We start from the raw sequence: 53621 nt of genomic DNA, 5'->3' as shown, positions 1-53621 counted from the left end.
CCATAGCGCATCCTTTGATTCGGACGGCAATGATGCGCCATTAAAGTCCGGGATCAAACACCTAGGATCCATGCCGTCACATCCGCCGAAGATCGCAACGGTGGTTACGAACCGAACCGGCGCAGGCGTGCAAGCCCGGCGAAATCTTCTTTATTGTCAGTAGACTCGCCCGCTCCAAACGGCTTTTCTAGGCGCATCCCACGCCCCGGAGAACGGCCATGCACCGCCGCACCCTAATCGCACTCAGTCTTTCCCTCACCTTGACCTTTGCGCCGCTGGCGGCCGCATTAGCCGCCTCGCCGCAGCCGGCGAAGGGCGAGCATGGCATGGTGGTGACCGCCCAGCATCTGGCGTCTGAAGTCGGCGTCGAGGTGCTGAAGAAGGGCGGCAACGCCGTCGATGCCGCAGTCGCCGTCGGCTACGCACTGGCTGTGGTCTATCCAAACGCCGGCAATATCGGCGGTGGCGGCTTCATGACCATCCGCTTCAAGGACGGCCGCTCGACGTTCCTCGATTTCCGCGAGCGCGCGCCGCTCGCCTCGACGAAAACCATGTATCTCGACAAGGACGGCAAGCCGGTGAAAGGCGCCAGCCTCGACGGCTATCTCGCTGTCGGCGTGCCGGGCTCGGTGGCAGGCTTCGAGACCGCACGGGAAAAATTCGGCACGCTGACGCGGCAGGACTTGATGGCGCCGGCCATCCGCTATGCCAGGGATGGTTTTGTGCTGGAGCAGGGCGATGTCGCCTCGCTCGAAGGCGGCGCCGCGCGGCTGGCCAAGGACCCGGCCGCGGCCGCCATCTTCCTGAAGCCTGACGGCAAGCCCTATGCCGTCGGCGAGCGCCTTGTCCAGGCCGATCTCGCCGCCTCGCTCTCGGCCATCTCGGAACGAGGTCGTGATGCCTTCTACAAAGGACCGATCGCCGACGGCATCGTCAAGGCGAGCGCGCAGAAGGGCGGCATTCTGGCCAAGGCGGATTTCGAGACCTACGCGGTCCGCGAGCTCGAGCCGGTGACCTGCAATTACCGCGGCTATGAGATCTCCTCCTCGCCGCCGCCGAGCTCGGGCGGCGTCATCATTTGCGAGATACTCAACGTGCTGGAATTCTATCCGCTGTCCTATCTCGGCGCGGGTTCTGCCGAAACCATCAAAGTCATGGTCGAGGCGATGCGCCATGCCTATGTCGACCGCAATTCGGCGCTCGGCGATCCCGACTTCGTCGACAATCCGGTCGAAAAGCTGCTCGACAAGAACTATGCGAAAGAAATCCGCGAAAAGATCGATCCGTTCCGGGCCGGCGTGTCGCAGGATCTGATGCCGAAGGGTTTTGGCGAGAGCCAGGAGACGACGCATTATTCGATCGTCGACAATGACGGCAACGCCGTCGCGGTGACCTATACGCTGAACGGCTCGTTCGGCGCCGCCGTCGTCGCCGACGGCACCGGCATCCTGCTCAACAACGAGATGGACGATTTCACCCAGAAACCGGGCGTGCCCAATCTCTACGGCCTCGTCCAGGGCGAGGCGAATGCGATCGCCCCGAGGAAGACGCCGCTGTCGTCGATGAGCCCGACCATCGTCGCCAAGGACGGCAAGCCGTTCATGGTTATCGGCAGCCCCGGCGGATCGCGCATCATCACCATCACGCTGGCAGCGATCGTCAATGTCGTCGATCACGGCATGAACATCCAGGAGGCGATCGACGCGCCGCGCATCCATCACCAATGGCTGCCCGACACGGTCTATGTCGAACCGTTCGGCCTGTCGCCCGATACCGAAAAACTGCTTGCCGGGATGGGCTACCGCCTCGACGTCACCGATGCGACCTGGGGTCAGGCGGCCGGTATCCTGGTCGGCGGCAAGAGCCTGGCCGAGATCGAAAAGGGCGGCGGCGCCCGCTACAATGGCGCCATCGACAGCCGCGCCGCGTCCGGCGAGGCGATCGGATATTAATTTCTTTCGGTCAGATGACCAGCGTTATGGTGGACGCAATCAGCATCACCGCCGCGATGCCGACGAACAAGGCATAGATACGCGGCCGATCGAGCAGCAGCGCATTTCCCGATATCCACGCCGCGGTGGCGCCGCCAAGCGCGTACAGGAAGCCGTTACGGTGCCCCAGGGCAAGGTTTGCGGCCATCAAGCCGCCAATGATGAGGGCGCCGAACACGATGATCACGGCGACCGCGTATTTCTCGAAATCGTTGCTGGCCACACCCGGACCCATCACGTTCAACGTCGTCAGGTCGTCCGGGTCGAAGGGGCTGGCCGACCCATATTCGTCTTGACCGGCAGGCTCGTGCATCATTCATTCTCCTTGAAGCGGCAACAAATCATCAAGCCTTGCCGAGTGCAACCGGATCGCGACGCGTCAATGCCATCGGCACGGTCTTCAACACTTTCTGGCCGCGGCTTGCTACCGTCTTTTTGGATTTAATGCATGTCGCGCAAAAGTGTGCAGCGGTTTTGCGGTAACGACATGCAAAAAAACAACAACCTGAAGCGCGTCGCCGGTCAAACGCGACGCGCTTCAGGTCGGATCGTGCTGCCGTTCCAGGCGATCTGTCGCACTGGAATCGCCAGTCAGGGCGTTTTGTCATGAAGGGCCGCCGTTCTGGAGGCGGATTAAGAACCGCTGTCCTGGCTTCGGCCTGACCGCGCGTGAAATTGCCGGTGGCGAAGATTGGGCCGTTGGCCAAGATTGGGCCGGCGGCGAAGATTGGGTTGGTGGTGAAGAGTGGCCGGCGCCACTTTGGGGGGGCGTTGGGGTAGATTGCCTGATGGGCGCCGGCCAAGCGGAAATCAGGTCCGCCGCGAGCAAACATAGCAAGGAATGGCGCGGCATGGCAGTGGTGTGATCGCGGAAGATGGTTCGCGCTTTTCCCGGTGCGGTGTCCCATTATCGGTCAACCCGTCTGGCACCTGAATTGCACAGTAAGCAATGCCGGGGCAACGGCCCGGAAGTCGTTCCCGAATATCGAGCCTCGCCGCTTCGCAAATGGAGCGGCGGGCCTTTTTGGCTAGAGCATCGGCCCCGAACGTGGCTACCGGTTGCGGCAGCGTTTCGCAGCCCGCCGAGATTTGTCAGGCGGCGGGAGCCGGCGGCAGTTCGAACAGATGGGCGCCATTCTTCTGGCCCCGCTCGACATAGCCGATTATCCGGAACCATTTTGCGACGTCCGGTCTCTGGAGCCAGCTGCGCGAGTGAATGGGGAGGTTGCCTGCAAGCGCCTGGATATGGCGAATGTGCCGCTTGCAGAAGCGAACGGTCGCGGCGCTGAAGAAATCTTCCTGCGCGGCGAACAGCGTATCGGCAGCGTCGCTATTCTCGTGCCAGGCGATGAGCGCTACGGTTTTTTCGCCCTGCACGAGCGCATGAGCACGGCCTTCCTTCAAGTTCATCATCAGATTGTCGTAGGCGATCTTGCTGTCCTTGCCGGCCGCGACGTACTCGTCCGATATCCGCTTGGACAGATCACGGAAAACACTTTCCAGATCTCCAACCGTTGCTGCGCGTGCTCTCATTTCGCCTCCTGGAGCCCCAACGGGCAGTTTGCCCTAAGGATAGGGGATCACCAAGCAAATCAAATCCGTCATTCGCCCAGTGCGAGCAAACAGTTTCGCCAGTGCCGGCCCTGTCGGGCGCCGGAAAAAATGATTTGAGGTCGCCGAGAACCGCTACGCAACCTCCCGCAACACGGCGACCTGAATTTCCCCAACCGATTTCAGTGAAGCGGGCGTCATGCGCAACCTACTGAAATTGCATTGGAAAAATGGTGCCAGAGGCGGAATCCAAGCGATGGAAAACTCGCTCTGTTTCCAAAGGGTTAGGACTCCGCTATAGCAAGACTAGCCAACAAAAATACCAACAAAATATTTCTGTGGATTGGTTCGGTTCCCGGTTATCGCTCTATTCGCTCAATGCCATCGCGTCCCAACCTTATCTCAAAAGCCCATTGCTTTCGCTACTCGAGTTTGGTCCAGATAGGTCCTCTCGATCGCATTGCATGGTGCGTGAGATAATCGCAGGTGCGCTGCCTCCTCTCTTCAATCGCTTCGGCAGGCACTCGACGGGCCGAAATCTTGCCCAAACGCCGGTCGAGCAACCCAACTTCCCCAGCCTCTTGTAACGGTCGCGGGCGAAATTGCCGCTCCGACATGCCAAGCAACTCGGCTGCCTACATCATCGAAAGATCGCCGCCATTCCAGCGGCTCAAAACCTCTACAAACTTCTGCATTCTCCGGCCCTGTAGCCATGCTGTCCGTTTCATTCCCGGCCTCCATGCGCTGGCGAAAACCGGACAACTCACGTGCTACCGAATCTGGAGAACTCATCTGCTTACGACACGCGCTGATGCGGCGCTTGCATGACGCACCAAGTGAGGCTATATATTGCCTCACATGGAATGGAGGGTGAAATGCTAGCGTTCGAAAACGTCGCCGACGTGTTGGGGCTGCCCGTCAAAGAGGTGGCGGCGCGGTCGCCTTTCGGGCTGATCTCCCGGATCGAGCATGGACTTCCCATTGGGGCGCTCGAGCGCGTTGCGCATCTTCTGGCGCCTGGCGATGCTCAGTTCAAATACCGGCTGATCCCCAAGGCGACCTACGAGCGGCGTAAGATGGTACATCGTCTCTCATCGGACGAGGGCACACGATTGGCCCGCGTGGCGCGCGTCTGGGGTTTTGCTGTCGATGTCTGGCAGAACGAAGAGGACGCGCGCGATTTCCTGTTTCGGCCGCACCCGATGATTGAGGACAAGCGGCCGATCGACGTCGTTATCATGAGCGAGTTCGGTGCCGAAATGGTGGTCGATATTCTCGCAGGTCTGAAGTACGGCAGTGCTGCGTGACGGCGCAGATTCTCGATCGCACTCTATCGTCCTTTCGTATCGGCGATCCGGCCGGCACCTACCCGATCTTCGACGCGACCGGCTCGACAATCGCGCCAGGGCGGTGGAACACGCCCGGAAGTCCTATCATCTACACCAGCGAGCACTATTCGACGACCCTGTTGGAAAAGCTGGTGCATGGCAGCGGCCGCCTGCCGCCCGACCAGCACTACATCGAAGTCACAATCCCGCGCGGACTGAGCTACGAGGTCTTTTCCCAGCCGTCGCTGCCCGGCTGGGACACGATGCGGGCGACGGTGAGCCAGGGATTCGGCGAAACCTGGTGTTTAGACCGGCGCAGCGTCATCCTGCTGGTGCCGAGTGTCGTGGCGCGTCTCGATTGCAATGTGCTGATCAACCCGGCGCATTCGGAGTTTTCAAGGATTCAGACAAGTCTGCACCAGCCCGTCTACTGGGACCGACGGCTGTTTGGCGCGTAACGGGAGGGGGCCCCGTTCGCCTTGCCGACAGGTCGCCGCGCACGCCGACGGCAAGCGCGGCTGCCTCGGAATCAATTGTCCTGGAGCTGACGCCGCAAACTGTGGTGTGTCGGATCGATCTGCGAGTCAGACGATTATCCGCGCCGCCCGCCCGAGCGTGCGCTCGGCGTCATTGTAGTAGTTGGACGCCTGTTGCACCGAGCGGTGCTGCGACTGCTGCATGGCTTCCGGCAGCGGAATGCCGCGATGGGCGGTTTCGGTGAGATAGCCGGAGCGCAGGCCGTGGGCGGAAAACGCCATCGGATCAAACCCGGCCTCGGCGATGCGGCGCTTGAGGATTAGATTGACGGCTTGCGGCGCCAGCGCGCGTTTTTCGAGATTGCCCCAGCGATCGATGCCGCGGATCACGGCGCCCTCGGTGATCCCGGCGCATTCGAGCCACAATTGTAGCACTGTCACCGGCCGGCCGACGAGCAGCACGAAGGCGTCGCTGTCGGCTTGTGTCGTCTTAGTCCGGCCGAGCCGGATCGACAGGCGCGGGAGTTTTTCGCCGTCGGGAGACTTGGGATCGGTGGATACCGGCTCTTCTTCGACAATCTGCTCAAACCGGAGCGAAGCAATTTCGCTGCGGCGGCGGCCGCCGGAGGCAAAGGCGGTGATGAGAAGGGCGCGGTCGCGCACGTCGACGAGACGGTCGCCGGCGCAGGTGTTGAAGAGGCTGTCAAAACATCGGCGGTCACCGCCTTTCTGCGGCGGCCGCGGGGGCGGGCGCTGGCGCGCACCGCCAACTTGATCGCGCTCTGCAGTCCCGGCGCGTTGAATTTTACCTAGGAGCGCGCCATTTGGTCAGCGTCGACCAGCTGGACAGACGCCGGCGTACGGCGCGTGCGGTCCATCGACACGAAACAGTTTGGCCGACCTCAACGCCGCGGTCACGTCTTCTGACCGTGCGAAACGTCGGTCTCACGCTTTGCGATCCCACAGGTGATGGGCGATGAATTCTATCAGCAGTACCTCCGGCGTCGGCCGGCAGGGATGAGCCCGCCGAAGCCAGAGATCATGCTTCTTGGTAACCGAGATCTGAGGCCAGGGCGCGCAGGGAATTCTCGCCGATGCCTTCTTTGGCGAGATGGCGCAGTGTGGCGACATCGTCGAGGTGAGGATTTTGGCTAGAAAATCGCGCCGGTCGAATGGCAGCACCGAATCCAGCGCATCGAGCGCCTCCGCACGGCGCAGTTTTTGGTCTGGTACGGGCCTTGGCAGGCGCGCATCCACCGACGGCTTGCCTCGCGCTGTTCCTTGCCGATGCGCGCCAGGGGCGCCAAGAAACTCCTCATGTGCAAGAGCCTCCTCATGTGAACGATGCCGCCGCCGACGCGGCCGCGCAGCCGGTAGACTGGACCTGCGAGCTGCTGCGCCTCGGCAGCGGAATCGCGAGAACTCAGGTCGGCTCGAAGAGATGGTCGACGCTGTTGGGGCGGTAGTCGGGATCGACTACGGGGCCGGCCAGGAGCTCGATCTCGCGGCCGAGAGAGATTTGTACGAAGTAGGCGACGCCCGGCCCGGTCGGCGCAAAGGCGAAGGCGAAGGCGCCGCGCGATTTGGCGAATTTTCCCCGTCCCGATTGTCGTCCGGGCTGGAGGGCGATTCTGGCTGATTTGCGCCGCAAAAACAATCACTATCGATAAGAGGTGATTATCGATAGCGACAATCGTGCGCGAGAAAATCTCCTGCAAGTCAGCCTTAAGTGCCGGATAGCTTGACTAACGCGAATCAGCCATCATGAAAACAATGGCTTACGACATCGGTCTTTTGTCCCTAAAAACCCTGATCGGGCCGGTTTCCCGCGCGACCGAGGCCTTGGCGCGGCTCGACGAGCGCCTGACCCGCTCGCCGGCGCCGATGTCGGTTTTACTTCCCGATTTCAATTGAAGCGCTAAGGTGAAAATCCTGCTCTCCGGGAGCACCGTGAGGTGGCTCCGACCGGGGGAGGGGAGGGGGCTTGTCAGAGCCCGGACGCCTTGGTGAGGTTGGTCCGGAATCGATCGCGCCGGCGCTGATATTTGCGGGTCATCTCCGCTGATGCATGGCCGAGCTGCTTCTGGACATAGCGCTCCTCGATCTCGGCCGACGAAGCGAGCCCGGATCGCAGCGAATGGCCGGCGAAGAGCAGGCCGCGATCTGCGTCCGGCAGATCAGACCGGATACCGGCGGCAAGCACCGTCTGCTTGACCAGGCGGGCGACATGCTTGTCGGAGAGCCGCTCGACGTCGACGGTCTTGTTGTCCTTGAAGATGCGGCGGAAGAGGGGGCCGCGTGCAATGCGGCCGTACTTGATCCAGGTCTCGAGCGCCACCACGGGGCAGGTGTGATCGCTGGAGCCGCGACCGACCTCGACCTCGCGCCAGCCCGTTTTGCCGCTCAGGGTCACCAGCACGCCCTTGTCCGGAAATATCTCGATCCAACCGGCGCCGTCACTGTGCTTCTCCCGGGCGACGTCGAGACCGACGATCTCGGAGCGGCGCAGTCCGCCGGCGAAGCCGAGCAGCAGGATCGCCCGGTCGCGCAGGCCCCTCAGATCGTGGCCGAGCGTGGCGATCATCGCGATAAGATCGTCGCCGAGCACGGCCTCCTTCACGCGCGGCGGCTTTGCGTGTTTGCGCCGGATACCGGCGAGCACGGTGGCGATGTGGCGATCGGACCGGTCCATGGAGAGGCCGCGCTGCGTAAAATTCCAGGAAAGGCCGGAGAGACGGCGCTCGATCGTCGAAACGGACAGAGCTGGGGCACCGAGCTTCGCGCCGCCGGCGGCGCAAGCGCTGATATAGAGCCCGATGACCTTGGAATCCGGGGGCAGGGGATCGAAGCCATTGCGCCGGCACCAGGAGGTGAAGTGCTTCCAATCCTTGGCGTAGGCGTCGCGCGTGTTCTCCGAGCTGGCGTTGTCGGCATAGTCCCTGGCGGTCTCGACCAGATCCTCGACGTGCGCCGGGACGCGGTGTGTGGGCTGGCCCATTTCCATGACGAGGTCGACGATGTCGGGCAGCTCGCCCTCGAGAGGGTCGCCGTCGAGCGGATGGGCGGCCGGGAGATCGCTTTTGGCGGGTTTGGATGGGGGATTTTCCATGATTTGCAAGCCTATCAGCACATGTCCGATAATGGAAGGTTACCGGACATAAAACGATGTCGACAGGCGGGGCGGATTTTGCCCAATTCGGTTGCCAAAAGCGCCGCGCTGATTCATGCTACTCGCGATGATTCTTCGCTCGAAACCCTCGCCGGGCCCTCGGGGGCCGCTGCCCGGCGCCACTGTGGCCGCGTCAGCAATCCCCATCCCGAGCTGGCTGCGTCGGGCAATCGAGACGTCGCAAATCCTTGAGGACACTGCGATTGCTTTTGGCGCCGCCATCGGCGCGCTCGATGCGGCGATCCGCCGGCAGGAGCGGTGGGCCGGCGCCTGGCGGCAGCGTCTGGCGCTTTCGGCGGCTGCGGTCACGGCACGGCAAGCGGGGCGCGTCGAGGATGAAAGCGCGCTGCGCGACGCCGTGCTGCTCACACGCCCGGGCGACGATGTCGGGCCGGGGGGCAGGGTACTGCTGGCTTGGCAACGTCTGGCAGCCGATCCCGCCGAGGAGTTGGTGTCCGCGGCGAGCATCGTGAAGGTTCTGGAGGAAATCGGTCACGCCCGCGACGACGAGGCGGTCAGCGATCTGGTGGACGATCTTCGGCAGCTTGCGGCGACCGAGGGCGCCGTTGGCATGCTGACCGGCGCGTTCAGGGCCGCCGAACGACATGGCTTCGGGCGTATCCTCGGAGCCTGGCTCGCCGACGCGCTGCTGGCGCAGCGGCTGGGCTGGACGCGCGCAATCCCTTTGCTGGGTACGGAGATGGTTGCGGGTATCGGCGCCAGTCGTTCGCGCCGATCGGCAACCGCTTCTCCGGCTGCGGGCTTCGAACCGGAATCTGACCGGACAAAAAGTCTGCTCGCCGCCCAGGCGCGCGCCGCACTGCGTGCCATCGACCTTTCCGCTGAGCTCGGGCGCAGGGCGGATAAGCTACTCGCCGCCGCCCCGAAACTCAGGGCCAAGGCGGCGGACACGGTCGTCGAAAAGCTGTTGTGCGAAGACGCGATCGTCGCCACGGAGAAGATCGCGGGCATCAGTGATCGTGGCCTGCGTCGCCTGTTCGATAGGCTGGTCGATCTCGGCGCCATCCGCGAACTGTCCGGCCGGCCGACCTTTCGCATCTACGGGCTTTAGGAAATGGCCGAAGCAGCACGCAGGCGAGGAGGGATCCGGTCAGATGACCGTCGATCAGGCGAACGGCGACCAGCTGACCAGCTGTTTGACCGGGAGCTGGATCATCTGCGGCCGGAAGTTCGCTGGCGCGAATGGATGCATCGCGTCGAGGCCACCGTCTTTGCCGCGAGCGAGCCGGTGACACGGAGTGTCCTCGCGCGGGTGGTTGGACGAGAGTGCAACCTCGACCTGCTCATCGCCGACATCCGCGAGGAACTGCGCGGTCGCCCCTATGACCTTGTCGCGGTCGCCGGCGGCTGGAAGCATCTGACGCGGCCGGCCTATGCCGATGCCATCCGTACGGCCGTCGGCGCCGACGAACGCGCGGTCGACCTCACGCAGTCCGAGTTGCTGGTCCTGATGACGATTGCGTATTTCCAGCCGATCACGCGCGCCGAGCTGTCATCCTTCTTCGGCAAGGAAATCAGCCGCGATCTGATCGGCAATCTGCGCAGCTTTGGCTTCGTCGCTTCCGGCCCGCGCGCGCCGCAGCCAGGCGCCCCCTATACCTATGTCACGACCCGAGAGTTCCTGTTGGAGTATGGGCTTGAAACCTTGCGCGATCTTCCTGACTTCGGGGCGCTCGAGGACTCCGGCCTTCTCTCGAAGGAGAAGCTGCTCGCGGGCGACATCATGCCAGGGTTTTCCAACGACGGCGACGGGGACTCTGGCATCGTCGGCGACGAATAAACAGGCGCGCGGTGCGCCGTTAATCCACTCACCGGCGATCAGGTTCTGTCCAGCACGTCCATTCCCTAGTGCACTCCGAGATAGGCCTTGCGGACACTTTCATCGTCGAGGAGCGCCGCGCTGTCGCCGGAAAGGTGGATCCTGCCGTTCACCATCACATAAGCGCGCTGCGACAGCCGAAGCGCATGATTGGCGTTCTGCTCGACGAGGAAGATGGTTTTGCCCATGGCGGCGATCTCGCCCAGCACCTCGAAGACGCGCTTGACGACGAGGGGTGCGAGACCGAGGGACGGTTCGTCGAATAGCATCAGCGTGGGCCTCGCCATCATCGCCCTGGCAATGGCGAGCATCTGCTGTTCGCCGCCGGACATCGTGCCTGCGGTCTGGTTGCGCCGCTCCTTCAGGCGCGGGAAAAGCTCGAACATCGAGGCCCGATCTTCCTCGAAATGATCCATTCCGATCGGCGTCGTCCCCATCATCAGGTTCTCCTCGACGGTCATGTCGGGATATATCTGACGGCCTTCAGGCACGAGAGCGATGCCCCGGTGGGCAATCCTGTTCGTCTGAAGGCGCGAGATGTCTTCGCCGCGATGAAGAATGCGCCCGGCGCTGGCCCGCGGCACGCCGAAGATCGTCGAAAGCAGTGTCGTCTTGCCGGCGCCGTTGGCGCCGATGAGGCTGACGACCTCGCCTTGCGAAACATGCAGATCGACGGCCTTGAGCGCCTCGACGGGACCGTAGTGGGCGTGGACGCCGGCGAATTCAAGAAGCGGCAGGGTCGCTTTCTCGGCTGTGCTCACGACGTCACCTCTTCCTCGCTGACGCCGAGGTAGGCCGCTATGACGGCGGGGTCGCCGGACACCTCGGCCGGCGTCCCGTCGGCGATGACGACGCCGTGGTCGAGGACCACGATATGTTCGGCGATGCGCATGACGAACCCCATATCATGCTCGATAACGAGAACGGTCAGCCCGAGCTCGTCGCGCAGCCGCTGGATCGCGTCGGACAGTTCGCGCGTCTCTGACGGGTTGAGCCCGGCGGCCGGTTCGTCCAGGCAAATCAGGCTCGGTTCGGTGCACATGGCGCGCGCGATCTCCAGCCGGCGCTGGCGGCCATAGGGCAGCTCGCCAGCGAGCCTGTTGGCATCGGCTGCGAGATTGACACGCTCCAGCCAGTAATATGCGCGGTCGACGGCCTCACGTTCCGCCTGCCGATAAGCTGGTGTTTTGAAGACACCGGCCACGATGTTGTTCCGGGTATTCAGGTGCTGGGCGACCAGAAGGTTCTCCACCACCGTCATTTCCTTGAACAGCCGAATATTCTGGAAGGTCCGAGCTATGCCGGCGCGCGTCACCAAGTGAGAGCCGCCGGTAACCGGACGTTTCAGCAGATCATTGACGTCCTGCATGGCCCCACTGTGGTTGAGGAGAATGCGGCCCTCGCTCGCGCGATAGAAGCCGGTGATGCAGTTAAAGATCGTGGTCTTGCCGGCGCCGTTTGGCCCGATCAAGGCGGTGATCGCGCCCTTTGCGACCGAGAAGCTGACGTCGCGGTTGGCAACGATGCCGCCGAACCGCATCGTGACGTTCTGGACCTCAAGCAGCGGAATAATCATCGTCACGCCTCCGTGCCATGCTCCAGGCCAACGGCTGGCACACCCTCCGTCCGGTTGGCCGAAGCCGACGGGAAGAACGCCGGGCGAGTGATCCGCACAAGGCCACGCGGCTTCCAGATCATCATGACGACCATGAGGATGCCGAACACCAGCACGCGGTACTCGGCGAAGTCGCGCAGCACTTCCGGCAGGATGGTCAGTACGAGCGCGGCGAGGATGACGCCGACAGTCGAGCCCAGTCCGCCAAGCACAACGATGGCCAGGATGAGCGCGGACTCGAAGAAGGTGAAGGAGGTCGGGTTCACGAAACCTGGGTGCACGGCGAAGAAGACGCCGGCGATGCCGCCCGTCGAAGCGCCGAGCATGAAGGCCGACAGCTTGATGAAGACGTGATTGACACCCAGTGAGCGGCAGGCGACCTCATCCTCGCGCAGGGCTTCCCAAAGCCGGCCGAGCGGCATGACCCGCAACCGTTCCACGATATAAATCACCCCGCAAACGACCAGGAACAGCACCAGGTAGATGAACCAGAACTTGTAATCGGCGCTGTAGGAGATGCCGAAATACTCATGCAACGGAACGCCACCCTGCCTTGCCGTGCGGGTGAACTCCAACCCGAGCATGGTCGGTGGCGGCGCCGCGGCGCCGTTCGGCCCGCCGGTGAAGTCGAGCCAGTTGGTCAGGACAAGGCGGATGATTTCGCCGAAGCCAAGTGTCACGATGGCGAGATAATCGCCGTGCATCTTGAGCACGGGAAAGGCGAGCACCATGCCGCAGAAGGCTGCAAGAAACGGAGCGATCAGAAGGGCCGTCCAGAAGCCGAAGCCCAGATACTGTGAGCCGAGCGCAAGCAGATATGCGCCCACCGCATAAAAGGCCACGAAGCCTAAGTCGAGAAGGCCGGCGAGCCCGACGACGATGTTGAGGCCGAGCCCTAGCAGGCAGTAGATCAGAGCGAGAATGGCGATGCCGAGAAAATACTTGTCGGCGAAGAAGGGAAACGCCAACCCCGCCAGGAAGAGGACGACGAGAAGCGGGGCTAAGCTTCTCTCCTTGCCCGTGGCGACTGCGACGCCCGAATTTTTGCTGGAAAGTCTCTTGCCGGCCGTTTCGCCGAGCCGTGTCATGCCGAGGGCGGAAATCGCCACACGGCCGAGCGTAACGACGGCAGCGAGGGTGAACGCCCTGCCCAATTCGTTCTTGAAGCCGAACCCATCGAGCACGAGGCCGGAGATCGGGACGAACAGGATCATGTCGACGACGAAGGTCAGCGCCGCTTCCTTGGCGAGGGGAAGTATACGTTCCGTGTGCATGGTGCGCCTCCGTTGCCGTCAGACCTTCTGCACGTCTGGCCTGCCGAGCAGGCCATACGGGCGGAAGAACAGCAGCGTGATAAGCAGGCCGAACGCGAACACGTCCTTGTAGTCGGTGCTGCCATAGCCCGCGAACAGGGCCTCCGTGAGACCGAGCAGGATGCCACCAAGAACGGCGCCCGGCAGCGAGCCGATGCCGCCAAGGACAGCTGCCGTGAAGGCCTTGATACCCATCACGAAGCCGATAAAGAAGTTGAACGAGCCGTAGTTGAAGGTGACGAGCACGCCGCCGACGGCTGCCGTCGCGGCGCCGATAACGAAGACGGTGGAGATCGTGCGGTCGGTGTTTACACCCAGCACCGCGGAGATGTGGCGGTTTTGCTGGGTGGCCCGGCACTCGCGGCCGATGCGCGTGTGGTTGATGAGATAGGTCAGAAGCGCCACGGCGACGAGCGAGGCGATGAGGATCACCGTCTGCATATAGGTGATCTGCACGAAGTGAGCGCCATCTCCAAAACGGAAGGCACCCTGGATCAGCAGCGGAACGCCCTGGTCGCGCGCGCCCTGCGCCACCTGCACATAGCTCTGTAGCATCAGCGAAATGCCGATGGCCGAGATCAAGGGCGCAAGCTTCGTTGACCCGCGCAACGGCCGATAGGCGACACGCTCGATCGTCCAGCCGTAAACGCCCGTGACGGCGCAGGTGATGATCAGAATCGAGATGAGTGCGAATGGAACGGACTGGACACCGAAGAAGTGGAGCACCGCAAGCGTGATAGCTGCAATATAGGCTGACACCATGTAGACGTCGCCATGGGCGAAATTGATCATGCGGATGACGCCGTAGACCATGGTGTAGCCGACGGCGATCAGCCCATAGATGGTGCCCAGCGTGATGCCATTCACCAATTGCTGCGCCAGGATGTAGAAGTCCACTGCGGCCCCCTTTGTTCATGGGCATGCAGGAGCCGGCCGAACAAAGCCCGACCGGCAGGGTTCAATTCCGTCAGTTTGCGCGGGCCGGATCGCCCTTGTCGTCGAAGGTATAGAAGACGAACTTGAAGTCCTTGACGTCGCCTTTCTCATTCCAGGCGAGGTCGCCAACAGCCGACTTGACCGAGTTGGACTGCAGCCATTTGAGCTGGTCGTCGATGCTGCCGTTCTTGGTTCCCTGCAGCGCCGCGACGATGGCCTGGGCGCTGGCGAAACCGAAGAGCGTGTAGTTGTCGAGAGGCACGTTGGCCTTCTTCAGCGCATCCTGTGCTTCGGCGGCAGCCGGGTCTTCCTTTGGGTCTGCTGCGGACGAGTAGTAGACGTTCTTGAGGTTCTGCGCGCCGCCGGCGGCGGTGACAATTTCCTTTTGGGCGAGTGCGTCACCGCTAACGAATTTCACATCGAGGCCCTGCTCGTGGATTTGGCGGATGAGCGGGCCTGCCTCCGGGATGAGGCCGCCGAAGTAGACTGCCTGCGCGCCGGAGCTCTTGATCTTGGTGACAAGCGCGTTGAAGTCGCGCTCACCACGGGTGAGGCCTTCATACAGCACCGGCTCGACGCCCTTTTCGGCAAGTGCCCGCTTGAGCGCATCGACCAGGCCCTGACCATAGGTATCCTTGTCATGGATCAGCGCGATCTTGTCGAGCTTTAGCGTGTCGAGAATGTACGAGCCGGCGACCACCGCCTGCTGGTCGTCGCGGCCGCAGGTGCGGAACATCGTTTCGAGGCCGCGGTCAGTGACGATCGGGTTTGTGGATGCAGGCGTGATCGTCAATATGCCGGCGTCGTTGTAGATTTCCGACGCAGGGATGGTGCTGGACGAGCAGAAATGGCCGACCACCGCCTGGACCTTGTCCTGATCCACGAGGCGGTTGGCGACCGCCACCGCCTGCTTGGGCTCACATGCGTCGTCGCCCTTCACGAGCTCGATCTGCCTGCCGTCGATGCCGCCGGACGTGTTCACTTCATTGACGTAGGTGGAGACACCCGTCCAAATCTGTTCGCCGAAGGTGGCGTTGGCCCCTGTCATCGGACCCGCAACCCCGATCTTGATGGCGTCGGCCGCCAAGGCCTGTGCCGCGAACATGGAGGACGCTACCGCGGCGGCAGCGAGATATTTGCGTAAGCGATTCATTTGAACCTTCCCTCTGTTAGGAGACAACCTTGTTGGATCCGTTTTGGGTGCGGGTTCGGCCCGCACTCCGAATATCTCTCCTTTTCGGGTCGGCCGTTTTCGGCCTGATCCTCCGCCCTTGGAGCTTCTCTCCGCTTGGTCGGATCGCGAGGAACGTTGCCCCTTTTAAGTTGACACATATATGATAAGTGCTATATCGCAAGAACGTCAAGCGGAATTATTTCGCTCCGCGCTAGATAAGAAAAAGCAATAGATGTCAGTGCCTTGGAGCATCGCGCAGGCTGGGGTTGAGCGAGGACCGCTTGCTCTCCAAGGCATTTAGGAGATGAGAATGTCGGTACCCGCGGGAGGAAATTGTCGTGTCGGCGTGGACATTGGCGGAACTTTCACCGACATCGCGCTCGATCTCGATGGAGCGCTGCATTCCACCAAGATACTGACCGACTACGCAGCGCCAGAGCGCGCGATCCTGAAAGGCGTGCAGGTGGTGGCGGAGATGGCTGGCATCGAGCTGTCGCAGATCGATATCCTCATCCACGGCACCACGCTCGCCACGAACGCGTTGATCGAACGGCGCGGGGCCAGGACGGCGTTCGTCACCACCGAAGGTTTTCGCGATGTGCTGGAAATGCGCACCGAAAACCGCTTCGAGCAGTACGACCTGAATATTGCTCTTCCGCCCGCGCTGATCGAACGCGCGGACCGCTTCGTCGTGCGCGAGCGAATGGATGCCTCCGGCAAGGTGCTGCTGCCGCTCGACGACGCATCCGTCGATGTTGTGGCCGAACGCATCGCAGCGGGCGGCTATGAAAGCGCGGCGATCGGCTTCATCCATGCCTATGCCAACGGCGGCCATGAAAGGCGGGTGAGGGACGCGCTGCTAAAGCGGTTGCCGGCGCTTTCCGTCTCGATCTCTTCGGAGGTCTCGCCGCAAATGCGGGAGTTCGAGCGCTTCAACACCGTATGCGCCAACGCCTACGTGAAGCCGGCGATTAAATCCTATCTCGACCGCCTCGTCGTCTCCCTCAAGGAGATCGGCGTCGGCTGTCCGGTTTTCATGATCCATTCCGGCGGCGGAATCGTCTCGGTTGAAAGCGCCTCGGAGTTTCCGGTGCGGCTGGTGGAATCCGGCCCTGCGGGCGGCGCGATTTTCGCCGCCGATATCGCCCGCCATCACGGCCTCGACGCGGTGCTTTCCTACGACATGGGCGGCACGACGGCGAAAATCTGCCTGATCGAGAAGCAAGTTCCCAATACCGCGAAGACCTTCGAGGTCGCGCGCACCTATCGCTTTCGCAAGGGCTCAGGCATGCCGATCTCCATTCCGGTGGTGGAGATGGTCGAGATCGGCGCCGGCGGCGGCTCCATCGCCGGGGTCGACGGCATGCGCCAGATTCGCGTTGGTCCACACAGCGCCGGCTCCGAGCCGGGGCCGGCTTGCTATCAGCGCGGCGGCGCGCATCCGACAGTGACCGATGCCGACCTGATGCTCGGCAAGCTCGATCCGGACAATTTCGCCGGCGGGGCGATCACACTGTCCGCCGAGGCGAGTCGCAAGGCAATGCGCGTCGACATCGGCGCCGTGATCGGGCTCGATGCGGAAGCGGCCGCCTACGGCACCTGCGAGATGGTGGACGAGAACATGGCCAATGCCGGCCGGGTCCACGCCGTGGAGAACGGCAAGGACATCTCCGATTTCACTATGATCACCTTCGGCGGTGCCGGCCCGCTACATGCCGCCCGGCTCTGCGAGAAGATGGGTATTTCCAGCTTTCTGGTGCCGCCTGGTGCCGGCGTCGGCTCTGCCATCGGCTTCCTCAGGGCGCCCTTCGGTTATGAAGCGGTCCGCAGTTCGGTATTCCGTCTGTCGCAATTCGATGCGTCGGCGGCGAACCGCCTGATGGAGGCGATGGAGGCCGAGGCCGCAGGGTTCGTCGCCGGGGGGATCGATGACCGCGAACCTGTGATCAAACGTAGCGTGTTCATGCGCTATGTCGGACAGGGATGGGACATTCCAGTCGCCCTGCCGCTTGCCCGCTTCGACGCCGACAGCGCCGCCCGCATAGGCGCACTGTTCGGAGAGGAATATGAGCGCTTCTTCGGTCGCGCCATCGAAGGTCTTGACGTCGAGATCGTCAGCTGGTCGGTCAAGGTCAGCTCACCGCTTCCACCTGTCGCCCGTGTCGAGCCAGTTTCCGAGGGCTCCGTTGTCGCCCCGACGAAGACCCGGCGCCTGTTCGAGGCCGCGCAGAGGGCCTATCTCGAGGCCGGCATTCACGACCGCTCGGCGCTCAACCCCGGCGATGTCGTCAAAGGGCCCGCCGTTATCGTCGAGCGCGAGACCTCGACGGTGCTCACTGCCTCCTTCAGGGCCGTCATCCAGAACGACGGCTGTATCCTGGCCACCCGCACATGAGGACCGGAACATGAACCAGTCCATGATCGACATCCACATGCAGGTGATGTGGAACCGGCTGATCTCGGTGGTCGAGGAGCAGGCGCAAACGCTGATCCGTACCGCTTTCTCCACCTCAGTCCGGGAGGCGGGCGATTTGTCCGCCGGCGTCTTCGACCTTGAAGGCCGCATGCTCGCCCAGGCAGTCACCGGCACGCCAGGCCACGTTAACGCCATGGCCGAATCGGTCGCCCACTTCATCCGCGACATCGGCCCCGAGAACATCTTCGAGGGCGACGTCTACATCACCAACGATCCCTGGAAGGGCACCGGCCACCTGCACGACATCACCGTCGTGACACCCTCCTTCCATCACGGCAGGTTGGTCGGCCACTTCGCATCAACGGCCCATGTGGTCGATGTCGGCGGGCGCGGCTTCGGGCCGGACGCACGCGAGGTCTATGAGGAAGGCCTGTTCATCCCGATCATGAAGTTCTTCGAGCGCGGGGAGCTCAACCGGACCCTCGTCCACATCGTCCGCAACAATGTACGCGAGAGCGACAAGGTGGTGGGCGATTTCCATGCGCTCGCAGCTTGCAACGAAACTGGCCACCGCCGCCTCACCGACATGCTGACGGAATTCAACCTTGCGGATCTCTCACAAATCGGCGGCTTCATCCTGAAACACAGCCGCGAGGCGACGCTGGAGCGGTTGCGTGCGCTGCCGCATGGAAGCTGGTCCTATGGCCTCGACCTCGACGGCTATGACGAACCGGTTCACCTGCAGGCGAAATTGACAATCGGCCCCGATGGAGTGCTGGTCGATCTCGACGGCACCTCGGGTATGAGCAAATTCGGCATCAACGTGCCGCTCGTCTATGCCAAGGCCTATGCCTGCTACGGCATCAAATGCGTCGTGGCGCCTGAAATTCCGAACAATGCTGCCTCGCTGGCGCCGTTCGACATCGTCGCGCCGGAAGGTTGTATCCTCAATGCCAAGCGCCCGGCGCCAGTGGCCGTGCGCCACGTGCTTGGCCATTTCGTGCCGGATCTCGTGCTCGGCGCATTGCATCAGGCGCTGCCCGGCAGGGCGCCAGCCGAAGGCGCGAGCGCGCTCTGGAACCTGCACATGAGTGTGCGGCCGCTATCGGATGAGATCGGTGGTTCCGGCGCAGAGATCCTGATGTTCAACTCCGGCGGTTCCGGCGCGCGCCCCACGCTCGACGGGCTGAACGCCACGGCGTTTCCGAGCGGCGTCCACACCATGCCGATCGAGGCGACCGAGAATGTCGGCCCCATTATCGTCTGGCGCAAAGAACTGCGAGAGGGTTCGGGTGGCGCCGGCGAGTATCGCGGCGGCCTCGGCCAGACCATCGAGATCGCGGCGGCCGACGGCTACGGTTTCCGTTTTTCGGCCATGTTCGACCGCCTCAACCATCCGGCCCGGGGTCGCGACGGCGGCAAGGACGGTGCGCCGGGATCGGTATCGCTCGACGACGGAACGGTCCTGCGCGGCAAGGGCCTGCAATTCGTGCCGCCGGCGCGTCGTCTGGTGCTCCAGCTTCCGGGCGGCGGCGGCTTCGGTGATCCCGCGAAGCGTCCGGCGGCCGCGCTCGAGCACGACCTCAAGCACGGCTACCTCACCGGCGAACAGGTCGAAATCCACGGCAAGGCCAGCATACGGAAGCCAAAAGGATGAACATGATCGCTTTTGAGAGCAAGCGGGCCGCGACGATCCAATCGTCGCCCTCAATGGCGGTGTCCATGACAGCCAAGGCGATGCGCGCCAAGGGGGAAAGCGTCGTCGACCTGTCGCTCGGCGAGCCGGATTTCGATACGCCTGCCCATGTGGTTCAGGCCGCCATCGACGCAATGCGGCGCGGCGTGACACGCTATACCGGACCGGACGGGCTTCCAGAGCTGCGCGAGGCGATCGTTGCCAAGTTCAAGCGCGAGAACGGGCTGGACTATGCGATCGACGAGATCTCCATCGGCAACGGCGCCAAGCAGATCTTGTTCAACGCTTTCCTCGGCACGCTGGAGCCTGGCGACGAGGTGATCGTCCCGGCACCCTATTGGGTGTCTTACACCGACATCATCATCCTGCATGGCGGCGTGCCGAAAATCGTTTCCTGCGGCGTCGAGGATGCCTTCAAGATCGCGCCGGAACGGTTGGAGGCTGCCATCACGCCGAAGACGCGGTGGTTCCTGTTCAACTCGCCGTCTAATCCAACCGGGGCGATCTACAGCGCCGAGGAACTGAGGGCGCTCGGCGCGGTTCTGACGCGGCATCCGCGCGTTGCCATCATGTCGGACGAGATCTACGAGCATATTGTATGCGGCGAAGTACCGTTCGCCTCGTTCGCGGCAGCCTGCCCCGACTTGCGCGAGCGAACGCTAATTGTCAACGGCGTCTCCAAGGCTTACGCCATGACCGGCTGGCGGCTGGGTTATGCCGCCGGGCCAAAAAGCCTGACCAAGGTGCTGAACAAGCTCCAGTCGCAGAGCACGACTTGCCCGTCGTCGATCACTCAGGCCGCCGCCGTTGCGGCGCTCAATGGCCCACAGGACTTCGTCAGCAAGGCTGTCGAGGAATACAAGGTGCGCGGCGCGCTGGTGACGAAGAGTTTCGGAGCCATCCCGGGCTTGGAAGTGCGGGCGCCTGACGGAGCCTTCTACCTGTTCCCTAAATGCGAACCCCACATAGGCAAGACCACTCCCGACGGAACGACGATTGCCAATGACGCGGAACTGGCATCCTACCTCCTGAAAGCGGGCAAGGTCGCAACGGTGCCGGGGGCAGCGTTCGGCATCGAACCCTACATCCGCCTGTCCTTTGCGACGTCGAGCGACAATCTGACCGCCGCCGCCGAACGTGTCGCCGATGCGCTGGCGCGGCTCCGATAACGGAAAGAAGAGCCCATGACGGATTTTCAACGAACCCTGCTCACCGGCGCCGCGGGTGCGCTCGGAACGGAGCTCAGGAAATCGGGAACGCAGCTCGGCAAGGTCGTGCGCCTTTCCTCGCTCGGACCTTGCGAAAACCTCGCCCCGCACGAGGAAGACGCGCCAGCGGATCTTTCGGATTTCGAGGCCGTGTCGGCGGCTGTGAAGGGATGCGACGCCATCGTTCACATGGGCGGGCAGGGCCTGGAAGCGCCGTGGAAGGCCATCCTCAACAACAACATCATCGGCACCTACAACGTCTATGAGGCGGCGCGGCGCCATGGCGTGAAGCGCATCGTCTATGCCAGCTCGGTGCATGCCATCGGCTATTATGAGCGCACGGAAACAATCGACGCCAATGTGCCGACGCGGCCGGACAGCCTCTATGGCGTGTCCAAGACCTTCGTGGAGAATCTCGGGCGATTTTATTTCGACAAGTTCGGCATCGAAACCATCTGCCTGCGCATCGGTTCGTCTTATCCGGAGCCGGCAGATCGCCGCCATCTGATAACATGGCTTTCCTATCGCGACTGCCGCCAACTGGTCGAAAGGAGCCTGTCAGCTCCGCGGGTCGGCTTCATGATCGCTTACGGCATGTCGAACAACAGTGAGTCCTTCTGGGACAATCGCACGGCCAGCATCCTCGGCTACAAGCCGCAGGACAGCGCGGACGATTATCGCGAGAAAGTAATCGGCAGTACTCCCCAGGGCGATCCGAACGATCCCGCGATCCGTTTTCAGGGCGGCTTCTTCTGTGCCCTCGGCCATCCCGACGACGACGAGCAGAAGTGAGCGCTGTCATGCAGGCATCCAAGGCATCCTACGATGTCGTGATCGTCGGCGGCGCCGTGGTCGGCAGCGCGACGGCCTATTTCCTGGCGACGAATCCGGATTTCAAGGGCTCGGTGCTGGTGGTCGAGAAAGACTGGACCTTCCAGCGCTCAGCGACCGCGCTGTCCTCGAGCTCGATCCGCCATCAGTTCTCCAACGCGATCAACGTCCAGGTCTCGCAATTCGGGACGCAGTTCATCCGCAGTTTCAAGGAGAACGTCGCGGTCGACGACGACACTCCGGAAATCGGCTTCCACGAGAACGGCTACCTGTTCCTTGCCGAGGACGAGCGGGGCAGCGAGGTGTTACGTCGCAACCATGCAACGCAGGCGGCGTGCGGGGCGGAGGTGACGTTGTTCGACGTCGACACGCTCGGCCGCCGCTTCCCCTGGCTCAACCTCGACGGTCTGTCACTCGGGAGCTACGGCGAGCGCGGCGAAGGCTGGTTCGACAGTTCGGCGCTGATGCAGGGCTTTCGCAGAAAGGCCCGCGCCCTTGGCGTCGAATATATCGAGGACGAAGTCGTGGCGGTGAACCGTGCCGGCGACTGCATCGTCTCGGTAACCACGAAAAGCGGCCAGACGATCGGCTGCGGCACGCTCGTGAACACGTCCGGCACCAACGGCAAGAAGGTCGCCCGCATGGCCGGCCTCGACATTCCCGTCGAGCCGCGCCGGCGTTCGCTCTTCGTGGTCGACTGCCGTACGCCGCTCGAAGGAAAGGTGGGGCTTACCATCGACCCGACCGGCGTGTTCTTCCGCCCCGAGGGCAAATTCTACCTGATGGGCACCTATCCCAAGCACGACCCGGAAGTGGATCCTAACGATTTCGCGGTCATGCACGACGAGTTCGAGGACGAAATCTGGCCGATCCTCGCCAACCGGGTGCCCGCCTTCGAGGCGATCAAGGTCGTGAATGCCTGGGCCGGGCACTATGACTACTGCACGCTCGACCACAACGTCATCCTCGGCCCACATACCGAGGTGGGGAACTTCCTCTTCGCCAACGGTTTTTCCGGCCATGGACTGCAGCAGGCGCCGGCCATGGGCCGGGGCCTGAGCGAACTCATCACTTATGGCGGGTTCCGGACCCTCGATCTTTCGCCATTCGGCTTCGAACGCGTGGTCGCTAATCGGCCTTTCCTCGAAGACGCGGTCATCTAACTCAAACACGGGTCAAGACGATGAAACCTGAGTGTGGAAGCCGCAGCGGCGGACAGGTACTGATCGATCAGTTGCGCATCCACGGTGTAGAGCGCGCGTTCTGCGTGCCCGGCGAAAGCTATCTCGATGTGCTCGACGCGCTGCACGATGCCGCCGATGCCATCGAACTCATCGTGTGCCGGCAGGAAGGCGGGGCGGCGTACATGGCCGAAGCCTATGGCAAGCTGACCGGCAAGCCCGGCATCTGCTTCGTAACGCGCGGCCCGGGTGCGACCAACGCCTCGGTAGGCGTGCATACCGCCTTCCAGGATTCCACGCCGATGATCCTGTTCGTCGGCCAAGTGGCGCGCGACCAGATGGAGCGCGAGGCTTTCCAGGAAATGGACTACCGCCGCATGTACGGTCAGATGGCGAAATGGGTGGTCGAGATCGAGGACGCGGCGCGCATTCCCGAATTGATCAGCCAGGCGTTTCATCGCGCCGTCAACGGCCGACCCGGTCCCGTGGTCGTGGCGCTGCCTGAAGACATGCTCACCGATCAGGTGACGGTCGATGACGTGCCGGCCTACAAGCGCGTCGAAGCCTACGCGGGCGAGCCGCAGCTTGAGGAACTGATGTCGGTGCTTGCCAAGGCGGAGCGGCCGATGCTTGTCGCCGGAGGAGGCGGCTGGACCGCCCAAGCGGTCGCGGACCTCAAGGCCTTCTCGGAAGCCTTCTGCCTGCCCGTCGCGGCCTCGTTCCGCTGCCAGGACCTGTTCGACAACACTCACCCGAACTACGCAGGCGACCTCGGCCTCGCCGCCGGGCCGAAGCTGATCCAGCGAATGAAGGACAGCGATGTCCTCATCTCCATCGGCGCGCGGCTCGGCGAAATGACGACCGGCGGCTACACGCTGATCGACATTCCGGTGCCGAAGCAGACCTTCATTCATGTCCATCCCGGTGCCGAGGAACTTGGACGCGTCTACCACGCGGCTCTGCCCGTCAACGCCAGCGTCGCCGGGTTCCTGTCCCAGGCGCGTCGTCTGAAACCAGCGACCCCTCCCGTCCGGAAGGCATGGACCGAGGCAGCTCACGCCGACTATCTCGACAACCTGAGGCACCCGAAAATTCCCGGTCCGGTGCAGATGGGCGAGATCATGGAATGGCTGCGTGGCCATCTCGCGCCCGACGCGATCCTGACGACGGGTGCGGGCAACTATTCCGCTTGGGCGCACCGGTTCTATCAGTACCGCACATTCCGCACGCAGCTCGGCCCAACCAATGTTACGGCGTGCCCGCGGCGATCGCCGCCAAGCTCACCGCACCGGGGCGTGAAGTCGTGGCCTTCGCCGGCGACGGCTGCTTCCTGATGAACGGTCAGGAACTGGCGACCGCCATGCACTACGATGCGCGCGTGATCTTCCTCGTCATCAACAACGGCATGTACGGCACGATCCGCATGCACCAGGAGCGCAACTATCCCGGCCGCGTTTCGGGCACGCGGCTAACCAACCCGGATTTTGCGGCGCTGGCCCGCTCCTACGGACTGCATGGCGAAACGGTGGAAAAGACGGAAGACTTCGCCGAGGCATTCAAGTGTTGTGAGGCGTCCAGAAAGCCGGCACTCATCGAGATCCGGATCGATCCGGAGGCGCTGACGCCGAAGATGAGCCTGACGCAGATCCGCGAGCAGGCGATCGCACAAGGTAGGTAGCCGCAGCCGGAGGCGCCGGCAAAAGGCCGGCACCGACCTCCTCAATCCCCCGACATCGCGCTCGCCGGCTCGTCGAGCATGGCGCGATAGCGGTTCAGGCTCTCTTCCAGATGGGCCACGAGCGCGTTCCTGGCCGCTTTGGCATCGCCTTGTGTTATGGAGGCGAGGATGGCCGAGTGTTCGCGATTGATCTTCTTCAGATAAGCTTGATGCGCGCGGGCCGACTGGCGGTGCTTCAGCACAAGGTCGAAATTGATCTCGGCGAAGACGGCTTCGAGGAAATGCTGAAAGTGCGGATTGCGCGTCGCCTTGGCAATGGCAAGATGGAAGTCGAAATCGGCCCGCGCCTCGACCTCAACATCGTCCGTTTCCAACCTGTCCAGATGATCGTAGGCTCTGGCGATCTCAGCCAGGGCCTCCGGAGTTCGCCGCGCCGCGGCCAGCGCCACGGACTGCATCTCGACCCCCAGCCTCAGTTCCAGGATCTGCATGGCCGAGCGGATATCGTCGATGCGGCTGATCTCGAAATGGAGTGTCTTGGCGTCCTTTTCGGTGACGTAGACGCCGGCCCCCTGGCGTGCCGTGACGCGGCCGCCGATCTTGAGCGAGGTCAGGGCTTCACGGATCACTGTGCGGCTGACACCGAATTCCTCGCAAAGCTGGGCACTCGACGGTATCTTCTCGCCGGGCGTATATAGACCCGAATCGATGCGCGAGGTGAGTTGCGCCGCGACGATTTCTGCGAGGTTGCCGCGTTGCGCTATGATTGCCAAAGCCAATCCTCCAAGCGTCGATTTCGGTACGCGCCAATCTAGCACATATCACATATCATGCTAGCTAGATCAGCCACCTTTGCTGTCGGTGATCCTGGCGTTGATGACCTGGATTGGATGAGGAATCGAGCGCCCGCTGATCTGCTTGGCCTGCGATCTGCAGGAGTAGCCGGTTGCCATCAGCACCTCATTTTGCCCAGCCGTGGCGAGCTCAGCGGCCCAGCTCATGGTATAGATCGTCTCCGAAAGCGCGCGGTTGCGCACCTCGTGCCCGAAGGTGCCGGCCATACCGCAGCAACCGATCTCGGCCAATGTGAGGCGGATGCCGAGCTTGCCGAAAACCGCGGACCACTGGCCTTGCGCTGATGGTACGTTGGTGCGCTCCGTACAATGTGCCATCAGCTTGAAGACGCTATCGTCTGCGACATCTTGTGCCGGCTCCAGCCGGTCCAGATTGGCGGCCAACCATTCTTGAGGCAGTAACACCCTTGCGCGGGTCCGTGTGGAGGGGGCAGTTGCATATTCGCTGCGGTAGGTCAGCGTCATCGAAGGATCGATGCCGACCAGCGTGACACCGGTGTCGGCCAGGTCGTCCAGATGGCGGGCCGTCTTGGCTGCAATTTTTTCGAACGCGCCCAGATAGCCATGGACGTGGAGTGCCTTGCCGTTGTGCCAGGCGGCCAACAGCAGCGGCGCGAATCCCATTCTCCTTGCCAGATCGACCGTGTCGAGCACGACCTGCGGATCGAAATGCGAGGTGAACGCATCCGCCACGAAGACCACCGTGCGGGCGCGCTCTTCCGGGGGCAGCCGCAGCAGGTGCTCCTGTGTCGCGACGCCGATGCCTCTCCGCGCCAGTTCACGTGCGAGCGAGACGGGCGGCATGACCGGCAGCGCCGTCAGGCCCACGAGCCGCATGATCGCCCCGCCGGCGGCGGAGCCGACGAAGGCGTTGTAGAGGGGCTTTAGCCGCGCCATCCACGGCAGCGTCGTCTCGATCGCCGCCACGATCGGGTCCTTCAGCGGCCGCAGATAGCGCCCATAATACAGCTCAAGGAATTTCGCGCGGAAGGCCGGCACGCTTACCTTGACGGGGCACTGGCCTGAGCAGGCCTTGCAGGCCAGGCACGTGTCCATGGCCGCGCGCACCTCGTGGGAGAAGTCACGGCGATTGGCAGGGTTCACGGAATTCCAGGTCCGGGCGACAATCCGGGCAAGCGGGTTCGTACGCCGCAGAAGTTGCGCCTCGGCGCGAGGATCCAGGCCTTGCAAGGCAAGCAGGCGCAACCATTCGCGCATTAGTGAGGCGCGGCCCTTAGGCGAGAAACGCCGGTCGCGCGTACCCTTGTAGGAGGGACACATCACGCTCTTCTCGTCAAAATCGAAGCAGGCACCGTTGCCGTTGCAATAGGCGGCGTTGTCGAATGCCGCGCGAATTTCATTGCCGATGACGCTGTCGAAGTCGCCACGCAGCGGGACCTCGTCGATCTTGAGAAGCGGGCTCGTGCCAGGCGCGGCGATCTTGCCGGGATTGAGCTGGTTACGAGGGTCGAAGACACGCTTGATCTCCTGTAGGCTGGGATAAAGATCGCCGAAGAATTCGGGTACGTATTCGGAACGCGCGCCTTTGCCATGCTCTCCCCACAACACCCCGCCATATTTGCGCGCCAGCGCCACCACCCTGTCGCTGATACGCCGCACGAGCTGAACATGATCATCCCGCGTGAGGTCGAGCGCCGGACGCACGTGCAGCACGCCAGCATCGACATGACCGAACATGCCGTAGTCGACGCCCTCGCCGTCCAGGATTGAACGAAACTCGCGGATATAGGCGGCGAGATTTTCCGGTGGCACCGCGGTATCCTCGACAAAGGCGACCGGCCGCACCGGTCCCTCGACATTGCCGAGCAGGCCGACCGCCCGTTTGCGCATCGTCCAGATCGCCTCGATCTCGTTTCTTTCGCGCGTCACCGTGTAGCCGCCGCGGCCGAGCTGAAAGCTGGCACCCAGCCGGGACACGATCTCGGAAAGCTTGCGAGAGAGTTCGGTTGGGTCGTCAGCTAACACCTCGACGATATTGATGCCATTCGCGGGGCCGGAAGCGTCGTCGGGAAAGAAGTGTGCAATCTCCGCCCAGGCCGCGTCGCCCTTGGCAAGGCGCAGCACCTTTTCGTCCACCGTCTCCACCGAAGCCACCCTCAGCGCGATGAGGTTGCGGGCGTCTTCCAGCGCGGTGTTGAAATTGTCGTAGCGAATGTTGATGAGAGCCGAGCAGGCCGGAATCGGCAGCAGGTTCAGTTCCGCCTCAGCGATCATCGCCAGCGTTCCCTCAGAGCCGCACAGCGTGGCGTTGAGATCGAAGCGGCCGTCCGCGCGCCTGAGGTGCGCGAGATCGTAGCCCGTCATGAAGCGGTTCAGCTTCGGGAAGGTTTCGGCGATCAACAGCCTCCTCTCGCGTTCGATCCGGTCGAGAACCCGGTGGATTTCTCCTATCCGGTCGCTGCGGCGCTGCACGTTCTCCAGTTCCGCCCTCTTGAGCGGCCGCGACCACCAGTCGGTGCCGTCCGTCAGAACCACCCGCAGGCCGAGCACGTGGTTGCTGGTCTTGCCGTAGATGCAGGAACCCTGGCCGCTCGCGTCGGTCGAGATCATGCCGCCGATCGTCGCCCGATTCGAGGTCGACAATTCCGGAGCGAAGAACAGTCCGTACGGCTCCAGCGCCCGGTTGAGCTGGTCCTTGACGACGCCACATTCGACTCGGGCGACGCGACGGATCGGATCGATGTCGAGTATCCGGTTCATATGTCGGGAGCAGTCGACGACGATTCCGGCTGTCAGCGACTGGCCGTTGGTGCCGGTGCCACCGCCGCGAACCGAGATGGCGGCGTGCGCAAATTCCGGCCGGCTCAGCAAGCCGGCAACGACTTTCAGGTCGTCCGTTCCGCGAGGAAACACAATACCCGCCGGCTGAACCTGATAGATCGAGTTGTCTGTTGAGAACACCGTCCGGCTGTCGCTTCTCGTTTCAGTTTCGCCACGGAAGCCCGTTTCCACCAAGCGCTCGAAGAAAGCGTTTTCGGGCCGTCGGCGTGCTTGAGAGAGGCGAGGTATCATGCGCTGCTCGGATATCGCTTGAGATTTGAGAAGTTAGCATATAAGTGATATCATACCAATAATCGCATTACCGAAAGCCCGGAGATGGTATGAAGGACCAGACTGTTGTGATCGTCGGTGGCGCTTCCGGCCTTGGGCTCGCGACAGCCAGACTGATGATCGAGCATGGCGTCGGCAAGCTAGGGCTGGTCGACAGGAATGGTGATTTGCTGGCCAAGGCTGCCGAAGACCTCGCCGGGCAGGGCGCCGACGTCGCCACCGCATGCGCCGACATTTCGAGGGCCGAGACCGGCCATACCGGATTCAACGAGATCGCGGGCAAGCTCGGCCGTGTCCATGCGCTGGTCAACAGCGCGGCGATCTATCCGCGCAAGCCGATCCTCGACATCACCGACGATGAATGGGACCTCGAGAACGCCGTCAACATCAAGGGCACCTACCATATGATGGTCGCGGCAGTCAGGCATATGCGCCAATATGTGAGTCCACCTGAGGTGACCGGGCGCATCGTCAACGTCACCTCGGTCGACGCCTTCAAAGCGCATCCGCAAAACGCCCATTACGCGGCCACCAAGGCGGCTGTCGTCAGTCTGACCAAATCCTTCGCCGAAGAATGCGCAAACGATCAAATCCTCGTCAATTCCGTCGCGCCAGCCGGCTTCGCGACTGATAGGGCGAAGGAACTCGGATTCCTGTCGGAACTGGCCAGGGCGAGTGCCCTCGGCCGAGCCGCTGAGCCGAAGGAAATGGCCGAATGGATCGTCATGATGGCAAGCCACCGCAACACTTACGCGACCGGCGAGAACGTCGTCGTCAGCGGAGGCTACATTTATGTCTGAGAACTCACCCTACCGCACCGCGCTCGTCACGGGCGCGACCAGCGGGATCGGCCGGTCCATAGTTCTGCGCTTGAGGGAACGTGGCCTTGTCGTTCATGCGGTCGGGCGCAACGAAAGTCAGTTGAGCGAACTCGCCAGCCTCAGCGGCGCGGTTCCGGTCATCGCGGACGTCCGCGACACCTGGGCAATCGTCAATGCCTTGGGCGGCGTCGAAGTCGATATCCTCGTCAACAACGCAGGCATTCTCTCCAGTCGCGCGGCTTTTCACGAAATCGATCCCGCTGAGATCGACGCCATGATCGACGTCAATCTGAAAGCCCCGATGCACCTGACCCGAGCCTTCCTGCCTGGGATGGTGACGCGCAAGCGCGGCCACCTTGTCTTCATCGGCTCAAGCGGTGGCCAGGCGCCATATCCTTCCATGGCTGCCTACGGCCCCTCCAAGGCGGGCCTAAGCCTGTTTTGCGACAATCTGCGCTGCGACTTGCTCGGTACGTCGGTTCGTATCAGCGAAATCGTGCCGGGCCGTGTCCAGACACAACTCTACCGGACGTCTATACCGGACCATCAGGCGGCGGCCCTTCTTTACGACGACTACCGCCCGATACAGCCGGAACACATCGCGCAGATCGTCAGCGACGTGATCGATCTCCCGGTCTTCGTGGACGTGGCGCGCGTCGAGGTTTTCCCTACCGACCAGGCGACCGGCGGCGGCACGATGGTCAAGCATCGGCAATAGCGGTCGGCAGCGAACCCAAGAAGCAGTGATGCCTCCGAAGTTGCCGCACATAGCCGAAACGGTCGATGGCGAAGATCCAGTACCAACCCTCGTGCCGCACGAGCATCGCGTTGCGATTCTGAACGATGTTCATGCCCGGCCACTCCGCCCGGTGGACACCCCGGCGCGTCTGCTTCGTTTCGCAGTCCTGTCCACCGAGATCTAAAGCCGACGAAGCCACGGTCGAAGGCATCCAGCGCAACGTTCGCCTCTTGGTCGCCGCCGGCGACACGGTCTTCGAGCTGTGCTTCGCAGAGCACGAACTTCGGTCGTCAGTCCAGGCGGTTCGCGTCGGCGTGCTCCCAGTAGATTCGGGAAATCTCGCGCGTCAAAGGCCCTGGCTTGCCGTCACCGATCATATGCCCGTCGACGTGTGCAACCGGCGTGACCCCGCCCAGAGTGCCGGTGACGAAGGCTTCGTCGGCCGAGTAGGCCTGGACGAGCGTGAAATCCTTCTCGAAAGACGGCCCGCAATGTTCGCCGAAAAGCCGGACGATGTGGGAACGCGTGATGCCGTTGAAGCTGTAAAGCCCGCGCGACGTCCACAGTTCGCCCTTGCGCACGATGAAGAAATTCGTGGAGTTGCAGCTTGCGACGAACCCTTGCGGGTCGAGCATCAACGCCTCGTCAGCGCCGGCCGCGATCGCCTGGACCAGCGCCTGGATGAGATTGAGACGGCTGTGCGAATTGAGCCGCAAGTCGAACGCGTCGGGCGACGAGCAGCGGAAGGTCGATGTGAACAGTTTCAGCCCCGCTTCCGCGAACTGGCCGCGCGGCCGCTTGATCTCCGCCACGATGACCACGGTCGCTCCCCCCAGCGTGAAGCGCGGATCCTGGTTCGGAGTGGACTTGCGGCCGCGCGTGATCATCAGACGGATGTGCGTGTCGGTGGTGAAGCCGTTCTTCACGCAGGTCTCCATTAGCGCTCGCGTGACCTCCTCGCGCGTCATGCCGATCTCGAGGCTGATGGCGCGTGCACCCTCGAAGAGCCGATCGAGATGCGCGTTGAGCGAAAGCAGCTTTCCGTTAACGAGCCGCAACCCTTCCCACACGCCGTCACCGAGCACGAAACCGGCATCGAAGACCGACACCACGGCGTTTTCGCGGTGGACGAACTCTCCGTTCACATAGATCAGTGCGTTGTCGTTGCGGACGTCGCCGTCGTAGCTTTGTGCACTTGTGTAACCCATCATGGCCCTCACAGTGAAAATTCCGAGGAGCGGTCAATGAACGCTCTTGTCCGGGCGTGCTTCGGCGCCCGGAAGATTTCCTCGGCCGTCCCTTCCTCGTGAACCACGCCGTCGGCCAGAAAAAGCACGCGCGTGGCGAAGCGGTAGGCGAAGCCGAGCTCGTGCGTGACGAGCAGCATCGTGCGCCCTTCTTCGGCAAGGCCGAGGATGGTGCGCAGCACCTCGCCCACAAGTTCCGGGTCGAGCGAGGATGTCGGCTCGTCGAACAACATCACCTCCGGCTGCATGGCAAGGGCCCGCGCAATGGCCACCCGCTGCTGCTGACCGCCCGAGAGCGGCGGGGATAGACTTCGATCTTGTCGGTCAGCCCGACGCGGTCGATCTCACCGATTGCGCGTTCGCGCGCCTCGGATTTCGGCATGCGGTCGACGGTGACCAGCCCTTCCATGACGTTTTGCAGAACCGTCATGTGCGGGAAGAGGTTGAACTGCTGGAACACCATGCCGACGCGTCGGCGCACGGCGCAGAGATCGCGTTCCGGATAGTCGACCTGTCCGTTGGCGCGCGGCCGCCCGACACGCTCGCCCGTTAGTTCCACTGTTCCCAGGGTCGGCAATTCCATGAAGTTGAGGCATCGCAGCAGCGTCGATTTGCCCGAACCACTTCCGCCGATGATGGCCAGGCGCTCACCTGGCATCACTGTCAAGTCGATGCCCTTGAGCACGTCGAGCTTGCCGAAGGATTTGTGCAGCCCGGTGCATTTGAGTGCGGCCACGGCTTGGGTCATCGCTCGCCTCAAGATGCACGCGCCATGCGTCGCTCAAGAACAAGCGAGGCAAGGCTGAGCGGATAGATGATGAGGAAGTAGATGACGCCGACCGCCGTGAGGATCTCCAGCGGACGGTAGAAGGTCGAGGAAAGCAGCCTACCCTCGTACATCAATTCATGCACGCTGAGCACGGAGGCGAGCGAGGTCACCTTGGCGACCTCGACGGCCCGATTGGTGAAGGCGGGAAGCATGCGCTGGACGACCTGCGGCAGGATCACGCGGCGCATGACGGCGGCGCGGCTCATGCCGATCGCCATCGCGCCCTCGTTCGACCAAAGTGTTGGAAGACGGAGCGATGCCGGCGGCTGGAAAGCCGGCCTCGGGGATCGGCCGGCAGCCGCAAAACGGCCTCGTCTACGATCTCGACTGGGACGAGGACGCTGGCCGCGGCGGCTCAGCGGCGCCAGCGGAGGGTGGCCGGGAAGGGGAGCGGGCTTTTGGCCCGGATCTGGAGGCCGGCGAACTGGGCGAGGCGGACGAGTCGGATCCGCTGGCGGAAGAATTTGCGGCGATCGACGCGGTGCTCGAGCGCACGCCTGGCCGAGTGGCAGGGCGTGCTCGCTGACACCCGGGAACTGCCCACGGTCCTGCGCGCCGCGATCCTGCTCGAGGCTTGGTCCGAGATCGATGTGCTGCAGCATGCTGCTTGGCTGGGGCATCTGCTCGTGGCCGCGCTGCTGCGGCAGGAAGGGCTCGCCGCGGGTCATCTCGCCTCACTGCATCTCGGTGCCAAAAACATTCCGCGGGAGCGCAGGCGAGCACGGTTGCGGAGCGACCGCCTGTTGGCGTTTGTCGATGCCATCCAGGAAGCCGCGCTGGCTGGATTGAAGGAGCACGATAGACTCGTGCTCGCGAAAAGCCAGATGGAGCGGCGGTTGCGTGAACGCCGCGCCAACTCAAAGTTGTCCGACCTGGTCGAGCTCGTGCTCTCCCGGCCGATCGTCTCCACAGGCATGATCCAGGACCGGCTAAAAGTCTCGAAGCAGGGCGCACTCAACCTTGTCGGCGAGCTCAGCTTGCGCGAAATGACGGGGAGGGGAAGGTTTCGAGGATGGGGGTTGATTTGAGACTAGAGGCGGCAAGGTCGATGCCTTGGTCACACGCGAGGGACGAGAGGCGTAACTGACTGATAAGGCAAGATTATCATTCGTTATAAACTGTCGACAAGCGCGGCGGTTTTAACCGAAAGGGATTGCGGAAAGCGCCGCGCTGATTCATGCTGCGGGGAATGATTCTCCGCCCCAGACCGTCTCCCTTCCTCCATGCTCAGCTGCTCGGCTCCGAGCCGGTCGCGCATGCGGCGCCGGTGCCGTCCTGGCTGCGCAAGGCGATTGAGGCCGCGCAAACCGTTGAAGATGCTGCGATTGCGGCCGGCGCCGCCCTCGGCGTGCTGGATGCCGTGGTGCGCCGGCCGGAGCGGTGGGCGGGTGCCTGGCGGCAGCGCCTAGCGCTTTCGGCGGCCGCGGCAACGGCAAAGCAGGCCGGCCGCGTCGAGGATGAAAATGCGCTGCGCGACGCCGTGCTGCTCACACGCCCGGGCGATTTTTTGTCCGTCGGCCCCGCCGGTTCGATGCTGCTTGCCTGGCGCCGGCTGGCCGGCACGCCTGCCGAGAAACTGCTGACCGAGGCGAGCATCGGCGCGGTGCTGGATGACTTCGGTCTCCGCCGCGACGACGACGCAGTCGGCGAACTGGCAGATGATCTTCGACAGCTTTCCGCGAGCATCGGAATGGTCGGCATGCTGACCGGCGCGTTCACGGCCGCCGAAAGGTATGGCTTCGCACGAGCCTTCGGATGTTGGCTCGCAGACGCCCTGCTGGCGCAACGGCTGGGTTGGGCCCACGCGGTGCCGCTGCTGGGCGCCGAGGCAGCCTTGGGGACAAGCGCCCGCCCGCGTCGATCGGCAGCCAGCTCTGTGGCGACAGGCACTGAGACAAATCCTGAGCGTGCCAAAAATCTGCTTGCCGCGCAGGCGCGCGCCGTGTTGCGCGCCATTGATCTTTCCGCCGAGCTCGAGCGCCGCGCGGACCGGTTGCTTGGCGTAGCGCCGAAACTTAGGGCCAAGGCAGCGGACCTCGTCGTCGGCAAGCTGCTGTCCGACGACGCGATCGTGGCATCGCAACAGATCGCCGGCATGAGCGATCGCGGCCTGCGCCGCCTGTTCGACCGGCTCGCCGAGTTCGGCGCGGTGCGTGAACTCACCGGCCGTCCGACCTTCCGCATCTACGGGCTGTGAGCGATGGCGGAAGCGACACGCAGACGAGGGAAGGGGCGGCCAGATGACGGTCGATCAGGCGACCGCCTGTTTGATCTGGAGCTTGATCATCTGCCGCCGGAGGCGCGCTGGCGCGAATGGATGAGCCGCGTCGAGGCCACGATCTTTGCGGCAAGCGACCCGGTGACCCGCGAGGCCCTGGCGCGCGTCGTGGGAAAAAGCTGCAATCTCGATCTCGTCATCGACGACATCCGCGAGGAACTGCGGGGTCGCCCCTATGACCTGGTCGCGGTCGCCGGCGGCTGGAAACACCTGACACGGCCTGCTTACGCGGACGCCATCCGCACCGCCGTCGGCGCCGACGAACGCGCGATCGACCTCTCTCAGTCGGAGCTGCTGGTGCTGATGTGCATTGCGTATTTCCAGCCGATCACGCGCACCGAGCTCTCCGCTTTCTTCGGCCGCGAAATCAGCCGTGACCTGATCGGCAATCTCAGAGGCTTCGGCTTCATCGCATCCGGCCCGCGCAGCCCGACGCCCGGTGCGCCCTACACCTATGTGACGACCAAGGCGTTCCTGCTGCAGTTCGGGTTCGACACGCTGCGCGATCTTCCCGACATCGAAAAGCTCGAGGACGCAGGCCTGCTCTCGAAGGAGAAGTTGCTGGCAGGCGACATCATGCCGGCCTTCTTCAACGACGAGGTAGAGGATGTCGGGACGAACAGTGATGAATAGGACGCCGCCTGGCTACGTGGTGACGGCTCGCGGGCACTGGTATCAGCAGCCTTCAGGCGAGGTCGGAGTGGGGTGGTATTCTGCCCTCCGTCTCGCCGATTGGAACGAGCAGGAAGCGCCAGATCCGGACCTCCGCAGGGTCCATTCCGGCCACATAGGTTACCCATCTCTCGGGAAGGGCATCACAATCGCTTAGGTGGCATTCTTTTCCGGTCTTCGGCTGCTTCCCACACCCGCGTCCCATACAACGGCCCGATTAGCCGCCCTTTCGCCCAGTGAAACGGAAACTTCACAACCTCAGATTAACCATGATCGGAAACTAGGAGAATCGTCCTATGGCTGAAACTTCGATTGAATGGACCGATGCGACGTGGAATCCGGTCGCGGGCTGCACGATCCTCACCGCGGGCTGCACAAATTGCTATGCGATGCGCATGGCCGCCCGACTTGAAGCCATGGGTCAGGAGAAATACCAGGGTCTGACCCGTAAGAGCGGTGGCCGCGCTAAATGGACGGGGAAGGTGACGCTCGATCCGAAGTCACTCGCCACGCCGGCGACGTGGAGCAAACCGCGTCGGGTCTTTGTCAATTCGATGTCCGACCTGTTTCATGCTGATGTTCCGGCCGACTTCATCCGCCAAGTCTGGACTGTGATGAACGAAACGCCCCGGCACACCTACCAAATTCTGACCAAGCGCCCGGAGCGCATGGCCGAAGTTCTGACTCGCGGCGACTTCCCCGTGCTTGAGAATGTCTGGCTTGGCACAAGTGTCGAAGACAATCGCGTTCTCGATCGCTTGGACGAGTTGCGCAAGGTGCCGGCGGCCATCAAGTTTGTTTCGCTCGAGCCGCTAATCGGGTCGGTGGCAGGCGCCGATCTAACCAATATTGATTGGGCGATCGTCGGCGGCGAGTCCGGGCCAGGCTCGCGCTACATGGACCCACAATGGGTCGATGAAATCGAAACCATGTGTCGTCGTTCCGGCACGGCCTTTTTCTTCAAGCAGTGGGGCGGCCGCAACAAGAAGGCGACTGGCCGCACGCTCAACGGCCGAACCTACGACGAGATGCCTGCGGCTTCGGCGCATATTTCCGGTTGACATAGCGGACAAATTTCTCGGCAAGCTCGGTCGCCTTCGGGTCAGGATTGGCCACAGCCAAGAACAACGAAAACGTGTGGCCACTGTGCGGGGTCATGATGGGAAGCGATTCCGACACGAAAGCAAAAGTTTCCCGCAGCAGTCCCTCAAACCACTGATCAATTTGCTTTTTGCTCACGGTCCTCTGAGCGGTTGCCCGCTTCGGAGGCGCATCAAAGAAGGTCGCGAATATGTCGGTTTGCCCGTAAGGATCTTCCGGCTGCATGGCGTAAAGCTCACGCCATCGCGGGCTAAGAACGCGATCAAGCATCGACTCTTTGTTGCCAATCCCAGCGATGTCATGAGCCAGTTGCCGGGTGACGGCTGCGACGTTAAACAAAAACCAAATATCGAGGCACTCAGTTTGACTGAGCGCCTTCAGCGTCGACCAATCGACCTGCATGGAAAATGGATCTAGAAAAACCACGCCACGCGAACGGCTGCGCGATTTGTTGGTCCATGGCGCCTTCCCGATGATGTCCAACAGTTCATCATTGGCATCACCGCGCAGGACTTGAATTTCGGCATTTGGCCAGTCAACTCGAACAGATTCGAGCGCCGCCGCGCGCTCCGGATCCTTTTCAATAAAAATAAAGTGCTTGAACGGAGGGTCGATTTTGAGACCGCGCCGAGCCGAACCATCTAAAGTTTCAATAACGGTTTCGATCTTGCGGCCCTCGAAAATGCCGCCAACCTGACGCTCAGCCTCGCGGTCACCAGAGCCCGCAAACGCGTCGATGTACCATAAGTCCATCTTTGCCCAAGTCAGCGCCTTTGCGTAGCACTGTAAGTAGTATTCCACCGCGTCTAGTTTGATCTCTGACCACGGCCCCCCGTATTTGTGCGCCATTTCTTGCCCCAGCCACCCGAATCTATCTGATCTAACGACCTTTCCTAGCGGACCGCAAGACGTGCGGGCCTGGGGCGGCCACCTCAGAAGATGAGATGGAAGTAGCGTCCATGAAGTGTGGGCTCTTTGCGCCGGCAACCAGCTGGCGCTAGAAGGTGGCAATGCGCCCACCTTTGCTTGACCCCAATGTCGCCGACGTGGCGCTTACTTCTTCGGTCCTGACCGGATACGACGAAGAGCGCCTGCTTACCTATATGCGCCTGCTCGACGCCGCGGCCGAAGACGCCGATTGGCGTGAAGTCGCCCGCATCGTTTTGCACATCGATCCCGAGAAGGAGCCGGAGCGGGCGTTCAGGGCTTGCCGTGGCGACGGGTTAGACGGCTTCTCGACCTTGGGCTTGCGGAGATCCACTATCCCGTCCTCGCACAGGGCAGTCAGCGTTCGCTTGGCATCACCGACGCCGGCCTTTCGTTCATGGACCGGCACGCCTGACCCATTGCTGGCATCTCCCGAACCGAACCTTCTCCCAAAGCCGACATTGCGTGCAGGCTGCGCTGCAGCCCTCAACGGTAGTTTCTACAGATATGCCGCTAGCATCGGTGTGACTGTCATCGACAAATGGCGCGGAATCTTCAGCGCTATTTAGCGCGCCGGCAGGTTGCGGAGCGACCTCCCTAAATTCGCAGAATTTCTCCGCCTCCCGGCTGTCAACCGAGTTGGGAACTCGCTGCCAGCCAGGTCGCCGAATGGCTGGGCTTGAACAAGCAAATGGCGGCGCTCTGGCGCCGCCCTTGCGAGGATAGCGGGCCGCTGTTTTCCGACAGCCGGAATGGGGTTTGGAGAACGCGATGCTCCCGTGTGATGGTATCGTGCGAAAAAGGGGAGCAAAAAATGATTCTGATCAACAGTACGTTTATGGGCAGCTTCAAGCTCGGCGACAATATCTCGTACAATCTGAAAATCCTGAAGATGATGTATAAGCAGCGGGCTGGCGCCAACGAGCAGCACCGGCTCTTTATGCAGAAGCCCATCACGATTATGAACGTCTCTATTATCGAGGCGATCCTCTACGACTTCCATTTTCGGATGAAGGAGTTCACTCGCGAAGGCGTCACGAACGTAGAGGACGACGTGCTCTTGGGTGTGCGGTCGAAAACGATCGACGAAATGGGCAAGTACATCGCGAGCGCGCGCAAGAACGATTTGTTCGGCCTGAACAGCGATTTTTACGACGACCTCGACGAGTTACGGAAACTGCGGAATCGCGTGCATATCCAGAATACAAAAAAGCACTTCGAGGAAGACGACCGGCACGCCTTCACGGAGGCGCGCCTGCTGCTGTCCGAACGTGCGCTAGAGGCAGTGATGCTCACGATGGCCGAAAAATACAAGCGACCGTACGATTACGTTGCGGAGTTCGAACTGCCCTGGGAGGCCCATTTCCCCGGCGGCGTTATCCACTAGCCAAAATCTGTCTGGAAGCTAGTCCATGGGGAAGGTCAATTTCACGCGCACTGTTAACCCGCTGCAATTCGAAGCTCTCGAGCCCAAGCGGTTCGAGGACCTTATATTTATTCGTCAGCTGCTCTATGATTTTCGGCCATGGCGTCAGCTTGAGCCCACGGGGCGCCTAGGCGGCGATGATGGATTCGATGTCCGCGGGTGGAGGTGCTCGATCGGCCGGTATCTCTACATTGGCTCATCCGCGACGCATTGGACCGAAAACGTGAAAATGCAGTAGGAAGAATCGAGTGCTCAGTCGTCCGATAATAAAGGCCCCAAACCCGATCGATATTCATGTCGGCCGCGGAATCCGCATGCGGCGCGTTTGGATTGCCATGACGCAGACAACGCTTGCCGACGCAATCGGAGTGACGTTTCAGCAGGTGCAGAAATACGAGAGGGGGACCAATAGAGTTAGTGCAAGCCGCCTCAACGAGATAGCGGCCGCGCTCGGCGTGCCGCCGTCGTACTTTTTCGAAGAGATGCCCGGCCGCCAGGACGACACGTCCGACAAGCCGAATCCGAATAAAGACCTGACGGACTTTCTGTCCAGCGAGGAGGGTCTTGCCCTGAACCGGGCATTCGCACGAATTCGCGACATGAAGGTCCGTCGGCGTTTCGCAAGCTTGGTCGAAACGCTCGCCGCTCAAGGGTAGTGCAACCTCGCTGAACCGGCATTTTTCGCGGGATTGTGCGTTAATGGCCGAATGACCAGAGCATCCTCGAAAAAGCCGCCCGACACGCCTCCGCCGGACCCGATGCCGGCCCGCGTCGATCCATGCTTGGCGATGCTCTTCGACAAGCCGCCGAAGGGGGCGGATTGGGCCTTCGAAGTGAAATGGGACGGCTACCGGCTCGCCGTCCACATTGAGCCAAACAGGACACGGGTTATCACGCGCGGGGGCTACGACTGGACCAGCCGCTTTCCGACGATTGCAGCCGAGACGCGGGAGCTCGGGCTGAGGACCGCCATCCTCGACGGTGAAGCGGTCGTGCTCGACGACAAGGGCGCTCTGACTTCGGCATGCTCCAGCGCGCACTCGGGCGCCGGCCGGCCGCGCATGAACCCGGCGAAATCATCTTCTATGCCTTCGATCTCCTCTACCTTGACGGACGCGATCTGCGGCGACTGCCGCAGCACGAGCGCCGGCGACTCCTTCAGCCGATCGTCGCCGGCCGCTGTGGCGCGATCCGGCTTTCGGAGGAGGTCGATGCGGACGGGGAAGAGTTCTTCCGCGTCGCGTGCGCGCATGGCCTCGAAGGCATCATAGCGAAGCATCGCGGGAGGCCTTATCGCTCCGGCCGGAACGATCATTGGCGGAAAATCACTTGCAATCGCCGCGACAGCTTCGTGATCGTTGGCTTCGAGCCATCAGAGGCCGTGCCTGGCGCGCTAGGGCGGCTGCTACTGGCCGCGCGCAAGGGCGACGGGCTGGTCTACGTCGGCGGCGTAGGAACCGGCTTCACGCACGAAATGTCGACCGATCTGCGCAAGCTGCTCGAAGGCGTCGTAACGAAAACGCCTGCGGTGAGCCTGAAGCGGAAGAATGCCGTCTTTACCGAACCGCTACTGATCGCTGAGATCGAATATCGCGCCTGGACCGACGACCAGAAACTCCGGCATCCCTCGTTCAAGGGCGTCAGAGAACGCGCGGATGAAGCGACGGTGTATTCTTTAGAAAAGTGAGAGGGAGTCGTCAGAGCGACCATGCCCTATGAAAGCGCCTTCTATGTGAGCACTGGGGAAGGAAGAGGCGCGCAATCCTGTGTGGTCGGGCGACAATCATCGAAACTCCTCGGCGATCGCCACTATCTCCTTTGACGGTGTCCCGTAACTCACGAGTTCACCCGGAACCATTCACCTTGCGGAACAGCAGCAATTAAGCAATGCTCGCCAGTAGAGCATACCGTGGGGCGCAGTAGATGGGCGAAGGGGCTTACCCAGGCGAAGGTGCCGACACAGCGCAGATCATTCGGCTGGCAAGTGAATATCGTGAGGCTGCGCACAGTCTCCTCGCCCGCAAACTGAATGGGCTATCCTTGGCGCCTTGCCGGCTTGTCGCTGTTCATGCCATCGAACTCTACTTAAACGTTTTCCTTCGGGAAGCCGGCGTTCATGCTGCCGAAATACGTGGCTTCCAGCATGACCTTTCCAAGCGGGTGGAACGTGCGAAGAAGTCCGGTCTGGTTCTGCGCAAGCGCACGCAGCAGCATCTCGAGCAGATGACATCCGCACGGGAGTATGTAGTCACCCGGTACGGTCCAGAGATGACGAACACGTTGTCCCAAGTGAATCGTCTGATGGCGACTTTGGATGAACTGGACAAGAGGATTTCGTCCCTTGTTAGGCCGAAACGCGGCGATGGCTCGACCTCGAAGATTTAGCCGCGTTCGCTGGTGCCCTATGCCTGGATTGTTGTCGGTGCCTTGGTGCGGGCGCCGGGATTGGAAATTACTTATGGTGGTGTCGCTTTGCAGTTAATTAGGTTCTTCCTCACTTTGTGTGGAGCGGCGGCAGCATTCGTGCTCTCAGGAGTTCAGGACCGGCCCGACCGTACATTGCGCGCTTGAGGGTCTTGAGGCGGTTGATCTGGCCTTCGGCCTGTCCGTTGCTCCAGGGCAGCTCGATGGCGTTGTTGACGGCATCGATGTCCCTACGCAGGACGCGAGCGAACCGCATGATCGGGATGAGTTCGGAGTCGATCGCATCGTCGATCCACGCATCCAGTGGTGCTGATCTCTTGCCACGAAGGACGCCATTGAAGCGCATCGCCAAGCGTCGCATCTCGGCGAAAGCCTCAGATCCCTGCTTCAGGGCATCGACCTTCCTTGCCTGCCTCTTCGTAAGCAGGCCTCGCGGCTTGATGCACAGCGCTGCAGCAATCACCGGCGAGATCGCATGACCGGTGTCCGGATCTCGAACCGGCTCCGACTTCAAAGCCGTGGGCGGCACAACATCGGTCTGCTCCGTTTCGGCTCGCCGCCAGGCTCCGAGAAGCCGCTCCAGATTGGCGAAGCTGCCGGTGTAGCCGCGCCGCTTGACGTCATGAAACAGATGGCGCCCGCGCCGGTTTCCCTCCTTCCAGCATTGGGCAAGGAAGGCTTCGAAATACCAAGGCGATGTTGGATTCAGTGCTGCTCGCCGCCTGTCTGGCGGAGCCTTGAACTTGAGCCACTTCGTTACACTGCGACGTTCATAGCCGGTCCGTCGGGCGATCTCGCTATAGGACAGTCCCTCGTCGCGTAAGGCGTGGAGCACGGCGAATATCTCCTGGCGAGATTGCCTATGCGCGAGGCGCGCGCGCCGGCGATGTGTGGCAGCGTCAACGATTGCGTCCTCCGACAGGATCGCCCTGCCGGTGGCACGTCCGGAAAGGCTCATCTGTTCTTCGATTGCCGAGCGAAGGTTTTGGATCAGATGAAACCGATCGGCGACCTGCCGGGCCTGCGGTGCGCCTTCACGGACGGCCTGCGCATACAGGCCGCAGCGGTCCCGACTGACGATCTCGACGGAAGGGTGGTCACGCAGCCACGTGGCTGCACTCCCGACGCTCCGATCATCCAGAATGTCGACAACCGAGCGGCGCTCGAGATCAATCATGATGGTCCCATAGCTTGTCGCGCGCCGCCAACTCCAGTCATCGATGCCCACCACTCGAACCTCGGTGTCACTGCGGTGAGCCACTGCGGCATCCCGCTTCAGTTGCCGCAGGATGGTGTCGTCGCTGATCTGCATGCCGAGCCGGTGCATCAAGCGCTCGCCAGGACGGCCGCCCGTGCTGTGGCCGAGCAAGCCGACAATCTCAACGACCCTTGTCGTCCGGCGCGCATAAGGAGCAGCGACCGTCGGCAGACGGTCGGTGAACGTTTGTCGCTCACATTCTTGATGCGGGCATTGCCAGCGGCTCAGCAGGAGCTTCACTATCACGGGCTTGCCTTGGACCGGCAGATCCTGGAGGCGGCGGCGGGACCAGCCATGCCGACTTCGGCTTCGCCGTCCACAATCGGGGCAAATGCCGATTGCGGCTCCGGCAGCGGAAACAACCCAACCTTCATCATCGTCAATGGGCGCGACACCCAGAATTTTCACCCCTGGGCCGAGCGACCATTTCGATTTCGTTCGCATGCCCGCCCATAGCGACCCCGTCGCTAACGGCAGATGAACCACACAAAGTGAGGAAGAACCTAATTAAGTGCCAAGTGACACATCCATGCCGACAAACCGGCCATAGCCCACCAGGCGGCGCACTTGGCGCCGTTCTTCTGCTCCACAGGCGCTTGGTCGTTCTTTCGATAAGCGCGAGAGCGTGTCATCTCCAGATCCTCGCTGCGGCACCAGGAAACGACCAACGCGTTCATGAAAGCGCTGTCGTTGTCAAAGTCGACACCCAGCAGTGGAAAGGGAAACCGCGAGCGGGCCTGCTTGATCGCCATGATCACATTGCCGCTGTCGCGCGTGCGGACCGGAATGCATTCAGTCCAGCCGGTGGCAATGTCGGTCAGCACCATCGTCTGCACGAAGCTCCCCGACGAAGACGTGCCCGAATGCGCCACAAAATCGACCTCAACAAAGCCGGGCGGCGGATCATTCCAATCGCCGAAGGTGCGAACTGGCACCGAGCGGCGAACTGCCGAACTCATTCCTGCCCGGCGGCGCTGGCCGCCGCGAGCGACGATGCGGACCTCGGTTAAAAGCCGATCTATCGTCGCCGGGCTCACTGTTAGCAGTTGCCGCGGAGCGCCTCATCGAGTGCTAACCGGCCATGTCGCTCAAGCGCAGGCAATAAGACAGGGATCAACGGCTTAAGACTTTTGGAACACAGCCGCTCCGAAGCCTCCCACAATACGATGAGCGCCTCGCGGACATCGCTGCCGTAACAGCGGCTGTGGCTCTTGCCCGAGACGGCCTCTGCTCACGACGGTTCATAACACGGATCGCGTGCTTGCGATGATAGCCGGTTACCGCCACGAACTCATCCAGAATGCGCCGCTTGTCATCTCGACACGCCGCTCGATAACGCTCCACGATCACCGCTGTCAGTTCCGACGTGTCGCCATGCTGAGCCCCGCCATCCGTCCCCCGAACCGGAATGGCACGACCTGTCCATCCCTTTCGGAACGGGGACACTATCGGTAACATTTTGCTTGAGGCAATACGCCCCCGGGTCAAATCTTCAGTTCGCTTGCATTTATCAGCGACCGCGGCCGGCCGCTTTGCTACCCATGCGTCCAGCACGTTCCTGACGCTTCAGGCCGATTTCTGGCCGACTTCAGGCCGGCGCCCTCGGTTACATGAGCTTCGGCATAATTCCGGGTGGCGGATTATTCCGAGTAGCGGCCGGGCGGCGGCGCTCCAGGATGTCGGGGGCGATCCTGCTCCATGCATGTGCGGACTTTTTTGAATGTCCAGCCGCGGCCGCGCAGCCAGGCACTCAACGCGCTGCGGCTGATCCGCACCGAATGCTCGGCCAAGAACCGCTCCACCATGTCGTTCAGCGTGATGTCCTTGCGCTCCTCGATCATCCCCACTCAGTGAAAAACAAAAACAAGAAGTGCGCGAGAATCTGTCAACGGGGGATGAGCGCTTCGGCCATCGCGAGAAGTTCGCAACCAGCCGCCAGACCATCATGCGCGTCAGGGGCGAAGGTTTACGATCCGTTCGGCCTTAGCACTTCGAGAGAGCAATTCTTGCCATCTTGCTTCCAAGTCAGCGCCGTCTCCCGTCCGGATAAGGGTGCTTTGAGGTGAAGCCCAGCATTTGCTCCATGCCGGCTGCGATGCTCAAAAGTTTCCGCTCGTCGTGTTTGCGACCGATAAGCTGAACGCCGATGGGGAGACCATCTGATAATCCGGTCGGTATAGCCACGGCCGGATGTCCCGTGACGTTGGCGGGTATGCGCACTGACGCCGCGGCCAATCGCTGCAAGGCGTTCGGATCGTCTATCCGGCAAGGTGGAAGTGTACTTACGGCCGTTAGCAGGGCGTCATGCTGTTCAAGCGCATCTTCAACCTCTTGCGTCAAACGGCGGCGCATGTTTTGAGCACGTAGGTACTCTTCCGATGAAATGAACGCGCCGCTCATCAGAAACCTTGCCGCATTCACTCCGTAAAGGTCGGGCTTCTCCGAGAGCCAACCCTTATGAATCGCGAACGCTTCAGCGATCATGGTCACCCTACCCGCAGTGTCAAAACTGCGTAACGGCGACAGCTTGACATCATTGACAGCCCAACCAACTGAGTTGGCAGCGCCAACGCATTTTTCTATCGCATGAGAAACCGATATGTCGCACGTAAGGTCCGTTTCGTGGAAATGGCGCACTATACCAAGGTTGAACTTTTCCGGAATGCGGAGCTTTTCGCCTTTTGCGCTCGTGTCCGTCATGGCGGCAAACGCTTCGAATACATCGGTAACAGATCTGGCCATCGGCCCGACCGTGTCCATTGATGGCGCAAGCGGGAATACGCCACTCATGTCGAGACTTCCATGCGTGAGTTTTAGACCAACAACTCCGTTCATCATAGAAGGACTGCGAATTGAGCCGCCCGTGTCGGTTCCGATTGTGAGTGGAACGAGGCCTGCAGCAAGAGCCGCGCCGGAGCCGCTCGATGAGGAGCCAGCCATATAATTCAGATTCCACGGATTTCTTGTGGGTGGCCAGGGGAGATCGAACGTCGGACTACCGCCTATCGCAAATTCGTACAAGGCGAGTTTGCCGAGACAAACGCCGCCGGAGGCGTCCAGCCTATCGATCACGGGCGCGTTGGTAGAAGCTGGCTCCGCGGGAATAATCCGCGACTGCGCCGTGGTCGGGTATCCTTTCACATCGATGATATCCTTGACGGCATACGGAACGCCAAACAGTCGACCGATTGACGAATGCCCGTCAGAACGCTTTCGCATATCTCGCAAATGCCGTGCTCGTTCTCGAGCACGGTCGGCATCACAGGCTAGGAACGAATGGATGGACTGGTCTAGCTCCTCGATCCGAGCAAGAAGATGATCCACGTAGTTCAGGGGGCATAAGTCGCCATTTGCGACTGCATCTCGAACAGCAGTCATCGGCATGAATGCCAACTCGTCTTGGCGTGCGCTCATGACTTTCCCCTCATTAGTTCGTGGATGGTGGAGGGCCGCGTGTCCAGCCGCTCCGCAAGCATGCGACCGAACTGGTAAGCCTCCCGCCAACGGTCGGGGCTTCTCTCCCACGCGCCATACAAACCGAGACCAGCGAGGAAAACCGCGATCTCGGCGTCGTCGTTCACCGGGTTCGTTTCTGACCGAGGTTTATCCATTTTTTCGTCCCTGGATCGCAGTACATGTCATCTTGCTTAGGTCTTAATGAGCGTCAGCCATGCCAAAACCGTGGGGTATTCCCAGCGCGGTTGATAAAGTGACCGAGAGCGGAGCTCCACCGTACCGTTATGTTTTTGGGCCATAAGAAAAGCATTCAGTCCGCAGGGCATGGCTGCGAAGGCGACAGCTATCCTATTGGCAGCGGGCGTCAGCCGCATGGCAACCCTATCTCAGGAACCGCTTTTCGGCGGCTTTAACCTCGTCCATCTTCTGCAGACGGAAGACCTCCTCGACCGGAACGATGTCCCTGTGGACGTTCTGCACGCCGCCATCGGCGACGATGCGGCGGAAGGTGTCCTGCATGGCGGTCGTGGCGGCGCGGATGCCGTAGTTGCCGTAGATCACCATCCGGATGTTGCCAATCGCCTGGATACGCGTTGCATCAAGCTCTGGATAGGCATTCGGCACGATCGTGAGCGGCACGTCGCCGTCCCAGGCCCGCACGAAGCTCTCGATCTCGGAGGGATCCTTTTTCTTGGAATGGATCAGGATCATGTCGGCCCCGGCTTGCATGTAAGCCTTCGCGCGCGCAAGCGCTTCCTCCTGACCGAGACCGGCGATTAGCGCCTCGGTGCGGGCGATGACGAGGAAGTCAGGATCGGCGCGCGTGCTGATGGCCGCCTCGATTTTGCCCTGGAATTCCTCGACCCGAATCAGTTCTTGCCGGCCCCCGGCGGCGAGGCTGGTGACCTTCGGGAAGGTCTTGTCCTCTATGACGACGGCCGAGGCGCCGGCGCGCTCGTATTCGGAAATGGCATGGATCACATTGATCGCATTGCCGTAGCCGGTGTCCATATCGGCGACGATCGGCAGCGACGACCGGGAGGCGATCGCCCGAAGCATCTCAAGATGCTGGGTCATCGAGATCAGGCTCATGTCCGGCAGGCCGTAAAGAGCGGAGAGCTCAAAGCCCGAGGCCCAGAGCCCGTCGAAGCCCGCTTCCTCGGCCAGCATAGCCGAAAGCGGGCTATGGGTGGCCATGATGTGGACGAGGCCGCGTTCCTCCATACGATCACGCAATTGCTTGGCGTTTCTCATGAGTCTTCTCGCTTTCGGAAAGTGCAGCACAGGCTGCGAGGATGCGGGCGCAGGCGCGCTTCAGCTCGTCTTCTGACGCGGCATAGGAAATGCGGATGTAGGGTGAGGCCATGAAACCGCTGCCGGGCACGACTGCGACGCCGAACTGCTCCAAGAGGTACATGGCGAAATCCATGTCGCTCTCGATCGCCTTGCCCTTGCCGGTCACCTTGCCGATGACGCCGACGCAGGAGACAAAGACATAGAAGGCCCCGTCCGGCACGCGACACTTCAGGCCCTCGGCTCGATTGATCTGCTCGACCACGAGATCGCGACGCTTACGGAAGGCTGTCACGAAGTCAACGATGTAGTCCTGGTCGCCTGCGATAGCCTCGACGGCTGCATACTGCGAGATCGAGCTGGTATGCGAGGAGGTCTGGCTCTCGATCGTGTTCATTGCCTTGATGAGGTCTTTCGGACCGGCACCGTAGCCGAGGCGCCATCCGGTCATGGCGCTGGACTTGGAAACCCCGTTGATCGTCAGCACGCGGTCGATCAGGTCCGGCGCAGCCTCGGCCATCGTCGCGAAGGGCACGTCATACACTAGCTTCTCATAAATATCGTCGGAAAGGACGTGGACATGAGCATGCCGGCGCAGGACTTCTGCCAGGACGGCGAGTTCGGTCTTGGAATAGACCGCGCCGGTCGGATTGTTCGGCGAATTCAGCATCAGCCATTTGGTGCGCGGCGTGATCGCCGCTTCCAGGTCCTGCGGCTTCAGCTTGAAACCCAACCGCGCGGGGCAGGGGACCAGCGTCGGTTCGCCGCCGGCGAGCCGCACCATGTCCGGATAAGAGACCCAACAGGGCGTGGGGATGATGACCTCGTCCCCGGCATCGAGGCTGGCGAAGAGTGCATTAAAGACCACCTGCTTGGCGCCACAGCCGACAGTAATCTGATCGATCTCGTAATCCAGCCCGTTGTCCCGTGAGAGTTTCTCCCGGATCGCCTCGCGCAGCGGCTTGACTCCGGCGACCGGCGTATAGCGCGTCTTGCCATTGAGGATGGCGGCGATGCCGGCCTGCTGGACGGGTTCTGGCGTGTCGAAGTCTGGCTCACCTTGGCTCAGCGTGACGATATCGACACCTTGTTCGCGTAAGGCCGTCGCCTTGGCGGTCATGGCTTTTGTCTGGGAGGGGCGGACAGCCAGCAGTCGTTTGGCGAGCAAGGGCAATGGACTTTCCTCAAGCAGGGGAGTTTATGCCCAGAGCTAAATGAAGCGCCATTTACTCGCCAGTTTTGGCATCGCGGAAAGCGGCTAAAATGATCGCGGTTTTCGATACATCATTGCGGCCAGCACTTATTTCCCGGTGCTCTCCTCCTCGGTTTTTTTCCGGCAGAGCCTTGTGAGCCAACGGCAGAAGGCGCGGGCGAGATCCGGATTGCCGCTGCGATCAACCGCATAGGCCCGGTATTGCATGCCGCTCGGTGCGCGCGAGTCCGCAAGCACCTCAAGAAGCCTCTGTTTGATCAGGTCCGCGACGACGATATACGGCGTTACCAGCAAGGTCTGACCGGTCGTCACCGCCGGGAGGGCCAGGTAGTGGTGGTCATAGCGTGCCCCGGAGATGATGTCCGACGTCTTCAGATCCATACCGCGGAGCCAGGTCGGCAGGATGTCCGGCCGCGCGGTCACTGCAATCACGGGGGTGGTGCGCAGCGCTTCGAGGCCGCGGCCGGCGACACAGTCGGGCGCCCCGACGCAGACGAGTTGTTCGTCGTAAAAATCCCAGCGATCTCCCGGTTCCGTCAGCGTCAGGTCTCGCGTCAGAAGCACGTCGAAGCTGTCGGTTGAGGCGGGGGCCGACAGGGTGCTGATGACGTCTACCGTGACGCCGCCCATTTCCTTCGAGAAGTCGTTCAAATTGGGAATCAGCAGCGTATAGGCGAACGTTGAGAGGGACGTCCTCACGACGAGCCGGTTGGCATTTTTCCCGTGACCGCGACGCATCCGCTTCGCCGTAAAAAATATCGTGTCGAGCGGCTCGGCCACAGCATCGGCAAAGAGCCGCCCGAAATCCGTCAGCTGGCTCTGACGGCCGCGCCGTTCGAGCAGCTTGGCGCCGAAATACTCCTCCAGCACCGCAAGGTGACGGCTCACCGAGCTCTGGGTGATGCCAAGGGTCTTCGATGCCCGCGTAACGTTGTTGTCGCGTGCCACCTGCACGAAGGCGCGCACCGCATTGAGCGACAGATCCTTTTCGTCGTCCAAAAATCTCACCCCCTGTTCGCGCTCATCTATCCCGATTTGAGGAGTCAATTATCGCAATATTCGATACATGTCACGCGCCTGTAACAAAACCCTTTGATCTTCTGTCGCGATAACAGTTTCAGTAAGGTGGTGGTTTTCCGCTGCGCTCGGCTGAAAGAGGTAAAGCACCATGGCGGCCATCACTATCGAAAAAATCGAAAAGACTTTCGGCGTTACAACCGTGCTCCGCGACATCTCCCTTGAGATCGCGGCTGGCGAGTTCCTGACGTTGCTCGGGCCTTCCGGCTGCGGGAAGTCGACGCTGCTGCGAATCCTCGCTGGGCTCGAGGTGCAGACCGCCGGCTCAGTTGCGATCGGCGAGCGGGTGGTCGATAGCGTGCGTCCGAAGTGGCGCGACGTGGCCATGGTGTTCCAGTCCTATGCCCTTTACCCGCATATGACGGTCCAGGAAAACATGAGCGTGCCGCTCCGGATGCGTAGATTGTCCGGCTGGCAGCGGCTGCCGCTGATCGGAGGTTTCCTGCCGGGAACGAAGGCGATTGCCGCCGAGATCGAGATCGAGGTGATGCGGACAGCCAAGGCGCTCGGCATCGGCCACCTTCTGGCGCGCAAGCCCGGTCAACTGTCCGGCGGCCAACGTCAGCGCGCGGCCGTCGGCCGGGCCATGGTGCGCCAGCCGGCGGTCTTCCTGATGGACGAGCCGCTCTCCAATCTCGATGCCAAGCTGCGCGTTCAGATGCGCGCCGAGATCAAGGAACTGCACAAACGGCTCGGCGTCACCTTCGTCTATGTGACGCATGACCAGTCCGAAGCCATGACCATGTCCGACCGGGTGGCCGTGATGCTTGATGGCGAGCTTCTGCAGGTAGCGCCGCCGCAAGAGATCTATGCCAATCCCGACGACCGCCGCGTGGCCGAGTTCATCGGGTCCCCAAAGATCAATATTCTGGAAGCAAAGTTGCACGAGGACGGTCTCGCCAGCACCGCTGGCTCGGCTTTTGCGGTTCCGGCAGATGTTTACCGGGGTAGCAGCCTTTCGATCGGTATCCGCCCGGAGGCTTTCCATCTCGTCGACAGCCATGGTGTGAACGTCTTGACGGGCGCGGTGCGTCTGGTCGAGCACATGGGGTCCGATCTGTTCGTCCACCTGGACGTGCCTGGGGGTGATCATCCCGTCATCGCCCGACTGCTTGCCGAACGTGCGCCGCAGATCAGTTCCGGCCAGACGCTGCATCTCGGCGTCAAATCCGAGCGTCTGCTGCTGTTTGCGGCAGACGGACAGCGCCTGCGGCCGAAGGGCCTTCTGGGTGCGACGGTCGTGCAGATGAAGGAGCGGCTCCAATGAGCATGAGCGCTCCCCTATTTGCCAAACAGGTCAAATCCTCGCAAGTGCCGCGGGCTTCAGCGGACGCATTGCGCCGGCATCGCCTTGCGGAGACCGTCGCTACCTGGTCGCTCGCAGGTCCCGCACTTCTACTGCTTGTCGTCCTGTTCTTCCTGCCGGTCTTCGCCGTCTTCCTCATCGCGCTCACCGACTGGCAGTTCGGCGCAAGTTCGTTCACCTTCGTTGGCCTCGCCAATTTCCGCGAAGTCTTCGCCGACGAGGGGTTCCGCGCCTCCTTCGTCAACACCATCCTTTATGTCGTGATCGTCGTGCCCGGTACCATCGTTCTGGGTCTCGCCATCGCCCTGCTCATCGAAAGCGGCAAGTCGTTCCGCGCCTTCTACCGCGCCATCCACTTCCTGCCCTTCATGGCAACGCTGACGGCCATGGCGATCGCGTGGGAGGCGCTGCTGCATCCGACCATCGGACTCGTCAACCAAACGCTTGTCAGTCTCGGCCTGCCGACGGCCAATTGGCTGCGCGACGAGAACACGGTCCTGCCGGTGCTCGCCATTATCGGCATCTGGCAGAACCTCGGCTATGCGATGGTGCTGTTTCTCGCCGGGCTGAAGTCCATTCCGCAGGACCTCTATGACGCCGCCGACATCGATGGCGCGGACGCCTTTCTCGACCGTCTGCGCACCGTAACGCTGCCGATGCTCGGGCCTGTCACCATGTTCATCTTCATTGTCGTGGCGCTGAAAGCCTTCGAGACCTTCGACACAGTGCAGGTCCTAACCCAGGGCGGGCCCGGCCATGCCTCGGAGATGTTGCTCTACACGCTCTACCGCGAGAGCTTCCAGTATCTGCGGACCGGCTACGGCGCCTCGGTCGCGGTTGTCTTTCTCTTCATTGTTGTAGCCCTCACGCTGATCCAGGCGCGTGTGATGGATAAAAAGGTTCACTACCAATGAGCGCGCAACGCCTTGCACCGCCATCGGCCATCGTTCGCCATGCGGTCCTTTTAATTACTGGCGCGCTGATCCTCATTCCATTCGTCTGGATGGTGTCGCTGTCGATCAAGCCGCCGGGAGAAATCTTCCGCGCCTCCTTCTCCTTCTGGCCGCAGCAGTTCTATGGCGTCGAGAACTACACCAAGGCGCTGACGAGTTCGCCGCTGCCGCGCTACATGCTGAACGGCCTCATAGTCTGCGCCGCAATCCTGGCGCTCCAGATCGCCATTTGTGCGCCGGCGGCCTACGCACTCGCTAAGCTGGACTTCCCCGGCCGCAACCTGCTCTTCGCGCTGGTGCTGATCGCCCTTCTTCTGCCGCACGAGGTGCTGGCGCTGCCGCTCTTCATCCTCGGTGCCAAGCTCGGGATTCTGAACAGCTATGCAGCGCTGGTTTTCCCTTACGTGGTCTCGCCCTTCGGCATCTTCCTATTCCGCCAGTTCTTCAAGACGATCCCCGACGACGTCGTCTATGCCGCCAGGCTCGATGGCTTCTCTGAGCTTGGGATCGTCTGGCGCATCATGGTGCCGATGGCGCTGCCCGCCATCATCGCCTTTGGCATCTTCTCCGTCGTCAGCCACTGGAACAGCCTGTTTTGGCCGCTGATCGCTGTGCGTGATCAGAACCTGATGCCGCCGCCGCTCGGCATCATGGTCTTCAAAAACGAGGAGGCCGGGAATGACTACGGTCCCCTTATGGCGGCATCCACCCTAGTCGTCCTCCCACTCATCATCGCCTTCCTCTCTGCTCAAAAGTGGTTCGTTGAAGGGCTGACCGGGGGAGCTGTCAAGTGAGGTTATGGCGATCCCTCAATTGACGCGGATCGAAGGCTACAAATAGATGAACCGAGGAGTTGGTTATGGAAATTAACAGAAGAGAATTGCTTTCAGGTCTCACTGCATTGACAATCTTGGGAGCTGCGGGACGATCGAGCTATGCAGCGGGCAACGGTATGCAGTTCGGTACCGTATCGTCTGCGTCACTCAAAGGAATCAACGGCACTGCAGAGCAGGAATTCGAAGCTCGCTTCCCCAGCATCGACGTCCGGCAAGTTCCGCTGGGCGACAATTGGGAACCCGCCATCCAAACGTTGCTGCGCCAGGCAATCGTTGGTGACAAGCCAGATTTCGTTCAGCAGGCATTGAACTATACCAAGCTCCTTACCAGCCGAAAATTGGCGCAACCGCTCGACCAATTCATCAAAGCAGACGGCGGATGGGAAGCGCTGGGTCTGCCAGCAGCAATGAAGGACACCGTCTCAGTGGAAGGGAAGGTTTACGCCGTCCCCTATGCAACGACGATTCCGGTGTTGTACATCAACCGTGATCTGGTCAAGGCTGCAGGATTTAATCCAGACAGCTTCCCAAATACCTGGCCGGAAATATTCGAAATTTCCAAAAAGATCCAGGGCTCGAAAAAGGACATCATAGGAATCAATCTTGAATATGATTCCTCCTCGGCCTGGATGTTTCAGACTTTCCTGATGGGTTATGGCGGGCGAATGATGAGCCCCGACGACTCAGCGATAATGTTCAACAGCGACGCGGGCGAAAAAGCTCTCGAGCTTATCGCCGAGTTTGGTCGCTCCGGTTCCGTCGATATGTCGTCTGCACAGGCAAGGCAGGCATTCAGTGCCGGCACTCTTGGCATCAACGTCCGCACCGCCTCCGGTATTCCCAAGGTCGTGAAGGAGAGCGCTGGAAACTTCGACTTCGACATCAAGCCGCTTCCGGTCCTGTCCAAGGAGGGACTAATCCCCGGAGCCGGTAACGGTCTGATGATGCTGACCGACGAACCCGAGAAGCAGAAAGAAGTATGGGAATTCTTCAAGTTTATGTTGAGCGGCGCTGGCCAGAAGATTCTGGTCGAGAACTCCGGATATATGCCCGTCAATCAGAACGTGGTGAAAGCCGGCGGCGCGCTCGGTGACTTCTTTGATGCCCACGCGCTGCAGAAAGCTTCGCTCCAGCAGCTCGATCGTGCCGTCGATTGGTACGCATTCCCAGGCGATAACTCGGTGAAGATTTTCGACGTAATGATCGAAGCTCAACGCAAGCTCATTGCCGGTCAGACCATTCCAGAAGAGGCCATGGCCACTATGGTCAACGCGACAACGAAGCTGCTTGGCCTGTAGCTTGTTCCGGCGGGAGGCGCGATTGCCTCCCGCCCCCCCCAGGGCCTGCCAAATAGCACCCAGGTTGGCGGGATTTAAAATTGAGTGCACCCCCAATTTTGGGGAAGCCGGCGGCGAAGACCACAACCCCGCCCCAAA

At 61.8% G+C, this 53621-nt stretch carries 46 protein-coding genes and 7 pseudogenes; 29 read left to right on the top strand and 24 right to left on the bottom strand.

Annotated elements, in window-relative coordinates:
- The first annotated feature begins 218 nt into the window (after window positions 1-218).
- The gene (gene ggt, locus AC0L28_RS31190; RefSeq protein WP_473482189.1) at window positions 219-1952 is read left to right on the top strand and encodes a gamma-glutamyltransferase; all 1734 of its coding nucleotides are present in this window, start codon (window positions 219-221) and stop codon (window positions 1950-1952) included.
- Window positions 1953-1962: 10 nt separating this feature from the next.
- On the opposite strand, the gene AC0L28_RS31185 is transcribed toward ggt, so the two are convergent.
- On the bottom strand, window positions 1963-2307 hold the full coding sequence (locus tag AC0L28_RS31185; protein ID WP_036263803.1) for a hypothetical protein: 345 nt from the start codon (window positions 2305-2307) through the stop codon (window positions 1963-1965).
- A gap of 132 nt (window positions 2308-2439) precedes the next feature.
- On the opposite strand from AC0L28_RS31185, the gene AC0L28_RS31180 reads away from it, so the two are divergent.
- Window positions 2440-2601, top strand: a complete 162-nt coding sequence (locus AC0L28_RS31180; protein ID WP_287290533.1) for a hypothetical protein — start codon at window positions 2440-2442, stop codon at window positions 2599-2601.
- 482 nt (window positions 2602-3083) lie between these two features.
- On the opposite strand, the gene AC0L28_RS31175 is transcribed toward AC0L28_RS31180, so the two are convergent.
- Window positions 3084-3524, bottom strand: a complete 441-nt coding sequence (locus AC0L28_RS31175; RefSeq protein ID WP_023803281.1) for a hypothetical protein — start codon at window positions 3522-3524, stop codon at window positions 3084-3086.
- An 893-nt stretch (window positions 3525-4417) separates the two neighbouring features.
- Here AC0L28_RS31175 and AC0L28_RS31170 point away from each other — a divergent pair.
- Both AC0L28_RS31170 and AC0L28_RS31165 read left to right on the top strand, forming a co-directional pair.
- Complete coding sequence (locus AC0L28_RS31170) at window positions 4418-4849, top strand: antitoxin Xre-like helix-turn-helix domain-containing protein (RefSeq protein ID WP_473482186.1); 432 nt, start codon at window positions 4418-4420, stop codon at window positions 4847-4849.
- The gene (locus tag AC0L28_RS31165; protein ID WP_473482184.1) at window positions 4846-5328 is read left to right on the top strand and encodes an RES family NAD+ phosphorylase; all 483 of its coding nucleotides are present in this window, start codon (window positions 4846-4848) and stop codon (window positions 5326-5328) included. Before AC0L28_RS31170 ends, AC0L28_RS31165 begins: the two co-directional genes overlap by 4 nt.
- Before the next feature lie 126 nt (window positions 5329-5454).
- Here the strand turns inward: AC0L28_RS31165 and AC0L28_RS31160 are convergent.
- Both AC0L28_RS31160 and AC0L28_RS31155 read right to left on the bottom strand, forming a co-directional pair.
- Window positions 5455-6591, bottom strand: a pseudogene (locus tag AC0L28_RS31160) (tyrosine-type recombinase/integrase).
- Between the two features lie 178 nt (window positions 6592-6769).
- Window positions 6770-6997, bottom strand: coding sequence for a hypothetical protein (locus AC0L28_RS31155; RefSeq protein WP_473482182.1), 228 nt, complete (start codon window positions 6995-6997; stop codon window positions 6770-6772).
- A 122-nt stretch (window positions 6998-7119) separates the two neighbouring features.
- Between AC0L28_RS31155 and AC0L28_RS31150 the strand changes: the two are divergent.
- Window positions 7120-7224, top strand: a pseudogene (locus AC0L28_RS31150) (RHE_PE00001 family protein); the annotation flags it as partial.
- 109 nt (window positions 7225-7333) lie between these two features.
- On the opposite strand, the gene AC0L28_RS31145 reads toward AC0L28_RS31150, so the two are convergent.
- The gene (locus AC0L28_RS31145; protein ID WP_473482180.1) at window positions 7334-8455 is read right to left on the bottom strand and encodes a tyrosine-type recombinase/integrase; all 1122 of its coding nucleotides are present in this window, start codon (window positions 8453-8455) and stop codon (window positions 7334-7336) included.
- Between the two features lie 127 nt (window positions 8456-8582).
- On the opposite strand from AC0L28_RS31145, the gene AC0L28_RS31140 reads away from it, so the two are divergent.
- On the top strand, window positions 8583-9587 hold the full coding sequence (locus tag AC0L28_RS31140; RefSeq protein WP_473482178.1) for a DUF1403 family protein: 1005 nt from the start codon (window positions 8583-8585) through the stop codon (window positions 9585-9587).
- 3 nt (window positions 9588-9590) lie between these two features.
- Complete coding sequence (gene scpB, locus AC0L28_RS31135; RefSeq protein WP_473482176.1) at window positions 9591-10316, top strand: SMC-Scp complex subunit ScpB; 726 nt, start codon at window positions 9591-9593, stop codon at window positions 10314-10316.
- Between the two features lie 65 nt (window positions 10317-10381).
- Here the strand turns inward: scpB (AC0L28_RS31135) and AC0L28_RS31130 are convergent, their stop codons facing one another.
- The 5 genes from AC0L28_RS31130 to AC0L28_RS31110 all read right to left on the bottom strand — a co-directional run bounded on the left by AC0L28_RS31130 (window position 10382) and on the right by AC0L28_RS31110 (window position 15372).
- Window positions 10382-11116, bottom strand: coding sequence for an ABC transporter ATP-binding protein (locus AC0L28_RS31130; protein WP_473482174.1), 735 nt, complete (start codon window positions 11114-11116; stop codon window positions 10382-10384).
- Window positions 11113-11931 (bottom strand): ABC transporter ATP-binding protein, encoded by an 819-nt coding sequence (locus tag AC0L28_RS31125; protein ID WP_473482172.1) that lies wholly within the window; start codon window positions 11929-11931, stop codon window positions 11113-11115. The genes AC0L28_RS31130 and AC0L28_RS31125 overlap by 4 nt, the downstream gene beginning before the upstream one ends.
- Before the next feature lie 2 nt (window positions 11932-11933).
- Window positions 11934-13244, bottom strand: coding sequence for a high-affinity branched-chain amino acid ABC transporter permease LivM (gene livM / locus AC0L28_RS31120; protein WP_473482170.1), 1311 nt, complete (start codon window positions 13242-13244; stop codon window positions 11934-11936).
- Between the two features lie 18 nt (window positions 13245-13262).
- Window positions 13263-14180, bottom strand: coding sequence for an ABC transporter permease subunit (locus AC0L28_RS31115; protein ID WP_473482168.1), 918 nt, complete (start codon window positions 14178-14180; stop codon window positions 13263-13265).
- 70 nt (window positions 14181-14250) lie between these two features.
- Window positions 14251-15372 (bottom strand): branched-chain amino acid ABC transporter substrate-binding protein, encoded by a 1122-nt coding sequence (locus tag AC0L28_RS31110; RefSeq protein WP_473482166.1) that lies wholly within the window; start codon window positions 15370-15372, stop codon window positions 14251-14253.
- A gap of 331 nt (window positions 15373-15703) precedes the next feature.
- Here AC0L28_RS31110 and AC0L28_RS31105 point away from each other — a divergent pair, with 331 nt between their 5' ends.
- The 6 genes and pseudogenes from AC0L28_RS31105 to AC0L28_RS31080 all read left to right on the top strand — a co-directional run bounded on the left by AC0L28_RS31105 (window position 15704) and on the right by AC0L28_RS31080 (window position 24403).
- Window positions 15704-17788, top strand: coding sequence for a hydantoinase/oxoprolinase family protein (locus AC0L28_RS31105; RefSeq protein WP_473482164.1), 2085 nt, complete (start codon window positions 15704-15706; stop codon window positions 17786-17788).
- A gap of 10 nt (window positions 17789-17798) precedes the next feature.
- Window positions 17799-19466 carry a hydantoinase B/oxoprolinase family protein gene (locus tag AC0L28_RS31100; RefSeq protein ID WP_473482162.1) on the top strand — a complete coding sequence of 556 codons (1668 nt, stop codon included), beginning with the start codon at window positions 17799-17801 and terminating at the stop codon, window positions 19464-19466.
- Window positions 19463-20674 (top strand): pyridoxal phosphate-dependent aminotransferase, encoded by a 1212-nt coding sequence (locus tag AC0L28_RS31095; RefSeq protein ID WP_473482160.1) that lies wholly within the window; start codon window positions 19463-19465, stop codon window positions 20672-20674. The genes AC0L28_RS31100 and AC0L28_RS31095 overlap by 4 nt, the downstream gene beginning before the upstream one ends.
- A gap of 15 nt (window positions 20675-20689) precedes the next feature.
- Window positions 20690-21505 carry an NAD-dependent epimerase/dehydratase family protein gene (locus AC0L28_RS31090; protein ID WP_473482158.1) on the top strand — a complete coding sequence of 272 codons (816 nt, stop codon included), beginning with the start codon at window positions 20690-20692 and terminating at the stop codon, window positions 21503-21505.
- Between the two features lie 8 nt (window positions 21506-21513).
- Window positions 21514-22707, top strand: a complete 1194-nt coding sequence (locus AC0L28_RS31085) for an NAD(P)/FAD-dependent oxidoreductase (RefSeq protein ID WP_473482156.1) — start codon at window positions 21514-21516, stop codon at window positions 22705-22707.
- 20 nt (window positions 22708-22727) lie between these two features.
- Window positions 22728-24403 (top strand): annotated as a pseudogene (locus AC0L28_RS31080) (thiamine pyrophosphate-binding protein).
- Between the two features lie 41 nt (window positions 24404-24444).
- On the opposite strand, the gene AC0L28_RS31075 reads toward AC0L28_RS31080, so the two are convergent.
- Both AC0L28_RS31075 and ydiJ read right to left on the bottom strand, forming a co-directional pair.
- Window positions 24445-25176 carry a FadR/GntR family transcriptional regulator gene (locus AC0L28_RS31075; protein ID WP_473482153.1) on the bottom strand — a complete coding sequence of 244 codons (732 nt, stop codon included), beginning with the start codon at window positions 25174-25176 and terminating at the stop codon, window positions 24445-24447.
- 69 nt (window positions 25177-25245) lie between these two features.
- The gene (gene ydiJ, locus AC0L28_RS31070; RefSeq protein WP_473482150.1) at window positions 25246-28290 is read right to left on the bottom strand and encodes a D-2-hydroxyglutarate dehydrogenase YdiJ; all 3045 of its coding nucleotides are present in this window, start codon (window positions 28288-28290) and stop codon (window positions 25246-25248) included.
- 89 nt (window positions 28291-28379) lie between these two features.
- Here ydiJ and AC0L28_RS31065 point away from each other — a divergent pair, with 89 nt between their 5' ends.
- The gene (locus tag AC0L28_RS31065; RefSeq protein ID WP_473482147.1) at window positions 28380-29129 is read left to right on the top strand and encodes an SDR family NAD(P)-dependent oxidoreductase; all 750 of its coding nucleotides are present in this window, start codon (window positions 28380-28382) and stop codon (window positions 29127-29129) included.
- Window positions 29122-29868 carry an SDR family oxidoreductase gene (locus AC0L28_RS31060; protein ID WP_473482144.1) on the top strand — a complete coding sequence of 249 codons (747 nt, stop codon included), beginning with the start codon at window positions 29122-29124 and terminating at the stop codon, window positions 29866-29868. Before AC0L28_RS31065 ends, AC0L28_RS31060 begins: the two co-directional genes overlap by 8 nt.
- Here AC0L28_RS31060 and AC0L28_RS31055 read toward each other — a convergent pair.
- The 4 genes and pseudogenes from AC0L28_RS31055 to AC0L28_RS31040 form a co-directional block, all read right to left on the bottom strand.
- A complete protein-coding gene (locus AC0L28_RS31055) occupies window positions 29852-30001 on the bottom strand; it encodes a hypothetical protein (RefSeq protein ID WP_473482142.1) in 150 nt (49 codons plus the stop codon). The genes AC0L28_RS31060 and AC0L28_RS31055 overlap by 17 nt on opposite strands.
- Before the next feature lie 178 nt (window positions 30002-30179).
- Window positions 30180-31097: an aminotransferase class IV gene (locus AC0L28_RS31050; RefSeq protein WP_473482141.1), complete on the bottom strand. Its 918-nt coding sequence runs from the start codon at window positions 31095-31097 to the stop codon at window positions 30180-30182.
- A gap of 8 nt (window positions 31098-31105) precedes the next feature.
- Window positions 31106-31884: pseudogene (locus tag AC0L28_RS31045) on the bottom strand (amino acid ABC transporter ATP-binding protein).
- Window positions 31885-31892: 8 nt separating this feature from the next.
- Window positions 31893-32183: a hypothetical protein gene (locus AC0L28_RS31040; RefSeq protein WP_473482139.1), complete on the bottom strand. Its 291-nt coding sequence runs from the start codon at window positions 32181-32183 to the stop codon at window positions 31893-31895.
- 38 nt (window positions 32184-32221) lie between these two features.
- Between AC0L28_RS31040 and AC0L28_RS31035 the strand changes: the two genes are divergently transcribed.
- The 5 genes from AC0L28_RS31035 (at window position 32222) to AC0L28_RS31015 (ending at window position 35976) form a co-directional block, all read left to right on the top strand.
- Window positions 32222-32491 (top strand): hypothetical protein, encoded by a 270-nt coding sequence (locus tag AC0L28_RS31035; protein WP_473482137.1) that lies wholly within the window; start codon window positions 32222-32224, stop codon window positions 32489-32491.
- Window positions 32481-32993 carry a DUF1612 domain-containing protein gene (locus AC0L28_RS31030; protein ID WP_473482135.1) on the top strand — a complete coding sequence of 171 codons (513 nt, stop codon included), beginning with the start codon at window positions 32481-32483 and terminating at the stop codon, window positions 32991-32993. The genes AC0L28_RS31035 and AC0L28_RS31030 overlap by 11 nt, the downstream gene beginning before the upstream one ends.
- 161 nt (window positions 32994-33154) lie before the next feature.
- A complete protein-coding gene (locus AC0L28_RS31025; protein WP_473482133.1) occupies window positions 33155-34162 on the top strand; it encodes a DUF1403 family protein in 1008 nt (335 codons plus the stop codon).
- 3 nt (window positions 34163-34165) lie between these two features.
- Window positions 34166-34876: an SMC-Scp complex subunit ScpB gene (gene scpB / locus AC0L28_RS31020; protein ID WP_473482131.1), complete on the top strand. Its 711-nt coding sequence runs from the start codon at window positions 34166-34168 to the stop codon at window positions 34874-34876.
- Window positions 34877-35211: 335 nt separating this feature from the next.
- Entirely contained in the window at window positions 35212-35976 is a 765-nt protein-coding gene (locus AC0L28_RS31015; RefSeq protein WP_473482129.1) for a DUF5131 family protein, read from the top strand.
- On the opposite strand, the gene tcmP is transcribed toward AC0L28_RS31015, so the two are convergent.
- Window positions 35921-36865, bottom strand: coding sequence for a three-Cys-motif partner protein TcmP (gene tcmP / locus AC0L28_RS31010; protein ID WP_473482127.1), 945 nt, complete (start codon window positions 36863-36865; stop codon window positions 35921-35923). The genes AC0L28_RS31015 and tcmP overlap by 56 nt on opposite strands.
- 161 nt (window positions 36866-37026) lie before the next feature.
- Here tcmP and AC0L28_RS31005 point away from each other — a divergent pair.
- The 5 genes and pseudogenes from AC0L28_RS31005 to AC0L28_RS30985 all read left to right on the top strand — a co-directional run.
- Window positions 37027-37224: pseudogene (locus AC0L28_RS31005) on the top strand (DUF2285 domain-containing protein); the annotation flags it as partial.
- A gap of 533 nt (window positions 37225-37757) precedes the next feature.
- On the top strand, window positions 37758-38330 hold the full coding sequence (locus tag AC0L28_RS31000) for a hypothetical protein (RefSeq protein ID WP_473482125.1): 573 nt from the start codon (window positions 37758-37760) through the stop codon (window positions 38328-38330).
- Between the two features lie 287 nt (window positions 38331-38617).
- On the top strand, window positions 38618-39025 hold the full coding sequence (locus tag AC0L28_RS30995) for a helix-turn-helix domain-containing protein (RefSeq protein ID WP_473482123.1): 408 nt from the start codon (window positions 38618-38620) through the stop codon (window positions 39023-39025).
- A gap of 51 nt (window positions 39026-39076) precedes the next feature.
- Window positions 39077-40056, top strand: a pseudogene (gene ligD, locus AC0L28_RS30990) (non-homologous end-joining DNA ligase).
- A 236-nt stretch (window positions 40057-40292) separates the two neighbouring features.
- A complete protein-coding gene (locus AC0L28_RS30985; RefSeq protein WP_473482120.1) occupies window positions 40293-40754 on the top strand; it encodes a hypothetical protein in 462 nt (153 codons plus the stop codon).
- A gap of 109 nt (window positions 40755-40863) precedes the next feature.
- Here the strand turns inward: AC0L28_RS30985 and AC0L28_RS30980 are convergent, their stop codons facing one another.
- From AC0L28_RS30980 to AC0L28_RS30950, 7 genes and pseudogenes are all read right to left on the bottom strand, one after another.
- A complete protein-coding gene (locus tag AC0L28_RS30980) occupies window positions 40864-42495 on the bottom strand; it encodes an ISL3 family transposase (protein WP_473482118.1) in 1632 nt (543 codons plus the stop codon).
- 59 nt (window positions 42496-42554) lie between these two features.
- Window positions 42555-43088 (bottom strand): DDE-type integrase/transposase/recombinase, encoded by a 534-nt coding sequence (locus AC0L28_RS30975; RefSeq protein WP_473482116.1) that lies wholly within the window; start codon window positions 43086-43088, stop codon window positions 42555-42557.
- A gap of 645 nt (window positions 43089-43733) precedes the next feature.
- A pseudogene (locus AC0L28_RS30970) lies at window positions 43734-43898 on the bottom strand (IS630 family transposase); the annotation flags it as partial.
- 178 nt (window positions 43899-44076) lie between these two features.
- Entirely contained in the window at window positions 44077-45465 is a 1389-nt protein-coding gene (locus AC0L28_RS30965; RefSeq protein WP_473482114.1) for an amidase, read from the bottom strand.
- Window positions 45466-45888: 423 nt separating this feature from the next.
- The gene (locus AC0L28_RS30960; protein WP_473482112.1) at window positions 45889-46761 is read right to left on the bottom strand and encodes an isocitrate lyase/phosphoenolpyruvate mutase family protein; all 873 of its coding nucleotides are present in this window, start codon (window positions 46759-46761) and stop codon (window positions 45889-45891) included.
- The gene (locus tag AC0L28_RS30955) at window positions 46736-47920 is read right to left on the bottom strand and encodes a pyridoxal phosphate-dependent aminotransferase (protein ID WP_473482191.1); all 1185 of its coding nucleotides are present in this window, start codon (window positions 47918-47920) and stop codon (window positions 46736-46738) included. The genes AC0L28_RS30960 and AC0L28_RS30955 overlap by 26 nt, the downstream gene beginning before the upstream one ends.
- A 180-nt stretch (window positions 47921-48100) precedes the next feature.
- A complete protein-coding gene (locus tag AC0L28_RS30950) occupies window positions 48101-49012 on the bottom strand; it encodes a LysR family transcriptional regulator (protein ID WP_473482110.1) in 912 nt (303 codons plus the stop codon).
- A gap of 169 nt (window positions 49013-49181) precedes the next feature.
- Between AC0L28_RS30950 and AC0L28_RS30945 the strand changes: the two genes are divergently transcribed.
- The 4 genes from AC0L28_RS30945 (at window position 49182) to AC0L28_RS30930 (ending at window position 53483) form a co-directional block, all read left to right on the top strand.
- Entirely contained in the window at window positions 49182-50357 is a 1176-nt protein-coding gene (locus AC0L28_RS30945; protein WP_473482108.1) for an ABC transporter ATP-binding protein, read from the top strand.
- Window positions 50354-51310 (top strand): carbohydrate ABC transporter permease, encoded by a 957-nt coding sequence (locus AC0L28_RS30940; RefSeq protein ID WP_473482106.1) that lies wholly within the window; start codon window positions 50354-50356, stop codon window positions 51308-51310. The genes AC0L28_RS30945 and AC0L28_RS30940 overlap by 4 nt, the downstream gene beginning before the upstream one ends.
- Entirely contained in the window at window positions 51307-52143 is an 837-nt protein-coding gene (locus AC0L28_RS30935; RefSeq protein ID WP_473482104.1) for a carbohydrate ABC transporter permease, read from the top strand. The genes AC0L28_RS30940 and AC0L28_RS30935 overlap by 4 nt, the downstream gene beginning before the upstream one ends.
- Before the next feature lie 65 nt (window positions 52144-52208).
- Window positions 52209-53483, top strand: coding sequence for an extracellular solute-binding protein (locus tag AC0L28_RS30930; RefSeq protein ID WP_473482102.1), 1275 nt, complete (start codon window positions 52209-52211; stop codon window positions 53481-53483).
- Window positions 53484-53621: the final 138 nt, after the last annotated feature.

It is taken from the genome of Mesorhizobium sp. WSM4847, from assembly GCF_055811335.1.
Note: the sequence above shows the minus strand (reverse complement) of the source record. Positions and strands in the feature narration are given on the sequence as shown.

Coding starts and splice junctions, on each gene's coding strand:
- ggt (WP_473482189.1), top strand. CDS start 219: ATGCACCGCCGCACCCTAATCGCACTCAGTCTTTCCCTCACCTTGACC.
- AC0L28_RS31185 (WP_036263803.1), bottom strand. CDS start 2,307: ATGATGCACGAGCCTGCCGGTCAAGACGAATATGGGTCGGCCAGCCCC.
- AC0L28_RS31180 (WP_287290533.1), top strand. CDS start 2,440: ATGTCGCGCAAAAGTGTGCAGCGGTTTTGCGGTAACGACATGCAAAAA.
- AC0L28_RS31175 (WP_023803281.1), bottom strand. CDS start 3,524: ATGAGAGCACGCGCAGCAACGGTTGGAGATCTGGAAAGTGTTTTCCGT.
- AC0L28_RS31170 (WP_473482186.1), top strand. CDS start 4,418: ATGCTAGCGTTCGAAAACGTCGCCGACGTGTTGGGGCTGCCCGTCAAA.
- AC0L28_RS31145 (WP_473482180.1), bottom strand. CDS start 8,455: ATGGAAAATCCCCCATCCAAACCCGCCAAAAGCGATCTCCCGGCCGCC.
- AC0L28_RS31140 (WP_473482178.1), top strand. CDS start 8,583: ATGATTCTTCGCTCGAAACCCTCGCCGGGCCCTCGGGGGCCGCTGCCC.
- scpB (WP_473482176.1), top strand. CDS start 9,591: ATGGCCGAAGCAGCACGCAGGCGAGGAGGGATCCGGTCAGATGACCGT.
- AC0L28_RS31125 (WP_473482172.1), bottom strand. CDS start 11,931: ATGATTATTCCGCTGCTTGAGGTCCAGAACGTCACGATGCGGTTCGGC.
- livM (WP_473482170.1), bottom strand. CDS start 13,244: ATGCACACGGAACGTATACTTCCCCTCGCCAAGGAAGCGGCGCTGACC.
- AC0L28_RS31110 (WP_473482166.1), bottom strand. CDS start 15,372: ATGAATCGCTTACGCAAATATCTCGCTGCCGCCGCGGTAGCGTCCTCC.
- AC0L28_RS31105 (WP_473482164.1), top strand. CDS start 15,704: ATGTCGGTACCCGCGGGAGGAAATTGTCGTGTCGGCGTGGACATTGGC.
- AC0L28_RS31100 (WP_473482162.1), top strand. CDS start 17,799: ATGAACCAGTCCATGATCGACATCCACATGCAGGTGATGTGGAACCGG.
- AC0L28_RS31095 (WP_473482160.1), top strand. CDS start 19,463: ATGAACATGATCGCTTTTGAGAGCAAGCGGGCCGCGACGATCCAATCG.
- AC0L28_RS31090 (WP_473482158.1), top strand. CDS start 20,690: ATGACGGATTTTCAACGAACCCTGCTCACCGGCGCCGCGGGTGCGCTC.
- AC0L28_RS31085 (WP_473482156.1), top strand. CDS start 21,514: ATGCAGGCATCCAAGGCATCCTACGATGTCGTGATCGTCGGCGGCGCC.
- ydiJ (WP_473482150.1), bottom strand. CDS start 28,290: ATGATACCTCGCCTCTCTCAAGCACGCCGACGGCCCGAAAACGCTTTC.
- AC0L28_RS31065 (WP_473482147.1), top strand. CDS start 28,380: ATGAAGGACCAGACTGTTGTGATCGTCGGTGGCGCTTCCGGCCTTGGG.
- AC0L28_RS31060 (WP_473482144.1), top strand. CDS start 29,122: ATGTCTGAGAACTCACCCTACCGCACCGCGCTCGTCACGGGCGCGACC.
- AC0L28_RS31055 (WP_473482142.1), bottom strand. CDS start 30,001: ATGAACATCGTTCAGAATCGCAACGCGATGCTCGTGCGGCACGAGGGT.
- AC0L28_RS31050 (WP_473482141.1), bottom strand. CDS start 31,097: ATGGGTTACACAAGTGCACAAAGCTACGACGGCGACGTCCGCAACGAC.
- AC0L28_RS31040 (WP_473482139.1), bottom strand. CDS start 32,183: ATGGCGATCGGCATGAGCCGCGCCGCCGTCATGCGCCGCGTGATCCTG.
- AC0L28_RS31035 (WP_473482137.1), top strand. CDS start 32,222: ATGCCGGCGGCTGGAAAGCCGGCCTCGGGGATCGGCCGGCAGCCGCAA.
- AC0L28_RS31025 (WP_473482133.1), top strand. CDS start 33,155: ATGATTCTCCGCCCCAGACCGTCTCCCTTCCTCCATGCTCAGCTGCTC.
- scpB (WP_473482131.1), top strand. CDS start 34,166: ATGGCGGAAGCGACACGCAGACGAGGGAAGGGGCGGCCAGATGACGGT.
- AC0L28_RS31015 (WP_473482129.1), top strand. CDS start 35,212: ATGGCTGAAACTTCGATTGAATGGACCGATGCGACGTGGAATCCGGTC.
- tcmP (WP_473482127.1), bottom strand. CDS start 36,865: ATGGCGCACAAATACGGGGGGCCGTGGTCAGAGATCAAACTAGACGCG.
- AC0L28_RS31000 (WP_473482125.1), top strand. CDS start 37,758: ATGATTCTGATCAACAGTACGTTTATGGGCAGCTTCAAGCTCGGCGAC.
- AC0L28_RS30985 (WP_473482120.1), top strand. CDS start 40,293: ATGGGCGAAGGGGCTTACCCAGGCGAAGGTGCCGACACAGCGCAGATC.
- AC0L28_RS30980 (WP_473482118.1), bottom strand. CDS start 42,495: ATGCGAACGAAATCGAAATGGTCGCTCGGCCCAGGGGTGAAAATTCTG.
- AC0L28_RS30965 (WP_473482114.1), bottom strand. CDS start 45,465: ATGAGCGCACGCCAAGACGAGTTGGCATTCATGCCGATGACTGCTGTT.
- AC0L28_RS30960 (WP_473482112.1), bottom strand. CDS start 46,761: ATGAGAAACGCCAAGCAATTGCGTGATCGTATGGAGGAACGCGGCCTC.
- AC0L28_RS30955 (WP_473482191.1), bottom strand. CDS start 47,920: ATGACCGCCAAGGCGACGGCCTTACGCGAACAAGGTGTCGATATCGTC.
- AC0L28_RS30945 (WP_473482108.1), top strand. CDS start 49,182: ATGGCGGCCATCACTATCGAAAAAATCGAAAAGACTTTCGGCGTTACA.
- AC0L28_RS30940 (WP_473482106.1), top strand. CDS start 50,354: ATGAGCATGAGCGCTCCCCTATTTGCCAAACAGGTCAAATCCTCGCAA.
- AC0L28_RS30935 (WP_473482104.1), top strand. CDS start 51,307: ATGAGCGCGCAACGCCTTGCACCGCCATCGGCCATCGTTCGCCATGCG.
- AC0L28_RS30930 (WP_473482102.1), top strand. CDS start 52,209: ATGGAAATTAACAGAAGAGAATTGCTTTCAGGTCTCACTGCATTGACA.